Genomic DNA, 42642 nt, shown 5'->3' on the forward strand with positions numbered 1-42642 from the left:
CGGAGGTTGTCGATCACCTTGGCCGGGCGCAGGCCGTCCAAGGTGCCATGGGTGACCGGCCCGCCCATTCCGGCCAGGGCGCGCAGGACGCTGAGCCGGGCGGGGCGGCGGTTCAGCCAGTACAGCAGGTTGGTGCCGGGTTGCCTCAGCAGGGCGTTGAAGACTGGCTCGATGCCGGGGCGCATGCGTCCCTCGACGCTGAGTACTTCTCGAAGGCGTGCGCGGGCAGCGCAGTCGGGGCACAGGCCGTGGTGGTGCAGGTGGGTGGCCGTGCCACACGCGCTGCACGGCCGTTTACGGGCCGGGTGGTGGCGCCAGCAGGTCGGGCACAGTTCGTCTCCGTTCGGTGCGATGGCCTGGATGCGCAGCGTCCGGCCGCACTGGGCGCATGGGCGGTGTGTTGCGCCGCAGGAGGAACACAGCGGCTCGCCGTCGGCCGTTCGGTAGCCGACCTGGTTGTCGCGGTGGCAGCCGACACAGATCGCGCGGGGCGTCGCTTCCTGGTGCACGGGACGCAGATGGGGGCGTCGGTGGAGATGTGTGGGCACGGGCACTGTTCCCCGCACTCGCTGCAGGTCGCGGTCGGGTATTGGTGGCAGCGCCGGCACGGCGGGCGGTCGCCTTCGCGGGCCTGGATGTAGTGGCGTTCCCGCATTGCGCGCAGATCTGGTGGACAAGTGGGTTGTGGTGCCGGCAGGTCTGGCATGAGGGCTCGCCGCCGTGGGTGCGGCCCATCACCGGCCGGTCGCGTCCGCATCTGGTGCACGGTTGCGTGCGTACGGCGGACCTGCATTCGGCGCAGCAGCGGAGCCCGTCGCGGGTGCGCGGCATCGGCACGTTCCGGCCGCAGTAGGGGCACGCCGGGGCTACCAGGTTCACGGCTCCTCGCTCCCGGAGAGCGGCGATGAGGTGCAGGACCTTGACCGGGTCGTGGGCGCCTTGGCCGGTCAGCAGGTCGGGACGGTCTTCCAGGGCCCACAGCAGCTCGCGCTGCCGGGCCGTAACCGGCTCAACAGCTCGGACGGCCTCGGCAATCGTCTGTTCGGGCAGGTTCGGGCAGAGCTGCTGGATGACCCGGCACAGCCCTTCCAGCGGGTCGGCGCCGTCGTCCGGGGGGTGAGCACGGCAGCGGGGCCGCCCTTCCCGGTCCCGGGTCCTGAACTCGTGGCGGCCGCAGACGGCGCAGGGGTTCGCCTCGTGCCGGCGCCGCCCCGCACAGGTGTCGCAGATGCGGGACGCGCCGTCGGGAAGGACAGCGACAAGGAGGCGCGCCTGGTCGCAGGCCCCGCAGCGCGGCTGCTGGACATGCACGGCGCCCTGCTCGCGCAGTGCCTGGACGAGCCGTTCGACGATGGTGGGCGACTCCGACCGCCCCTGTGTCAGCCACGACAGGTCCCGCAAAAGGAGCTCGGCAAGCTTCCGCCGCTGGGCGCCGACGGGAAAAGTCGCCCTCACCACGGACCGGATCAGTTCGGGGGTCAGGGCTGGTTCGACGGCGCCGACCGCCTCCGCGATCACGCCCTCGGGATCGGTGGCATAGCGGGGCAGGGCGGAAGCGTCCACGGGCTACTCCCCTGCGGGCGTAATACGGGCGCGCTTGGGCCGGTACTCGCCGACCCCGGCGGCCGGGCCGGCAGCCGCGCCGTCGCCTCCCGCCGCTGCCGTCTTCCTCCACGCCGCCCGAGCGGCCATCGGTTCGATCAGGTCTTCCATACGGCACTGGAGGATGTCGAGCAGCGCCATCAACGTGAGCAGGCTCAGCCGTTCCGGCCGCTCGACCACCAGCCGGTAGACCTGGCTGGCCGACAGGTCGATGCCGCGTTCAGCCAGCAGGGGCCGCAGATCGGTGGTGGAGAACATGCCGCGGGTGGTCATGACCTCCCGCAGATGCCACCGATAGTCCAATTTCGTCGTCACGTCGTCTCCCTGATGGCCCTGGTGCAGGGCTTGGTCCAACACCTTGCGCATCATCGTGTTCATGAAGTCACCGCTCACGCCGGTGGAGAGCGCAGTCGTCGAGGCGTAGCGGTGGCCGACCTGCCGCTGGATGAACGCCGGGTCGGCGCCGTCCTCCATCTGATGGGTGACGTGACCGTGCCGCAGGCAGTGCGGCACGAGATCGGAGTCCAGGCCCAAGGCACCGCGGTACTCCGCGAAGCGGTCCTCGATCTCCCGGCTCTGGAGCCGGCCGCCGCGTTCAGTGGGCCACAGAGCCGTCCCGGCCGCGGCACGGTAGCGAGGGCGGATCTTGGTGACGTAGTCGTCGGCCGCTTCCACGGCCCAGGGCATCAACGCTCAGGACGGTCCGACGACGAGGCGGAGAGCCCTTGGACCGCTTCCCGTACCGGACGTGGAACGACCCGAACCGGCCAAGCTCCGGCGCCTTCGGATTGCGGTACCAGTCGTTGATATCCAGCTTCGACGCCTCAGTGCATCGCAGCCCCCAGCCATAGATGACCTTGAAGACGGTGGCATCCCGGTACGCGGCCAGCGCCCCTTTGCGGCCGAGTCTGATAGCGCGGTCGACCTGATCGTCGGCGTAGTCGAGGAAGAGCTGAATCTCCTCCCGGGTCATCGGCCGTCGGCCCGCCTTACCCTCGTAGTCGACGAGGTGTCCGGCGGTGTTCCACTCGTGGCAGATCTGCACCGGGTGCGTGCCGAAGCGTCGTTCGCACTCCTGCGGCCACAGGTAGTGCGGCGAGGTGATGTAGTCGCAGAACTGGCGAATGGCAGTCTGGTAGCCGCGGATCGTCGACTCCGAGCGGTGAAGCTCCGCGATCAGGTATGTCGTCCACTCGTCCATCGCTGCGGCCGACCAGCTCCACGGGTACGCCTCGGCGAAGTCGTTGAACTGACGCACCACGCGTAGACGGTCGCTGATCGTTACGCCTGCAGTCGCCGGCCTCCACGCTGCTGCCGCGTCCAACCGTCCAACATCGCTTCGAACACGGCGTCTTCGAGGTGCAGCAGCGTCACGCCGTTCAGCAGCACCAGCCGGGCGGAGCCCTCGCTCAAGTCCGCGGTCGTCACGCATCCCTCTTTCTCAGGGTGCGCGAATCATGCATCAGATGGCTGATTCGCGGCAAGAGCGCAGGTCGGAAGTCTGCCTCGCTCACCATCAGGAGGCACGTTGATGCCGCAGATCCCCGGCTCGGACAGCCCAGATTCACGCATCAAATGCAATTCCCCGGAGTCTTCGTTGGTCAGGGCCTGGGCGATGCGCGGCACGCTGCGTCTGCGGCCGGCGCGGTGGGCGGCGGCGTATCTCGCGCTGCGGGACACCGCCCGGACCTGGGTAAAAGCCGTCCTGACAGCGGGCTTTCGGGGTGAGCCCGCGGCCGCTGGAGGGCCGCGGCGAGGCCGTCGACGAGGCTCTGGACGGTCGATTGCCGACCCCGCGGGTGCCAACCGACGCGATGCCGGCGCACCCCGGTCCGGTGGTCCGGGCGAGCAGTCGGCTTCCGGGTGGGGCACCGCGCTCAAGCCACCGGCCTGGGCGGGGCGGCTGTACCAGGGGGCTGTCCCAGGGGCGGCACGTCACCATCACCTCGCCGCGTTCGTGGATACCGGGGTGGCGCGGCCTGCCGGACCCGGAGGAGGCCGCGGCAACGGCGATTCCGGCATATCTCGGGGCGCACGGCCCGGCGGCGCCCGCGGTGTTCGACGCCTGGCTGCCGCGCGGGGCGCCCCGTAGGGCCGTGCTGCGCGGCTGGTTCGCCGGACACTCAGGGACCGGCTGACGGCGGCCGCGAGGTGGACGGCGTGGGCGGGGCTTCCGTACGGAGCGAGGACGCCGCCGACGCGCCGACCGGGGCAGAACAGTCGCGGGAAGTGCGTCTGCCGGCCGGTTCCGGTCAGTACGTCCTCGGGCCCGGTGCCGCGGACACCCGGCTGATCGTGGCCGGTCGGCGCACGGCGGTGAGCCGGGCGACCGGCTGGATCTCGCCGGTGGTGGTCCACGGGGGCCGGGTGGCCGGGGTAGGGGAGTTCACCGACGAGGCGGTGGCGGTCACGCTCTTCGCGGAGCGCGGCGAGGTCCCGCGGGCGGGCCTGGTCGGAGGCCACCCAGCTCGCCCGCCGCACGGGACACGAGCGGGCCCCGCGGGTGCGTACGGAGTGCTGCGGCGGCCGGGGAACGCGCCGAAAGCGCTGGTCGGGGCCATTGTCAGACCCTGGTGGAAGACTCGGGGGTATGAGATGGGCGGTGGCGGAGACGGGCGACGGGGGTGTCCGTCTCTGCCCACTCGCTCCGGACGGCAGGCCCGCCGGTCCGGTGCTGCGGGAATCCTCGTTCGCCGAGGCCGTGCGGGCGCGCCCCGAGGTGGAGCGGTGGGTGTGGCGGTCCACCCAGGAGACGTACCGGCGGCTGCTGGCGGCGGGCGTACGGATCGAGCGCTGCTACGACGTCGAGGCCGCCGAGGCGCTGCTGATCGGGCACGAGGAGGGGCAGTCGGGCCAGCCGCACTCGCTGGCCGCGGCGTGGGCGCGGCTGCGCGGACTGCCGGTCCCGGAGGACACGCCGATGCGGGCCGCCGAGCCCCAGCCGTCCCTGTTCGAACCGGGCCCGGTGCCGCTGCCGCCCGGCACGGACGAGTTCACGGCGTTGCTCGACGTCTACGCGGACCAGGTGGCGCGTACGGCGCGGACCGAGCATCCGGAGCGGATGCGGCTGCTGCTCGCCGCCGAGTCAGCGGGGATGCTGGTCGCCGCGGAGATGGGGCGGGCCGGGGTGCCCTGGCGGGCGGATGTGCACCGCGAGCTGCTGGCCGAACTGCTGGGCGAGCGCTATCCGGGCGGGCTGGAGCCGCGCCGGATGGCGGAGCTGGCGGAGGAGGTGTCGCGGGCCTTCGGGGAGGGGGCGCGGGTGCGTCCGGATCTGCCGAACGAGATCATCAAAGCCTTTGCCGGCGCCGGGATTTCGCTCACGTCGACCCGTAAGTGGGAGCTTCAGCAGATCGACCATCCGGCGGTGGCGCCGCTGCTGGCGTACAAGACGCTGTACCGCCTGCACACCGCCCATGGCTGGGCGTGGTTGCAGCAGTGGGTGCACGACGGCCGGTTCCGGGCCGAGTACCTTCCCGGCGGTACGGTCTCCGGCCGCTGGATCACCAACGGCGGCGGCGCGCTCCAGATCCCGAAGGTGATCCGGCAGGCCGTGCTCGCCGACCCGGGATGGCGTCTGGTCGTCGCCGACGCGGCCCAGATGGAGCCGCGGGTGCTGGCCGCCGTGTCCCGTGACCGCGGTCTGATGGAGGTGGCGGGCAGCGGCGAGGATCTGTACGCGGGTCTGGCGGCCCGCGCGTTCGGGGGCGACCGCGCCCTGGCCAAGCTCGGTCTGCTCGGGGCCGTCTACGGCCAGACGTCCGGGGACGCGCTCAAGCACATGGCCGATCTGCGCCGCCGCTATCCGGCCGCGGTGGCGTATGTCGACGAGGCGGCGCGCGCGGGCGAGGAGGGCCGTCTGGTGCGCACCTGGCTGGGGCGTACCAGCCCGCCCGCGTCCGTGACGGCACCCGACGAGGCGGGGCTGCCCCAGGAGGAGGCCCCGTCCACCGGTTACGGCAGCAGCTCGGCGGCCCGCGCCCGCGGCCGCTTCACCCGCAACTTCGTGGTGCAGGGCAGCGCCGCGGACTGGGCACTGCTCATGCTGGCCGCGCTGCGCCAGTCGCTGTCCGAGGCCGGGCTCCGGGCCGAGCTGGTCTTCTTCCAGCACGACGAGGTGATCGTGCACTGTCCCGCGGAGGAGGCCGGGACGGTGTCCGCCGCGATCACGGCGGCGGCCGCGACGGCGGGCCGGATCGCGTTCGGGGAGACCCCGGTCCGCTTTCCGTTCACGACGGCGGTGGTGAACTGCTACGCGGACGCGAAGTGAGGGTGGCCTCGGGGTGGGAGTAGGGGAGGAATCGGGGGTGGCGGGGCGGTACGGGGGACCGCGGCGGGGGATGCAGTGATCGGGCGGCGGGATCGGGGGCTGCCGCGACGGGGGACGAAGGGGGACGCCGTGCATCGTACGGATCGACTGCGTGCGCTGGTGGGGAAGTTGTGGGCGGCCCTGGTGGGGGCACCGGGGCGGCGCTCCCGCCGGGGGCCGGCCGCGGAGCGGGCGGAACGGAGGGAGCGGAGGGAGCGGAGGGAGCGGGCGGGGGCCTGCCGGGGCGGAACGGGCGAGCGGGACCCCGTCGGGGCCGGGCGGGAGGTCGTCGTGGCTGTGCAGGGCGATGTCGTGGCGGGCATGCGCGCCGGACGGGCGGCGCGCCGTGGGTGGCGGCAAGGTGGAGGCATGAGTGGCGTGAGCGGAGCGGGCGGGCCGGCGGCGACGGCCGGCGGGGCGGAGATGGCGCGACTGCGTGCCTGGTGGTGGCATCGGCAGGGGCTGGACGGCCGGCTGCGAGGCGCCCGTCCTGACGCCGTACTGGCCGAGACCGGCTGGGCGCGCTCGGTAGGCGGTTCCGGTCCCTATCTCGGGCTGTTCGCGCGCGCCGGGACGGACCGGGCAGCGGTCGACGAAGCCGTCGCCCGCCTGGAGATCCACGAGCTGCCGTCCGCCCGCGGCTGTACGTATGTCCTGCCCGCCGCCGACTACGCGCTCGGGCTGCGCGCCGGGACGAGCGCACCGGAAGCCGACCTCGCCGCTGCCGTCGAGCACTTGGGGGTGACCGAGCGGGAGATCGACGCGCTCGGTACGGCGGTGCTCGGCGTGCTGACGGCCGCCGGGGCGCCGCTCGACCCCGCCGCGCTCAAGAAGGCGGTCGGTCCGGCCGTACGCTCCCTGGGCGAGGCGGGCAGGAAACGCGGGGTGACGACGACGCTGCCACTCGCCCTCGGCCTCCTCCAGGCGCGCGGCGCGATCCGCCGGGTGCCGGTCAACGGCCGTCTGGACCAGCAGCGTTACAGGTATGTGCGGTGGTCGCCGTCCCCCCTGGGGGAGCGGACGAGTGCGGGACCGGGGCGGGCGGGCGACGTTCCCGGACGGCTCTCCGACGACGCGGGACCGGATCTCACGGGAGCCGCCCCCGCCCCCCTTCCCGCTCCGGCTGTCGGCCCCGGCAACAACACGGAGACCGTCCCTGACGCCGGCCGGGATGCCGCGCGGTCCGCAGCGGACCGGGTGCGGGCCGAGTTGGCGCGGCGGTACTTCGCGTGGGCGGGGCCGGCCTCGCTTCGGCACTTCCGGTGGTTCTCGAACCTGACGGCGGCCGCCGCCAAGACGGCGGTGGCCGGGCTGGGGCTGGTTCCCCTCCCGGATCCGGCCCCCGTTCCGGACGGTTCTCCCACCGGCGCGGTGCTGCTCGCCACGCCGGAACAAGCCGCCGCGCTGGCCGACTTCGCCGTCCCGAAGGAGCCTCAGTACGCGCTGCTCGCCGGTAACGACGGAATCCATCTGCTGCACCGCGACTTCGGCCGCCTGCTGGATCCGGCGGACGCGGACCGCGCCGTACCGGGCGGCAAACCGGGCAGCGTGCTCGGCGCCCTGTCCGACTCCCCCACCCATATGATCCTGGACCGCGGCCGCCTGGTGGGCCTGTGGGAGTACGACCCGGACGCGGGGGCCATCGTCTGGACCTCGTTCGTACGGCCAGACGCCGCGCTGCGTACGGCGGTCGCCACGACCGAGGTGTTCGCACGCGACCAGCTCGGCGATGCCCGCAGCTTCAGCCTCGACTCCCCCAAGAGCCGCGCCCCGCGCATCGCGGCGCTGCGGAAGGGGGGTGCGTGACGGCGGCTCGGTCCACGAGCCTGGCGCGGTTGTGCCGGCCGGCCCGATTGCCTCGTACGGCCTGTGTGGCCCGTGCGGCTCTTCGGCTCCGTGCGGCTGTCCGGGTGGGGCGGCGGGCGGGGTGTCGCGGTCGCCCTGGGCTGTGCTTCTGGGCATCGCCCCGGGACCGGTTCCGGAGACCGCCGCAAGGGTGCCGATCCGGTTTGGCGGCCCCCTGACCTGCGGGCGTGCCGGGCGGCGAGGCCCGTCCCGATCCGTCCCGTACGCCTTAAACTCCCCGAGCAGGGGGTCGCGCCGCGGGTGGGCCGATATCCGGTCCGGGAAAGGACCAGCGTTGACCGATACCGGAGAGGCTTCTGATACCTCGGGCGGGTCAGGCGCTCTGCGAGCCGGCGCCGCCGGCCGACTTCGCTCTCGTCATCTCCGACGAACTGCTTCCGCAGGAGGAACAGGACGCGCTTCAATCCCTGGGCGTGTGACATGAGTTGGCGGAGGAGGGAGACCACTGACCGTGAGTGATAAGGGTGGAGAGGGCAGCGCGGGTGGAGAGAGCAGCGCGGGTGGAGAGGGCAGCGCGGGTGGAGAGAACGGCGCGGGTGACCTGGGTGGCACGAATCGTGTGAGCGGAGGGGGTGGTCTGGGTAGCCCGAGTGGTTCAGGTGACCTGGGTGGTTCAGGTGACCCGAGTGGGCTGGGCGGGCGGAGTGCCCCCAGTAATCAGAATCAGGACGGTCCGGACAGGTCGCGCGACAGCAAGAGCAGCCGCCGCAGCGACAGCGACAGCGACAGCGACAGCAAGAGCGACAACCGCAGCCACAGCCACAAAGGCAGCAGCGAAGATGGCGATGCTGCCAGCGGCAACGATGGAGGCAGAGAAGGGTCCGTCCACGGAAGCCGAAGCGGACGCGGAGTCGAAAGCGGAAGCGGAGACGCAAGTGGCCGCCGAGGCGGATCCGGGCTGGAACGTATCAATCCGCCGCATCTGGCGCCGCCGACGGGATTCAGCCACGCCGTCCGGGCCACCTCCGGCACCATGGTCTTCCTTGCCGGACAGACCGCCCTCGACGGTTCCGGCCGGGTCGTCGGACGCGGCATCGTCGAGCAGTTCGAGCGGGCGCTGACCAATCTGCTGGACGTGGCAGCGGCCTCCGGCGCGGGCCCGTCCGACCTCGCCAAGCTCACCGTCTTCGCCGTCGATGTCGCCGACTACCGCCGCCACGCCCCCGACATCGGGCGGGTCTGGAAGCGCCTGGTCGGCAGTGAGTATCCGGCCATGGCCGTCATCGGCGCCACCCGCCTGTGGGACGAGGACGCCCTGATCGAACTCGAAGGCATCGCCGTCGTCCGCCGGCGGGACGGCCAGTAGGGCCCGGTCCTGGCCGGGCCGACCGTTCACTCCCGGTGGAACGCCACCAGCGCCTCGGCATCCTGCGCCAACAGAAAAATCCCGAACTCCGTTTCCAGCAGGCCCGGTATCTCCTCCGGCGCCACCTCGCGCACCTCACGCGACCAGTCCGGGCGGGTCCGGGTGAACTCCCGGCCGATCAGCGCGCTACGCCGTTCGGGGTGCGGGCGCTGGACCACCGTCCGGCCCGTGAACGGTGAGCGCGGGTGGGTGGAGATGTAGTGGTTGAAGACGGTGTAGTCGGCGGCGAAGCGCGGCTCCGTGCCGAAGGCGTACAGGTCGAACCAGCCGTCCTCGTGGAGTGACCGCAGCACCCAAGCCCCGGTTTCCTGCTCGTATTCCAGGCCGAAGGTCCAGCCGCCCTGCCGGGCCTCGGTCCCCGCCCGCAGCGGAAGCGGTTCGAGCAGCGCCTCGCCGCCGAAGCCGACGTCGGTGATCCAGTCCGCGCCGTCCACCTCGACCTTCAGCAGCGCGTGCGTGACCGCGCGGATCTTGTCCTCGCCCATGCGGATCCTGGCGCCGAGGCCGGAGACCGCGAAGCCGAGGCTGTCGAGGGCGGCGGCGTAGAGCAGGTTCTGCTCGTAGCAGTAGCCGCCACGGCGCTGCTCGACCATCTTGGACTGGAGCGATGCCAGGTCCAGCAGGATGGGACGGCCCAGCACGATGTCGATGTTCTCGAAGCCGATCGACGCGGTGTGCCCGGCGTGCAGCTTCCGGAGATTCTCCAGGGTCGGCTCGCGGTCACCTTCGTAACCGATGCGGTCGAGGTAGGCATCGAGATCCAGTTGGTCTCCGCCCCAGACGGAAACGGAATCTGTCATGGCGCTGCTTCCTCCTGTGGGCACGCTCATCATTGGCACGCTTCTTCGCCGAAGCGCGCTTGCTCGTCGACTATGGGCATGGCCCGGTCACCAACCCTAGAAGACGCCGTACGTGCACCGCGATCGGCTCATCGGCCTACGGTCCGAGTCCGCCAGGGCCTGGGTTCCCTCCTCGGCTGGTTGTATGCCGCCGGGTCTCCTTGGGTGGGGTGGGGTGGAGTGGGACCGGGTGGGGCGGGGACATCCTGAGTGCGGGCGCGTCATGAGTGCGGGGATGGATCAGGGTGCGGGGATGGATCAGGGTGCGACGGCGTCCGGAGCACCTGGTCCATGTGTCCGGTCCGTGTGTCCGTCCGTCGCTGCCAGACGTCACCACTCGGGCCGCTGCCGCCCCACGTACCCCATCTCCCAGGCGTGTACGGCGATGCCGACCCGGTTCCGTACGCCGAGCTTGCGCTGAATGCTGGCGACGTGGGTCTTCACAGTGCCTGCCGAGATGAAGAGTTCCCGCGCGATGTCCGCGTTGGTCTTGCCCTCCCCCACCTGGCCGGCGATCTCCGTCTCGCGCTCGGTCAGCGCCTCCAGCGCCCGCGGCGCAGTGGGCCGGTCCGCAGCGGGCCGGTCCCCGGTGGAACGGCCCCCGCTACGCCTCCCAACGGAACGGGTCCCGGTGGAATGATTCCCGGCGGGCCGGCTCCCTGTGACGTGTCGGAGCAGCCGTACGGTGATCGAGGGGCTGATGAGGCTGTCCCCGGCCATCGCCGCCCGTACCGCCTCCACCAGAAGCGTGGCTCCGGAACGCTTGAGGAGAAAGCCGGCGGCACCGTAACGCAGCGCGGGATACACGTATTCGTCGAGGTCGAAGGTCGTCACGACCACGACCCGGACCCGCGTCTTCGGATGCGTACCGTCGGCGGGAATCCCCTCCGCCAGACGGCGGGTGACCTCCAGGCCGTCCATGCGCGGCATCCGGATGTCGACCAGCGCGACATCCGGGCGGAGCACCCGCGCCGCCTCCAGCGCGGCCACCCCGTCCGCGGCCTCGCCGACCACCTCGATGTCCGGCTGGTTCGCCAGAATCCGCCGAAGGCCCCGGCGCACCATCTCCTGGTCGTCCGCGACCAGCACCCGAATCGTCACGACTGCTCATCTTGTCATGCGACCTGTGAGGCGGATGTGGCGATGAGCGATGCACACCGTCCGTCGCCGTACGAGGGGGCGGCGCTCCGGCCGCAGACAGAGCCCGTACACGAGGAACCGAAGCAACCTCAGGAACTGGAGCGTCCGTTGGGGGTCCGGGTGGCACCGCATCTCCGATGGACGCGGTGGGTGCCCCAGCCGCCGCGCTTCCCGTAGCGCTGCCGGCGGGTGCCGTACCGCCGCCAGGCACCTCGTCCGGCATCTGCCGTGGCCGTGGAGGGGGCGACACCCGTAGGTGGTCAGGTATCGGAAAGGCGTTGCTCACGGACCCTCACGAACCCTCACCGACCCTCACGGACCCTCACAGAACGGATCCCGAGGCGGAAGTGGACGCGGACCCTCACCAACTACGCCCCGTCTAGACGATGATGCCGTCGACACCCCACTCCACGGCCGTCCGCGCGCTCGCGTCCTTCGCCGCGTTCCATGCGTAGATCTCCAACGGTCTGCCGTGCGGGCCGCGCAGCCGGTGCACAGACGCCGTCCAGCGTGAACTGAGGGCGGATACAGGGGGGTTTATCTGGTCGGCGAACCGCGCGCAGTGCGCCAGTTCGCCCACGTCAGGTGCCCCGAGAATTCCCGTACGCACCTGTGGCACCAGCTCGTGCACCGTTCGCACGCACCGCACACAGAAGCTCTGGACGATCAGCCGGCTGTTGATGTGTGCGCGATCCAGCCACCCCAGCTCTCGCAATTCACGGATGGCCTGTGCCTCGATTCCTGGATATTTCTCAGGGGACTTGAGCTCCAGCAACAACCGCTGGCCATTGCGGTCCACACGGCGCAGATAGTCCGCGAGCGTCGGCACCCGCTCGCCCGCGAAGCGTTTCCCGAACCAGCTGCCGGCGTCCAGCCGCGCGATCTCGGCGGCCGTGAAGTCGCCGACCCGCCACGGCGCCCGTCCGGGGAACACCTTCGCCGCGTCGGTCGTCCGCCTCAGCGTCGCGTCATGCATCACCACCAATTGCCCGTCCTTGGTGCGCTGTACATCGTTCTCGACCCAGAGGAATCCGTGGTGGTGCGCCGCGTCCACCGCGGCGAGCGTGTTCTCCGGCGCGTAACGGGAGGCCCCGCGATGCGCTATCACCACTGGCGCACCCCCCGCCCCCGTGCCCCGCCGTGCCCCCGCTCCCGCTCCCGGCACGAGCGCCGACGCGGACGACCACACCGACGACGGCACCGCCGCCGCGATCAGGAAGGCGACCCCGGCGGCGGCCGTCCGCGCAGATCTCCGCAGCATGCGGGAGCCTCCCGTTCCTTCACCCGCAGGCGACGGCGCCCGCGTCAGGCATGCCCCGCTAGCCCATCCCTCCGGGAATACGGCTCTCCATCCAACATGCCCCGAACCCTCCGGACCCGCCACGCGAACACCCCCGGACCGCCCCGTACGGCTCCGCCACGCCCCCCGTTTCCCCAGGTCAGAGGCGTGAGGCCGAGATTTCGGGGTCCCGTTCGCACAGGGCCACCTTCGCGAGGCGAAGCCGGGCCCCGGGCAGCCCGCCACCACCGGCGACGGCCACATCAACCATCTGCTCTCTCCCTGGACGCGCGTGACATGGGGCGGCGGCCCAGCCGTCGGGCCGGCCGAGGGGGGACCTGTCGAGGACGCCGGGATAGCAGTCGGGACCGAGACCGGAACCCATGGCCTTGACGTCCGGTACCGGCGCGCGGAGCTTCACGGTGGAGATCTCCTGGGTGACCACCGACACGCCGTAACTCCGGCGCGCGCTCACACCCGTCCGACGCGGGATGCGTACAGCGCGGGATGCGTCCAATGCGGGATGCGTCCGGCGATGCTTTCGATCGGCGCCGTGCAGCCGGACGCCACGTTGACCGTCGTGCGGTTGATGCCGGTGACCGGCAAGGCATCGAGGACGGTGAGGACATCGGCGACGCCGATCAGGTCGCGGCACGCGCCGGGCCGTCGACGACGGGCCGGGGGAACGCCACATCCTCACGGCCGTGATCCCGCGGAACGAGGGGGCGGCGATGGCCGGTCTGCGGCGGTTCGTTGCTGGCCAACTGCCCACATACGCGGCCCCGTTGTGGTGGGCCGTGGTGGCGGGGTCCCCGGTGACGGCGATCGGAAAGGCCGATGTCGCGGCGTTGCGGGAACTCGCCACGGCAACGGCTCAGGACCGAGGGAAGGCGGACCGGATGGGCTCGTATGTGATGGTGCGGGGAGTACGGAACGCACTACGAGGCGCGGGGTGAGGGTAAGGGCGAGCCGTTGCTGCTGCTCCACGGCGGCGGTGTCACGGCGGACAGCTGGCCGGCCCAGATAGCCGCGCTCGCGGAGCACTACCAGGTGTTCGTTCCAGAGCGGCGCGGCCACGGCCGCACCCAGGACGTGGCGGGGCCCATCTCCTACCCGGTCATGGCGGACGACACCGCCGCGTTCATCGAGGAGCTCGGCCTCGGCCCGGTCCGGGTGGTGGGCTGGAGCGACGGCGGCATCGTCGCCATGCATCTCGCGCTGCGCCGTCTCGGCCTCGTCACCAAACTGGCACTGTTCGGGTCCGGTACCTCCGAGGGCTTCACCGACCACACGGCGAACCTGATGGACGGCGGCGAGGAGAGCCGCCAGGCGCTCACCGCCATGTTCCTCGGTCCGTACGAGGTGCTCTCCCCTGACGGACCGGAGCACTTCCGGGTGGTCCGCGGTGGTCCTGGAGAAACTGATGGCCATGTGGCGCGGCGGCCCACAGTGTGGCGCGACGGCCCACAGTTCGAGCTGGAGTCCCTGCGGAAGATCACCGTGCCGGTGCTGATCATGCAGGGCGACCGGGACGGCGTGCAGCCGGAGCACAGCGCCGCGATGAAGCGCACGTTCCCCGACCGCCCAGCTCGCCGTCCTGCCCGGCACCTCGCACGCCGTACCGATCGAGAGGCCGGAACTCGTCAACCGGATGCTGCTGGCCTTCCTCAGCGATGAGCAGGTGACCCGGATCTTCGCCCTGAGCTGACCTGGTCTGGTCTGGTCTGGTCTGGTCTGGTCTGGTCTGGTCTGGTCTGGTCAAGGGTGCCGGGCGACCGGCCAGCACTGGCACTGGCACTGGCACTGGCACTGGCACTGGCACTGATACAACGAGGCCGCCGCTCCCCGTGGGGTGGCAGCGGCCTCGTCGTGTGTGCGGCCGGACAGCGACCGGTCTGCCGGGAACCGGTTACCAGGGCTCCCCCTCTCAAGCCCCGCGCGCCACGATCCGTGGGGAGATCCGGAGCCGACAAACCGGCACGGACCACGTCCACGAGGGTGAGCCTCCCCGCACCGGGCCGCACGGCGGAGCCGCGCCGCCTCGACGGGCACTGCCGAGGCGGCGCCGGAGCTGCGTGATGCGGACCCTGGCCGCGGTGGGCGGGTCGCCGCCACGACGTCACGCCCACCGAACGCGAGACACCGATCGCCCTCCACTCCGCCCTCCTTCGAGCTCCCTACCGAGGTCGGCTTCCTCCCGGCCGCCGGCCAAGCCGAGCACTCCGTCGACGCCGATCGTCTCCGGGAAACTCTGGAGCAGACCAACCACTACCTGGGCCGCGCCCCGGATTTGGTCTTCCGCCACCATCCGGAACGCTCCCTGACCAGTCCCTCGTCAGCCGCCCAAGACAGACTGAGTACGGCGTGCGCCGCCATGGAGAGCGCGAGAGCAGAGGGGCTCCGCGGTGGCTGGGGCATCTCCTCGCGACGGCCTGTCGGCCGTACAGGTCACATTCGGCGTGGCCTACTGGCTACCGCGGTGGGGAAGGGGCGCCGTCGGGGTGGGGTTTGCGGCCGCGGGCCTCGGCGAGAGCCGCACCCTGCACCACACCCCAGAAAAGCAAAAGCCCCAGGTCACGGCGAGTGAGTCCTGAGGCTTCTACAGAGCCGCCTTCGGGATTCGAACCCGAGACCTACGCATTACGAGGGGGTGCAAGATCGTGACGGTGGGTGCTGTTATCTGACGCGGCATCCCGTTTCCCCAGGTCAGGGACGCGCCGCCGCGATTCCTCTGACGCCCAGTCCGTCGTGTGCCGCACCATCCGCTCACGCAATGCTCACGCAACGCCAGCCCGAGCCTCAGCGCTTCCGCAGGTCCCTGTGGGGCTCGAGGAGGGTGCTGCCTCCCGCCCACTTCGTACCGCACACGTGGCAGATCACGTACCACTCGTCGCCAGGTGCGCTTTCGTCCATGTGCCCATGCTGCCCCGTTCCAGGGCACTCATCGGCGACCTCTTGTTGGCTCATTGCCTCTCCTCTGTACCTTGTTGATCACGCCGCGCCTTCGGCGGCGACGGCGGTAGAGCGGATCGAGTGAATGACGGACACCATGACATCCACCTCAGCCTCGGGGAAGATCGCTTCGGGACCGGTCGGAGCGAGGGCAGTGAAGGGCGACTCATACAGCGCGTCGACGTCTATCGTGCCGTTGCGCGCCAGGTAGTCGATCAGCTCGTTGACAAACCGGAGTTGGTGGGCTGTGAGCGTCTTGCCCTGTTGGAAGGTATCGAAGGCTAGGGCCGCCGCCTCCCGCTCCAAACCTGTCAGCGACCGCAGGAACAAGCCGAGGCCGCCCTTGGCATCCTTGATGTAGTCGATGTCTGCCGTGGTCCCGAGGCCGGCCTCAACGAAGATCTTCTCCAGCTCCGACAGATCCAGGGCGGTGATCTGCTTGTTGCGGCGGATCTTCTGGACGGCGAGTTGGTCCTGGTGCGTGTTGAGGTAAATCCGGATCTTCTGCTCGAAGCGGGTGAGGTCCGTACCGATCTCCATGCCGCTGAGCGTGGCAGCGGTCAGTTCGCCGAGCTCGTCCTCGAAGTCGGTGTAAACGATGCCGCGCTTGGACTTCTCGATCAGCCGGACGAGCCCGCGCAATCGACGACGCATCGTCTCCAGCAGGGGCAACGTCACGTCCTGCCACCACTCATCGCCTGCGACTTCGTCGAGCAGGACTTGCTGGGCCTTGATCGCAGGAATGACCTTCTGATTGAGCAGGGTCGACGCGATCTCCTGGACCTGGTCCCGTAGACGAGTGAATCCCGGGTCTCCATTAGCAATGGCGAGCTGGAGACGGAGCGCGAGCAGGTCGAATCGCTTGGCCTCCTCCCCGGTGTCGTCCTTGTCACGGAAGGCAGTCGGGAGCCCGGCCAGATGATCGATGACCTGGCCGTGCGCGTCGGGCGTGAACGCAAGCCAGGCGTCAAAGTCGGCGAAGGCTTCCACCTGCTCGCGATGCGGGCGGACCAAGAAGTTGTCTGGGTTCATCGCCGTGACCTCGTCGTGCAGCCGTGTGGCGAGGTCCCACCGCAGACCGGACTCGCTGGCCGTGCCATCGGTCTCAGGGCGAACGGCAGCCTCCGCGGCCGCCCCTTGGCGGGGGTCAGATGCCCCGTCGAGGGCGAGGAGCAGGTCGGCGCGACGCTCGAAGATCCGCTGACTCAGCGAGGGAGCGACCTTGCCTTCGGCTCGCATCAGGTTCTGGTTGAAGAACTCGATGTTCCGACACAGGTCGAAGACCAGGAAGCCGTCCTTGCTGCGGTTCGGGCCGAACAGGTCGGGCGCGAGGCGGGTGCCGCGGCCGATCATCTGCCAGAACTTGGTCTTGGAGCGCACCAGCTTGAAGAAGACGAGGTTAACGACTTCGGGGACGTCGATGCCGGTGTCCAGCATGTCCACGGAGATGGCGATCTGGGGAAGCTCCGCCGCATCGGAGAACTTGTCAATCAGGCTCTGGGCGTACTCCTTGCGGTAGGTGATTACCTGCGCGAAGGCGCCCTTGAGGTGCGGGTAGTTCTTGTCGAACCGCTCGGCGATGAACTCCGCGTGGTGGTTGTTGGCGGCGAAGATGATGGTTTTGCCGAGCTTGTCGCGGCCGTCGACCTTCAGTCCGTGCGTCATGAGGGTCTGCAGGACCTTGTCGACGGTGTCGGCGTTGAAAAGATACTTGTTCAATTCCTCCGTGGTGATCTCGTCAGGGATGTCACCGTCCTCGCTCCACTCGGTCTCGTCCCACTTCTCCTTGTCCTCAGGGGACAGGTCGTCGTACTTGATGCCGCCCCGCTGGAACTTCGTCGGGACATCGACAGCACGCGGCGCCACCAGGTAGCCCTCGGCCACTGCCTCGTCCAGGCTGTAGACGTCGGTAGGCACACCGTCTTCGAGCTCAAAGCGCCGATAGGTGTTCCGGTCGACCTCGTCCTTGGGAGTCGCTGTGAGGCCGACAAGGAGCGCGTCGAAGTAGTCGAAGATCGCGCCGTATCGCTGATAGATCGAGCGATGTGCCTCGTCGATGACGATCAGATCGAAGAAGCCGGGACCGAAGGGCCGGCGGCCCTCGGCGTCGGTCTGGTCGATCAGATTCATCATGGTCGGGTAGGTGGAGACGAACACCCGTGCGTTGGGGTCCTTTTCCTCCAGTAGGTTGACCACCGGGGCACCGGGAAGGTGCTTCTTAAACTCGTTGGTGGCCTGCTTGACCAGGGCCTTGCGGTCGGCGAGGAAGAGAATGCGCTTGGCCCAGTTGGCGCGCATCATCAGGTCGCTGAGTGCGATCACGGTGCGGGTCTTGCCGGAGCCCGTCGCCATCACGAGCAGGGCGTGGCGCAGAGAGTCCTTTTCGAAGGAGTCGGCGATCCGCCGGATCGCGCGGGACTGGTAGTGGCGGCCGGCGATCTGCTCGTTGATCGGCAATTTGGCGAGGTTGCGACGACTGGCCCGGCGTTGGACCAGAAGGCGCAGCTCGTCCTTGGTGTAGAAGCCCTGGACCTCGCGGGGCGGGTAGTTGAGGTCGTCGAACAGGTAGGTGCGATAGCCGTTGGTGTAGAAGATCACCGGCCGCTGCTTGAACTTCGCTTCCAGGGCATTGGCGTAGAGGGTCGCCTGGTACTTGCCCTGCTGCGGGTCACGGGTGGGCTTCTTGGCCTCGACGACTGCCAGGGGTTTGCCGTCGTCGTCCCACAGGACGTAGTCGACCTTTCCTTTACCGGAGGGTGCAGCCGAGGGAGGCAACCCGGTGACCAGGTATTCACGGTCTCTCGGCTGGTCCAGCGCCCAGCCGGCCTCCTTGAGAAGGAGGTCGATGATGAGGCTACGGGTCTCGGCCTCGTTGTAGTCGTGGGTGTCCGACTGTGCCTCGTTCGCGGCCTTGGCCGCCTTGATCTGTGCGCGCAGCTGGGCTATCTCGGCGTCGAGGTCCTGGTTCTTCTTCCGCTCGGCTGCCAGGGAGGCATCCTGCTCGGCGTACTTCTCGGCCTGTGCTTTCAACTCGGCCTGTTTGGCGATCCGCACCTCGGCCGGAACCGGCCGAGGTATCAGCGCCGTGTCGAACGCGAGCGTGGAAGCGGGCAGTTGAGCCTGATCGCGAGTGTAGGTGCGGGCCATCCAGTACAGGACATGGAACAGCTCAGCCACCGTGCGCACCGCATCCTTCGAAGCGACGGGGGTCTTGCGATGCACGGCAACGTTGCCCTGCCGCCGAATCACATCCATCTTCGCCCGGATCGCAGGGCCAGCCGCCTTTAGCAGCGTCGGCTCGGCAAGCAGCGCCGCCAGATCGTCGTGGTACGGCAGCTTGAGGGTGTCATCCACCTCGAACAGCCACGTCACCGCGAGCTCCAGCACCCGCCGCGCGTAGAACGCGGACGCCCGCGGATCCGCGTACGCCAGTCGCTCGGCACGGATGGCTTCGCTGTGCAGCTCCGACCACTCGGCCTGGAGGAACCCGAAGTTACTCACGGTGGTGCAACCTTTCGCTAGTGCGGGGCAGAGGCGAAGCGGGCTGTACAGCGACGATCAGGTGGCAGGCACGGGGCCTTCGGCCCGCACCTTGCGCTCGAAAGCGCGGTGCTGCAGCGAGGCAAAAAGAGCGTCTAGCTCGGCAAGGTGAGCTGAGGCCGTGGCCCTTAGCTTGCCTACCACACCGATCCTGCTAGCGAATTCTTCAACCAAATCTGTCCCGGGGTTCGGGATAGAGAGTCCCCGAAGTGTCGCAAGGTTGATATTCTTTTGAGCTGACTCGGGAGCCATTCTTTCCAAATTCTCCTGCAGAAACGACAGCCACGTCTGCACATACTCGACGGTCGCGGCGTCCGACGTGAATCCAACCACGCTATCCGGGAAACAAGCATCGAATTGAAGGATCCCAGTCTTGGCGATATTTGCCGCAATGGTGATGCACAGCGTCCCCGAAGGCCACAAGCGACTCTGAGCGAGCCCCATGTCAGAATACGTACTTTCGTACGCACGGATATATCCTTGCGATCTAGCTACGTCGCCTGTCTGAATCAGAGGATAGATTCCGCCAAGAAGCTTTGGGTCATTGCGTGGCCTATGCTTCGATACTCCACGGTCGAGAGTACCCAGATCGGTGAGCCGTGCCAGCGGCAAACCCATAGGGTTGCTCACCGGATCGCCGAACATGTCAACAAAGACAGACTGGGTAAGACCATCGAGAAGGGCGATAGTTTCACAGCGCTTAGCACGCAGCGCATCCACGTGATTCAGCCACCGCACGATTTTGCGTTGCCGTCGCGGATCATCCGGCACAACAACTGGAAGTTCAAGGAAGACATCTTTCGGCAGGGAGCGACGTCGTGCAGTCGTCCCTCGAAGCTTCGCAGCATAATATGCGAGCGCCTTCGGTGATTTGAGAAATCGCTCCAGATACTCGCGGTCGATGCGTTCTGGATCCGAGATATCCCAGATGTCGTAGGCCGGGCTCACGATTGCTTCATCGTACTTTACCTGAAAGGAGAGCACCCCCTCATCGATCGGGAACCCGACCACGAGCTGGCCGCGTCCCACGATCTTGTACGTAGAAGTATCCTGACTAGCAACCCTCTTTTTGAATTTGTCACCCTGGTCAACAAGCCCACGGTGCATGGTCATAGAGAGAATGGGAAATTCCCGGGAGCCAGCACGACGCAGTGCAGCTGGTTTGATGAGACTACCAAGGGGGAGAACAGAGTTGATCATCCCAGCATCCCCTTCAGCTCACTCAGCCCTTGCTGGATTTCAGCCTCGATCCGCGCCAGCTCGTCCATGATTTCCTCTGGCTTCCGGTGCTCTACCTCCCTGTGGACAACTTCCTTGTACCGGTTAAGACTCAAGTCGTACCCCTGGGCGGCAATGTCAGCCTTGGAGACGCAGAAGCTCTGCTCAGTTCGCTTTCGCTTCTGCTCACTGCCGTTGCGGCGCTTCCAACGAGCCAGCAGATCTGGCAGGTTGTTCATCGCGTGCTCAGCCTCGCTCAACGCACCATCGCCGACCAGCGGGCCCAGTTTGCCCTCTGCCAGCAACGGCGCGCGCTTGTCATCCAAGCTCCAACCGTCCGCCGAGACCTCGTAAAACCAGACGTTATCCGTGCCACCGCTGTTGGTCTTGGTGAAGAACAGGATGGCCGTGGACACTCCGGCGTAAGGCTTGAACACGCCACCGGGAAGTTTCACCACTGCGTCCAGTTTGTGACCCTCGACGAGCAGCTTCCGCAGATCCTTGTGCGCCTTGCTCGGCCCGAACAGCACCCCGTCGGGGACGACGACCGCAGCCCGGCCGCCAGGCTTGAGCAGGCGCAGGAACAGGGCGAGGAACAGCAGCTCAGTCTTCTTGGTCTTCACGACCTTCTGGAGGTCGGCCGCCGTCGCGACATAGTCGAGGCTTCCAGCGAAGGGCGGGTTGGCGAGGATGAGGGAGTACCGGTCAGCCTCACCCGCCGCGCTCTGGGCAAGCGAGTCGCGGTAGCGAATGTCGGGGTTCTCCACCGAGTGCAGCAGCATGTTCATGCTGCCGATGCGAAGCATGGTGCTGTCGAAGTCGAACCCATGGAACATGCTCTCGTTGAAGTGCTGCCGCTGGGTCGGCTCGAGGAGCGCCTCACGGTGGGTGCGCTCGACGTACTCGGCGGAGGCCACCAGAAAGCCAGCCGTGCCGCACGCCGGATCGCAGATCTCGTCGCCCGGTTGCGGGGCCGTCATCTCCACCATCAGCTGGATGATGTGCCGCGGCGTGCGGAACTGCCCGTTCTGCCCAGATGTGGCGATCTTGCTGAGCATGTATTCGTACAGGTCGCCCTTGGTGTCCTTGTCACCCATGTCGATGTCGTTCAGCATGTCGACAGCCTTGGCGAGCAGGTTCGAGGTCGTGATGGTGAAGCGCGCGTCCCTCATGTGGTGCGCGTATGTAGAGTCGTCGCCCCCCAATGTACGCAGCCAGGGGAAGACGCCATCGCGCACCCGGGTGAGCATGTTCTCGGGGGACTCGTTGATGAACACCGACCAGCGCAAGACCTGGGCATCGTCCGCGTAGATCGGGTTCTCGACCGGCCGCCCTGTGCGGTTGGCCTTGTTCTCCTTGGCCTGCTCCAGGATGTCCAGGCGCCGGATGAACATCAGGTAGGTGATCTGTTCGATGACCTCCAGCGGGTTGGAGATCCCACCAGACCAGAACGCATCCCACAATCGGTCGATCTTGCTCTTCAGCTCACCAGTAATCACGCAGAGGAGGTTAGCGGAGCCCGCCGACAATTGCGGCGGGATGATCCAAGTACGCCCTGGTCCCAAGATCGCGACGGGTGACGCCAGACGGCTACGCCGAGTCCCGTTCTACCTGGTCGTTGGGGCGCTGACATCTGTCCAGTACAGCGCCTGCCCTGTCCGGCCACGCGTGGAGGGGCATCCTGACCAGCTAGGCGCAGAGCCACCGGGTGCAGCCCGCTCAGCAGTACTCGGCGAAGCTCTGGCCGTCTCAGTTGCCGAGCACCGCTTCGACAGCGGACGCCGGGGCGGCGCAGCGAAACCCGGTGTCGTCGTCGAGCATCTCCGCCGAGGCGTCGTTGAACACGGCGGGGGCGGCCCGCGCGAAGGGGCTGGTCCAGGCGCCGGCCTTCAGTTCGTAGCGGCCGGGCTCCGAGCGGGTGGAGCACCACTCCCAGGTGTTGCCGCAGAGGTCGTAGATCCCGTAGGGCGAGACGCCGCTGTGGTATCGGCTCACCGGCGTCGTCGAGCCGATACCGCTTTCACGCGAGTTGCACTTGGCTGGCGTGCGGTTGTTGCCCCAGGGATAGGTGTCACCGCGCACGCCGCGGGCGGCTTTCTCCCACTGTTGCGCGCTCGGTAGCTCCTTGCCCGCCCAGGTCGCGTAGGCCGTGGCATCGTGCCAGGTGACGAAGACGACGGGGTGGTCGAGGATGCTGTCCGGGCACCTTTCGCGGTGCCAGTGTTGGGGCGCCGGGTGGCCGGTGGCGGCCACGAAGCGCGCGTAGTCGTTGTTGGTGACCGGGAAGACGTCGACGTAGAAGGGCGGAAGCCAGACCGGCTCGTTCCTCTCACCACGTAGGAAGGTGCCGGCCTTGACCAGGGCCATCATCTTGCCGTCGTGAGGGTGACGGACCTGGTGCTGCTCGGGCTGCGGCCCGGGGGGCGGGGTTTCCACGGCGGGCAGCACCGTGCCCAGGGAGCGGGCGAGGCTGGCGAACCGTTCGTGGACGTCCGGGGCCGAGGTAGCGAGGAGTGTGTCCAGGGCGGCCTGGTTCACCTGCCGGAGACGGATCGTGTCCTTACGAGCTTCCCATTTGGACACCATGCGGTCGCTGACGCCGAGGCGCGTAGCGAACTCCTCGGTACTCATGCGGGTTGCCTCACGTAAGGCTCGGACTTCCAGCCCGGACCACCGCTCAACTGTCGCCACTCCAGGACTCCTTGTTGCTCATCGGTCCTGGCCAGCCTAGCCACTGGGCTCAGCTGCGAGGGCTGTTACAACAAGTCGCCCCCGATCTCCATGTACTCCTTGCGCAGCGTGTCGATGATCGCGTGGGATTCAGGTAGCTCGATACTGTCGACCGCCTTGATGGCGCGGACGCCGATCGCCGCGTTGGTGGCGAAGGCGGCGCCCATGTTGGGCAAGTCAGCCAGCCGGACCGACCGCGTGTTGTGGTCGTGTGTTCCCTTCAGGAGCTCCATCGTCACGCCAGCGAGGCAGTTGGCATCAGGCCAGATCACACGGCTTCCGTCGAAGAAGCCGATGTTCCAGGTGCCGCCTTCCGAGATGACTCCGTCCTGATCTACGAAGAGGGCGTCGTCGAATCCGCCCAGCTGTGCCTGGCGCCGTTGGTAAAGGCTGGCGAAGAGACCGACGCTCTTAACGCTCGGCACTTCGCGGACATACCACTCAGATTGCACCCTGAGCGGCGGGAGCGGGAGAGCGCCTGCCGGCCGGGAGGTCACCAGCACATGCGGGTCGTTGGCTGTACTTGGGTGGCCGAGGTCGAGGTGCGGGTCGAAGATCGTGACGCGAATCACGGTGGATCCGGTGGCGGGAGCTGCACGGCGGGCCAGCTCACGGACACGCTCTAGGTCGAGGTCGGCGTCGAACAGCATTCGGCAGTCACGCCGAAGCCGGTTCATGTGCAGGGACAGACCACGTACGCGCCCGTCGTCGACCCGCATGGACGTGAAGTGGCCGTAGTTGGTCAGCGCCAGGGTCTGAAGCTGAGCCAGCTCGACCGGTTCTCCATTGAGTTCTGCCATGCGGCCAGCGTGCCACCCGGATCGTGCCCTTCGGCGGTGAACGGCCTGGTAGGGCCCCTAAGTTCGGTGAAAGTTCGGTCCCGGGGCGGTGGGAGGGCGTTCCGGCGGTACCGCACTTGCCAGCAGGCTTGTGATGCAAGCACGGACGGCTGGAGATGCCGTCCGCGCAACGCAGACGGAGATGCCGGCGACAGGAGGTGGTCTGTGCTCGACGCTGACGCGACGATGCGAGAGATCGAGCTCCGGCACGGTCCGTTCGGCCGGGCGACCATCAGGCCGTACTCCAAAACGTGGCGGGCAGTCGACAACAGCTCTCTGCTCAAGGTCTACACGGGGATCGATCCCGAGGGCCGCCGGAAGCGTGAGGCGGAGACGATCCAGCGAGCCGCTCGGTGGGGCCTCTCCGTTCCGCCGCTCCTGGCCACCGGTAGTTCCGAGGTTGGATCTTGGACGGTGTTCCGCATGTTGCCGGGTGTACCTTGCGGGATGCGTTCAGGCCGGGCGATAGAGGAGTATATCGGTCACGTCCTCGGGCTGACCCGCCGACTCCACCGCCCTACGGCCGGTCTCACACCTGGTACCGGCTGGACCGGTGGACGAAGTCGCCCTGTGCTCCAGCACCACTTCTTGCTCGACCAACTCTCTCCACGCTGCCGGCTTCGGCCGTGGTGGGCAGCGCTGTCCGAAGCCCTCCAGTTGCTCGATTCGCAGCCTGTCGTCCACCTCCACGGTAATCTCAAGCCCGAGCACCTCTTGGTCGACAACGGCAAGCTGCACGTAGTGGACTGGGAGGCCAGTGCCCGAGGCCCCGCCGTCGTCGATTACACAGACGTGGCGTTCCACCTCGTGCGTGACCTGCTGTACGAGGGCGTTCCGCCCGGCCGGGTCCCGGTTGGCCTCATGGCCCGGCTGCCGTTCAGCGGGCCGGCTCTGGCCTGGCGCTTGCTGCTGTGGCTCGATCGCCGTCGCCCCCAGGACATCGACCTCATCACCGTCCGCGAGATCCGCGACCTCACTGCCGAGGAACAGGCTTCAGCCGCCTGCGCGTCGCTGACTCGGGCCGTCTCGCTCCTCCGCTCCACCGGCGTTCCTCGCTGAATCTGCGCTCACCGCTCGTCCAGGCGTACTGACGCCTGCGCTCATCCCTATTCGGTCCATGAACGGGAGTTCGTGATGCCTCGTACGACCACGATCACCGACAACACCCACCTTGTCATCGACACCGGCATGGCGAAGCCGGACTCGACGACTCTCGTCGAACGGAAGGGCCTCGGCCACCCGGATACATTGGCCGATCACCTCGCCGAGCGCCTGTCCCGTGCCTACAGCCACCACACCGTCGCGCGCTTCGGCGCCGTACTGCACCACAACTTCGACAAGCTCGCCCTCCTCGGCGGGGCCAGCGAAGTCCGGTACGGCGCCGGCAGGATGACGGCCCCGGTCCGCGTCCTGGTCAACGGGCGAGCCGCACCCATGTGCGGAGGCGAAAAGATCCCGGTCGAGGAGATCGTCGAAGCCGAGGTCAGGGCGTTCTTCGCCGAGCGGCTCCCCGAGGTATCGGACCACCTCGACATCGCGTTCAACATCACCAGCAACTCCAGCCCCGGTGCGGTCCTCACGGACGACGGTGTGCCGGACCGGACACGCTGGTTCAATCCGCGCTCCATCGACGACCTCCGGGAGCGGCGAGTACGGCTCTCGAACGACACCTCACTCGGAACCGGCTGGGCTCCGGAGAACCCCTTCGAGGCTTTCGTCCGCGAGATGGTGAACCACTTCTCTGGCGAGAGCGAGTTCACCCTCGCCCACGCCTGGTGCGGGGCGGACGTCAAGCTCATGGGTTACTGGGATGGAGACCAGGCCGACGTCGTCCTGTGCGTCCCGCAGAAATCGCGCCATGTCGCCAGCCGGACCGAGTACCTCCGCAACACGGAGGCCATCCTGGCCGAGTGCCATCGGCTGGCCGGCCTCCGGCTGCCCGGGGCGCAGGCGCGTTTCCGGCTCAACGCTCGCGATGTGCCCGAAAAGGACGAGCTGTACCTGACTTACACCGGAAGCTCGATCGAGTCGGGAGACGAGGGCGTCGTCGGCCGCGGCAACCGGGTCAACGGGCTGATCACGCCACTGCGACCGATGAACCTGGAGGGAGCCAGCGGCAAGAACCCCGTCTACCACGTGGGCAAGCTCTACAACATCGCCGCTCAGCGCCTGGCCCACCGCCTGCACGAGACCACCAACGGGCATGCGGAAGTGCACATGGTCAGCACCACCGGCCAGCGCCTCGATCAGCCGTGGCGCATCCTGGTCCGCCTCTCGTCCGCAGACGCCGAGATCGACAAGGTGCAGGCCCTGGTCACGGAGACGCTGGGCGAGTTCCCGGTGCTGACCGACGAGTTGGTCTCCGACGGGATCGTGCTGAGCTGATGGCCAAGCGGACGCTCGGAGAGATCCCCACAGGGTGCCGACAGCGATTACTCACCCACTATGGGCCTGACGCCCAGCCGTGGCTGGATGACGCCCCGAAACTGCTGGAGCAGGCAGCGGAACGCTGGAAGCTCTCGCTCGGGGACTATCACGACGCCGGACACGCCTCGGTGATCGCGACGGCGACAGGTCTCGACGGGCGTCCGCTGTTGCTCAAGGCGTGGACGGATCCCTCCCGCTACCGCCATGAGGTCGACACGTTGCGGCTGTGGGCCGGCGGACCGACCGCAGACGTCGTGGAGGCCGCGGACGATCTGGCGGTCGCCGCGCTGGAACTCGTCGGGAGACGGGCCGGCGGGGCGGATCGGCCAGCCCACGAGCTGCAGGTGGTGGCGGCGGCCCTCCGCGGGCTGCACACCTCTGGGCAGCGCAGACCCCGAACGGACTGTCTTCCACGCCTCGCTGAGCACCTCATGCTCGAAGTCCGGCCCCGGATCGACCGGCGAGCGCGGGGGCTGAGCCTTGGAGGCTTGCGGACTCTCATCGAAGTCGAGCTCTCCGCCTTCGACGCCCTGAAGGAAGACCCCGGCAGAGCGACGGTCCTGCACGCTGACCTGTACCGGGAAAACGTGCTCTTCGACTGGCGAGGGCACCCTCGACTGATCGATCCGCTTCCCATGGTGGGCGACCCGGCGTTCGACTGGGCCTTCTGGACCGTCTACTACGACCTCGGACGTGGCACCGCCGAACGGCTGGCCACAGCCTCACGCGTTTCCCGGATCCCTGTCCCGGAGCTGGCCCCGTGGTGCCGTCTGCTGGCCGTCGACGGCCTTCTCTTCTACACAGAAACCGGCGACCCCCGAGTGCCCCGGATCACAGAGGTGCTCACCAACCTCTTGGCATCGACTTCACGGAGCGGATCATGACCACGTACGTCCTCCGCCACGGCCAGACGGACTACAGCATGCGGTACCTGGTCAACGGCGACCCGACCAAGGACATACCTCTCAATGAGGAAGGTCGGCGATCACTGGGCCGCGCGTGGCGCAGCCTCCCCCTTCATTCCGTCGCCACTTGGCTGACCAGCGAATTTCCACGGGCCCGCCAGACCACCTCGCTGCTGATGGGTGTGCCGTCCGCCAAGCTCGTGGTGGACGCCCGGCTGAACGAACTCGACTACGGAGGATTCGAGGGCTGCCCCTTCCTCCAATACGCCGCTTGGCTCGACGCCCACGGTCCCGGCCTGCGACCGCCCGGCGCCGGCGAGTCCCAGCGGGAGGGCATCCACAGGATGCTCACGGGCGTGCTCGCCGCCCTGGAACACCGTGGCCCTCGCGTCCTTGTCAGCCATGGACTGCTCGTATCCGTCCTCCGCTGGTACCGAGACCGCACCACCAGCGACACCATGCCGCTGTTCTTCTCAGAAGCCCCGTACATCGAGCCGGTCGCCATTCCCGATGACGAGCTGCCCGTCCTGGTCACATCACTCTTGGACGATCTTGAATCGGGCAGCTGCCGCGAGATCACCGGCTGCGGTGACGCACCGAAATTGCGAATCAGCGAGGGGTTGGCGGTTGCTACCGTCGATTCGGTACCTCCAACCCACCCGCTGGATAAAAAGGATCTTCCTCATGCATGATGCCCGCGCCCTGATTGACATGGGTGCCGAAGCGGTTCGTCGGCTCGCTCGTCGCGGTTACCCCCTGGACCTGCACCGGCTGGAAGACCTGCAGTCTCGGCGCAACCAGAACATCCGCTCGGCCGACGAGCTGCGGGCTGAGTCCAAGCGCGTGGCGAGCGAGGTCCAGCAGACGGCGAAGCAGGGCGGCGACATCTCCAAGCTCAAGGAGCGCGCCCGTGAGCTGAAGGACCAGATCCGAGACATCGAGGCCGCGCAGGAGCAGGTCCAGGAGGAGCTCCGTGAGCTGCTGCTGACCATCCCCAATCTCCCCGATGACACAGCCCCGGACGGCGACTCCGAGGAGTTCGCGGTCGAGATCCGGCGCGTCGGCACCCCGCCGGCCTTCCCCTTCTCGCCGAAGGACCACGTCGACCTTGGCGAGGCCATCGGCATCCTCGACTTCGCCCGCGCCACGAAGCTGTCGGGGCCCCGCTTCGCCGTCACTCGTGGTGCCGGCGCCGCCCTGGAGCGCGCCCTCGCCACCCTCTTTCTCGACATCCAGACCCGTCGCCATGGGTACGTCGAGCACGCTGTGCCCTACCTGGTCACCCGTAAGACGATGACCGGAACCGGACAACTGCCCAAGTTCGAGGAGGACTTGTTCAAGACCGGCGTCGCTGACCGTGACCTGTTCCTGATCCCGACGGCCGAGGTACCGCTCACCAACCTCTACGCCGACGAAATCATCCCGCCGGCTGACCTGCCTCTGGCCCTCACCGCACACACCCCGTGCTTCCGCTCCGAGGCCGGCTCGTACGGGCGGGACACCCGGGGGCTGATCCGCCAGCACCAGTTCTCCAAGGTCGAGATCGTCAGGATCGTTGACCCGGAGACCGCGGACGCCGAGCTGGAGAACATGGTCGGCCACGCCGAGGCGTGCCTGAAGGAGCTGGGCCTGGCGTACCGCGTCGTCAAGCTGGCCGCCGGCGACACCGGCTTCTCCGCTCAGCTCACCTACGACCTCGAAGTCTGGATCCCGAGTCAGAACACCTACCGCGAGATCTCCTCGGTCTCGAACTTCGGCACCTTCCAGGCCCGCCGCGCGAACATCCGCACCCGTGGCGGAGACGGCAAGCCCAAGCTCGTCGCCACCCTCAACGGCTCCGGCCTCCCCATCGGCCGCACCCTGGCCGCGCTCCTCGAACAGTGCCAGCAGCAGGACGGCTCGATCGTCCTTCCCGAATCGCTCTTCCCGTACCTCAGCTTCCGCCGGATCACGGCGGACGGAACACCGGAGGCATAAGTGCTCGTCGGCGTCTGCGACTTCCCTGGAAGCTACGCCTTTCCACCTGCCGGATACGGCGGGATCGAACGATGGCTGTGGGCGGTCGCCGTAGGCGCCCGAGCCGCAGGCGCCGACGTACACCTCCTCGGGCCGGGCTGGCTCACGGACCTGGAACACGACTGGGTCCGTAAGCCGGTTCGTCTGGAGGACGTCAGCCCCGGTTCGCTCGCCGAGCAGGAGCTCCGCAGTACCGGATACGACCTCCTCGTTGTCGGGCACGAATACCCCTCACTGCCTGCCTGGACCCGCACCTGGGACAAGCTCGACTGCGACGTCGCCACTTTCCAGCACTCGCCCGTTTTCCAGCACGCGGACACAGCTTTTGACGGTAAGCGCTCCCGGCTCTACTGCTACTCGCCCGAAATGATCGAGCGATACGCAAGCCACCAGCCGATCCCTGAACTGGCCGTCCATCTCGGCCTCAACGAAGAGGAACCGCCCTCCGCCGACGGAGAGGACCTCGTGTGGCTCGGCCGAATCGACGCCGAGAAGGCCCCGCACCTAGCCGTGCGTGCCGCCCAGATCCTCGGCCGCCGTATACGGATCGTCGGCCCGGTCTTCGACGATGACTACGTACGCAGCCACGACCGACTGTTCCGCGCGGACCACGTCGAATGGGTCGGCGAACTGGGCGGTCCGGCCAAGACCGTCGCCATCCGCGACGCATCAGCCTTCATCTACACCTACGCCCGAACCTATGTGGAAGCCGGAGCCGCGGTGTTCGGTGAGTCCCTCCGCGCCGGTACGCCCATGGCCGCCCTCACCTGGCGCGAGGGGACCTGCGCCCAGGCAGCCCTCTGCGACCGGACAGGTGCGATCGCAGTGGCGTGTCCCGACGAGGACGACGAGGTCGCGGCCCTTCGATTGGCCAACGCAATCCAGCAGGCCGAGGTCCTGGACCACCGGCAGGTCCAGGAGATAGGTCAGCACCGCTTCGACCCCGCCCGGCACTTCAACGCCATGGCGTCCCGGCCGTGCTGAGCTTAACCAGCAGCCGGACCGGCGATGCGCTGGCCTCCCGAATACCTGCTGTACTCCGCACAGCGTTAGGCCGCCATTGGGAGTTCACCGCCAACGGCCCACTCATCGAAATCCGGCACCCACGCAGAGGCAGCCCGTACAAGCCACCCCGCCGGCCATCCACATGGCAGGAGCTACTGGACAAGCTGGAAACCGGCTTCGCGGACACTGGCACCCGACGCGATTCCTGCCTCCCGCTCCGTTGCGGCAGAGAGACCGAACTGACCATCTCCGCAGTCCAGGCCCTCGACCCGCTGCTCAAGGACGGCAAACCCGGCACATATAGGAGCGGCTACCTCCCTCAGCCGGTCGTCCGCTTCACCGGTGAGCGCGACGTCAGCGGCCTCTTGAAGGACGGATACCTGACCTCCTTCGTCAACATCTCCCGAGTCCAGCCCATAGAACACCTGGATGAGTACGGGGCCCTCCTCGACGGCTGGCTGACCGTCCTTTCTCAACTTGGCTTCCATACACGGCACCTGGACATCTACGGCACTCTCAGCCCGTGGCGCCGACGACAGGTCGAAGGCATCACGCTCCGTTTTCGCCATCTGGAACTGACTCTCGGCGACATCGTCCTCCTCTGGAACACCGACCGCCCAGACCGTCTGGCGGTAGACCTTGGAACCGGGCTGGAACGCCTGGCCTGGGCCCGCACCCAGCAGCACTGGCCCGACCTGATCTACGGGCGCTTCGCTCAGAAGGCGCCGCCGGCGACGCTGGATGCCGTCCGCACCGCCACGCTCCTCCTCGGCCACGGGATCGCTCCGGCGGCCAGAGGGGCAGGAGGAATCACAAGGCGGGTCATAGGCTCCATAGACCCGGACGCTGTGCGCCTCGGGGTCAGCGCCCTGGTCCGACACGCGTACGCCTACTGGTCGTTGTTCGGCACCCTGCCCGCTCCGTGGCCAGAGGTCGCTCGCGCTATCGAGGACGAGGCTCGTCTGTAGGCACCGGCATCCGGTCGCTTGTTGCGGCTGCCGTCGTGGCCGATCACGGCCGACGGCAGCTCCTCCGCGAACGGGGAGCTCGTCAGCCTCTCTGAAGGTCCTCCGCGACCTGCGCGGCCATGCGGCGTGCGGGTTCGAGCCGAGGGTCCTCGGGATGGGCGTCCGGGGCCAGGATCTTCGCGCAGACGAACAGGGTCATCAGTTTGCCGTCCCGGCTCTCCAGATCGTGGCGCCGCTCGTCGCAGACGCGCTCAGCCAAAGCCGGGACGGCGAGGGAGTTGCCCCACAGCGACGCGGCATCCAGCCCTTGAGGGGCCATGCCCCAGTCCTCCCAGTCGAACAGGCAGAACTCCGGCCCGGTCATGTTCGCCCAGTTGAGATCCGCGTGTGCCGGCAGCCAGCGGTTCACCGTCGTGTCGACACCACCCGGGAGAAATCGGTGGATCGCCTCTGCGAAGCCGCCCTGCGTGATCACCGCTGTGTCGGGAGTGGCGACACGCCTCGTGTGCTGCTGGGCCAGGGCATCCAGCGACCTGTTGAACGCCTGCCACCACTCCTCCGACAGCGCGGGTTCGGCGGCCAGGACACTACTGCCGATGGGCGCACCGGGAAGGAGGTCTGTCTCATCGGCCCGCCACATCACGGCGTCCCCAGGCTGCCTCCACGCAGCACCTCGGTGCCACTGCGGCTTGGCCACTCCCTCCAGGAGAGCGGCGCATTCGGTGCCGTTCCAGCCTTGGCTACCGATCTTGTCGAAGCGACGCCGCTCAACCCGCACCCATGTGCCGCGATCTGTACGCGCCCCCAACGACCGCCGTTTGCGCACCAGCGTCCCTCTGTCCAACTGCGTTTGAAGAACACGCTCGACCTCGTCGAGCACGTCATCAACCGGCTCAACACGCAGATCCACTGGGACGTTGGCAGACAGGGAAGACGACACTGGACCTCCTTGGCGACGGACGGAAACTACCAAGGAATTGGGGCCGGCGGTCCGCTGCTCCGCCGGGGCAGCCCGGGATACCAAGCGTCATGGCTGGCCCTGGCTGGGCGCCTCAGCGAGATCAGGCCATGAGGCGGTTGCCACTCACGTGCCGCCTGGCCGTCCGAGGAGGACGATTCGGACGCCATTCGGCGCTGTGGCATGCGGTTGCGCTCGTCGCGGGTTGCGGCGAAGACCAGGGCGCCTCCGATCCGGCCATATGCCGGATCGGAGGCGCGTCGCCGTAACCGCTAGATCCACGGGTTGCGCTCGTAACTGGGTTCCTCGTCGGGGAAGTCGTCCGGGAAGACCTCGCTCACGATGTCGCCCCGCAGGATCCGCAGCAGATAGCTCTCCACCGGGCCTTCGTACAGGTCGTACTCCCGGCCGCGGCCGACGACGGTGAGGACCGCCCACTGCTCCGAGTCCTCGTGCGGGATCAGAAAGCACATGTCCGCGTTGTCCGTGCCGCCCCAGCAGATCAGCTGTGAGGGCTTCACCCCGCGCTCTGCCAGCAGTTCCCGGATCGCGTCCCGCGTCACCTCCATGGTGTGCCGCGCCGTGATCGTGTTCGCCACCAGGTCGGTGTATTCGTTCTCGGCACCTGCCCGATACACACGCAGAAATTCGTCGAACTTCGCGCCGCCAAACGCTTCGATAAACCTCTTGAACGCGGGAGGGAAAGTAGCGTTAAGGGCCTCCTCCGCCGCCTCCCAGTCAGTCAGAACCGGGCCCGCTTCACCCGTTGCGGGAAACGACGCCAAGAGTTCGAGATCAGTCACGAACGCCTAATTTCCTGGGCAATTCCACGGGGGGTTCACCGGACGCCGGTACCAGTACCATGCACGATCAGCCATCGGCACATCCGCAGCCTTGGCAAGATTTACCCCGCCATCTTCGACGGTGAGCTCGCGGTACGCCTGATCAATCTGTTCAAGAGCTTCCCTGGCAGACTGCCGTTGACCCTCTGACAACTGTTCGATCACATCGGCCATCTGGTCGCGCAGTTCAAGATCCTCCACGTAAATCGAGGCTGGGTACCATGCCGATGGGGGCCAGTTTGCTGCCATGCGGACCGTGAGTCGTTCCCAATTCACGAGTAGACCGCGCACTTCCCGCAAATCTTCCGAGATCCCCTCGGGCAGGTGCGAATCAGTAACCTCGCTAGGTAGCTGCAGTTCCTTGATGATCTCGGGAAACTTGGTGACAGCCGCGCGAGGAAAATCTGGGATGGATTCCTCGACAGCGTCAACTGTCAGCCTTTCCGACTCGCTTTCAGGCTCAGTTACGCGTGCATGCGTAAGCGCGCCCTGCGGTGTGGCAACCCGCCAGATGCTGGGGACGGTCTCAGCCCCTGGAAAGAGGACGGCCGCGCCAAGCGACCGCGCAACCTTCAGCGCAAGGGTCTCCTCCGAGGGAGGCGACTGCACTGCGTCCGTCGCATAGATGCTCATCGACCAGTTTAGATCGCCGCGAACTACTGAGTACTCGCAGGTGACTTCGGCGTCCCAGTTTCGCGAATCGAAGTCGGATTCCTCGGACACGTCTACATCCCCAGCAGGGACGTCGAACACGCCAGAAAGGATCGCCGCAAGCCGTGCCGGGGCTTCCTGTCCAGTGGTGATCAGGTTATACATCATCAGTGGTAGGTCCTGTACAGTTCCAGAGCCTTTTCTACGGCTTGCGGGTTATTTTTGAACTTCGGCGCATTACTGAACAGCTTCTCAAGCTTACTGACGTCGCCGTCCACGCGTGTAATCTGCTTCAGTGCATCGTATTCGATACGGTCGAGGTTGACGATGCCAGGGCCAGAATCAGGGAACACGGTGCCAGTGTCCTCTACGCCATAAGTCCGGCCGTTAATCTCGTACCGCTGGGACACATGGTCCCATTTTGCGTTCCCCGAGGCGATCTCGGCGATGTCCTTATTCACGGCGGGCTTGTAGTCCGGCAGGATGAGGCTGTTTTCTGCCTTGACCTCTCCGTTCTTCACGCCTCCCATGGTGTGCCTGGGATGAGGTGCGCGAAGGGTCTTGCCTCTCGCCGGGCCCGGGATGGTGTCGGAAGCTGGCCATGTCGCGCGGCCTCCCCCGCCGCCGCCTTGAGCATTGCGCATCAAGGGGCGTCCGGTCGGCCCGACCGGGCCTACAGGTCCTTCGCCGGCCAGTGCCAGGCGCGGGCCGGCCAGGTTGGGCAACTGCATTTGGAGGTTGGGGAGTGAGATGTTGAGTCGGTCCAAGCCGTCCAGCTTCATGCTGCCCAGGACGTTTTTGACACCGCCGGCGTCCGCCACGGCCTTGACACCGCGGGCGGCTCCACCGAAAGCGCCGCCCATGAGCATGCCGGCCACGCCCGCGTCCTTGATTTCGGCGGCGTTGATGCCGTGCTGTTCCCCGAGAAGGTTCCGACCGCCCTGGGCGACGACAACGTCGACGGTGATGGCTTCGATTCCGCCGATGGCGGCAGTGGCCAGGACGGTACCGGCGATCTCGGCGACGGTGGCGGAAACGGCGACGCCTGCTGTGCTGGCTGCGGCGACGATCGCCTCGGCGGCTCCGCCGGCGGCGAGCTCGCTGATGCCGCCGGTGAAAATGGCCAGGGCGGTACCGGCGACCAGTACCGCGCCGGCGATCTCCAGCTCGTGCTCGATCTTCTTCTTCGCCTCGGCGATCTGGTCGGCGAACTTGTCCAGCGCCTTGGCCATGTCCCGTGCAGCGGCGGCGACATCATCGAGGTAGCCCTTGCCGCCGCCGTGGTACTTCCCCCAGAACGCGCCGAACGCCTCGATGCCGGCGCCCTTGTTGTTGTCGATGACGTCCTGGGCCTTCTTGTGGCAGGCCGCCGTGCAGTCCTCGACATCGTCGGCGAAGGTGCGCCAAGCGCGGGCGGCCTCCCGGAGTTCGTCCTCGTCACCCTCCGGCCACCACATGCCCGTGAGATCCTGGACGATCTCCTTGGCCTTGTCGGCAGCACCCATCACTTACCGCCCTCAAGCCCGGACTTGGCCGACCGGTCCGCCTCCTCGTGGTTGGCCGCCATGTCATTCATAGCCTTGGTGATGCTGGACAGGCCCTTGATCAAAACTGCGGACGCCTTCTCGATCTGCGCCCGGTGCGGGGCGTAGACATGCTCGAACTTCTTGCCCTGCTCGTCACCGCCCCACGGCTCCCCCAGCCCGTCCAGCGCATGCCGAAGCTTCGCCGTCGCCCGTTCCAGGGCGACAGACTCCCGGTGGAACATCGGAGCGGCGGACTTGAGTTGGTCTGTGTCTACGTCAAAGCCGTCGCCAGCCATGCCGTGCCTCCCCCTCGGCCCTGTTCTCGTAACCCAGCGCGAGCCACTGACAGCACTTCCGGCTCACACATAGCGACCCTGACATACGGCACTGACAATCGACCTGGTCAGAGCGCATTTCAGCCACGATGCAGCGCTGTCCGGCTGGTGGGCCCAGGGCAAGACTGCGGCCCCCTACCAGCCGGATGCTGGTAGGGGGCCGATTCGCCGATGGCCTGAAACGACCAGGTGTGCGTTCGGCAGCTAGCGGCGCTGGCGATGCTGCTGCTCGGCCGGTGCCGTGATTCCTGCTCGGGGCTGCAGGTTTTCGGCCTGCTGCGCGGGAACCGAGGGCGTCATGGTTGAGCGGCTGCGGGCGGCTTCGGCGCGGCGGTTGGGTGCGGGGTTTCGGCTGGTGTGTTGGATGCGGGTGATCAGGACGCGGGCGGGTTGGCGGGCGGTGGTCAGTTCACGTTGGGCGGCTGCTTCCTTGAGGAGTTGGTGGGGTTGGTGGCCGCGGGCTTCGGCGTCGGCGAGGACGGTGGCCAGGGCCGGCCAGGCGGGGTCGGTGAGGATGCGGTCGGCGTGGTCAGGGACGACGGCTCGTATGTCGCTGGCGAGTACGCGCTGGGCCTGTTCCCTGGGCGGGCGGGGTTCGAGTTCGGCGAGCACCGGGACGAGGGCGTGGTCGGCGGCGGTCTGGAGGTGTTGGAGGGCTTGGTGGGCGGCGTCGGCTTGGTGGGCGTGGCCCTTGGCCTCGTGCCAGCGTCCGGCGATGATCGCGGCCCAGACGAGTGCTGCGACTAGGGCGGCGAGGGCGCTGCCGTCGGGGCCGGTGGCGGTGTTGGCGATGTCGCGGGCCGCGGTCCGCAGGGCGTGGGCGGCTCGGTCTTCCGCCTGGACCTGGGAACGTTGGGCGCGGGCGAAAGCCTTGGCGGCGGCCCGGATTTCGGGGCGCAGGTCGGCAGGTGCTTTTTGGGCGGTGGCTTCGATCAGTTCGCCGAGGGCGGTGATGTGCGCCTGGGCTCGGACGTCATCGGTGAGGTCGGTGTGGAGGGTGTCGAGGGCGTCGGTGGCCTGGTGCCAGGGGGTGGTGGGCTGGTTGCGGCGAGCGGTCGGGTGCTCTTCCGGCGTGCTGGTCTCCAAGCGGGCCTTGAGTTTGGGCAGGGTGAGGTCGGGGGCGATCCTGCCGCCGGGGTGGAAGATCTGTTCCCGTTTGCCGTTGAGGTCGCCGGGGCGGCCTGCGGCGTAGCCGAGGGGGTCGCCGGACGGGCCGTACTTGACCTTGAGTAGGACGCCGTCGGCTTCGAGGTAGGCGAGGAGCTCCTCGGCGCTGGTGGCGTGCGGGATGGCCGCGCGGATGCGTTCTTCGAGCCATTCCTGGGCGGGCTGCTCCCAGCCGAGGCGTTCGGCCTTGTGCATCTCGGCCTGGGTGGGCCGACGGGTGCCGGCCCGATCGCCCTTCTTCAACTGCCGTAGCCCGTAGTCCTTCTCGATCTTGCGGCATGCGTCGCCGACGCGGATGCCGCTGTCGTGGAGCTTGGGGCGGCGGCCGTCTTCGCGGACGGTGGTGGCGAGGATGTGGATGTGGTCGTCGGCGTGGCGAACGGCGATCCACCGGCAGGCCAAGTCGTCACCGGCAGGAGCGATGCCGGCGGCCTGGACGATGCGCTGGGCGATCTCGCCCCATTCGGTATCGGAGAGGTAGCGGTCCTCGGGTGCTGCGCGGACGGGGCAGTGCCAGACGTGGTCGGTGACGGGCTTGCCGAACTCGCTGTTGCGCAGACGGACAGGCTCGTCGAGGTGACGGGCGAGTTCGGTCAGGGTGGCCATCTCGTCGCGGCCGGGGTCGGGCATGCCGAGCATGGCGAAGCCGGCGACGATGTGCGGGTCGAAGTGTTCGTCGTGGGTGCCCCGGCCGTAGAGGTAGGCGAGCAGACCGCGGGTGTTGGCGCCGGGCACCTTGATGGCGGCGATCATGCGGCGAGGTCCTCCGTCGGGTCGGCGGGCTGGCGCAGGGCCTGGGCGATCAGATCGAGTAGGTCGTGGAGTTCGTCGAGGCGCTGGCGTATGTCGGGTGGGGTGAGGTCGCTGTTGAGGGCGCGGGCGATCTGGTTGACGTTGACGCCGATGCGGTTGAGCTGACGCAGGACCTGGGCGCGGAAGATGTGCGTGCGGCGTCGGTCTTCGGACAGGGGGAGGTTGGCGGTGAACCGACCAGCTATGAAGGCGAGGACGATGTCGGCGGCGAAGCCGGATTCGCCTTTGTAGCCGTGCTCGTCGGCGGCGTCCTGGAGCTGGGCGTGCTCGTCGCCGGTGAAGCGCAGGGGGCCGACGCGGATGGTGCGCTTGGTGCCGGTGAAGCGGCGGATCGTGGGCTGGACGCTCTGCACGGCAGGCTCGCCGGCATCGGGCGCGTCGGCGGGTACGGGGCGGAGGATCTCACGCTGGGCGGCGTGGAGCTTGTCCGGGTCGGGGCCGCCTTCGGCTCCGACCTCCTGGCCTGGCGCCCCCTGGCGCTGGGCCGTCTCCGCCACCCCCGGGGCGGAGATCCCCGAAGACCGGCCTTGAGTCGGACTCGGGGTACTACTGGCTCCGCCAGGGGCACCCCGTCCGAAGGCACGCCGCAGACGGTCCATCAGCGTAGGGGACTTCGTCAGCGGCAACGGCTCGTCGGAGGTGTCCTCGGGGTGGTGCGGGTCGTACGTCATGGGCGGTGCTCCGGAGAAGGCTGGATGGACGGACGGATGGGCGGGGCCTGTGGGCTGGGCGATGCGGGCATCGCCCAGCCCACAGGTGTGGATAGGCGAGATGTCGAGCGGGGCGGTGGCCGGGTGACCGGAAAGGGTTCCGGTCACCCGGTGCGGGCGGTCAGCCGCTGGTGGAGACGGCGATCCCGTCGGCTTCGAGTTCCGGCCGGAGGATCTTCATCACCTTCGTCAGCCGTTCGCTGCCGATCGTCAGCCCTTTGTCCTCCACGGCCTCGCGGAGAAGGTCCCGGGTGAGCTTGCGGTGCTCGTAGGCAGCGATCCGGCCGATCTCCGCAAGCTCCTCAATCGTGGCTTTCGCCGGCCGACCGCCGCGCGGCTTGGCCTCCGAAACCTGGGCCGATGGTTCCGTCGGCTGGGCAGTTGCGACGGGCAGTGCATCGCTGAGGCCGGTGGAAGCGGCTACGGGTTCCAGCTCCTGGCTGGGAGCGTTCAGTTTCTGAACGGCACCCTCCGTCCGCTGGCCGGAGATGGGTTCCGGCCGGTCGGCGGTCCGGTCGACGAGCTGGTGGATCTGCCGCATCAGTACGCCGAAGGCCAGTAGCGCGGCGGTCGGTGGAACCGCGGCGACCACATAGTCGAGCAGCGGCACGGTACTCGCGTTGACCGTGCCGCCGACCCCGGCCACGTTCAGCGCGATGGAGCCGACCGACCCGGTCGCCGTCAGAGCGATCGCCCAGCCGTCGGTGACCCGACGCAGCCCCGCGCGGAGCATGAGCAGTTCGCCCGCAACGATGAACGCGTCCAGGGTCGCGGGCCACGCCCAGCGGCGGACCGGTGAGCTTCCCAACCCGTGCTGGGCGGCGACCTCGGCCAGGTGCGCGTAGGAGAGCCAGAACGCACCGGCGGTGAGGACCACGATGACGATGCCGGCCGCGATGAGCGCGTACTGCTCAGCAGCGTGCTTGGTCATCGCCGGCTGCCCTTCGCCGGGCCGGTCATCCGGTGACTGGCCGTGTGGTGGATGGGGGATGGAATGGGTGGTCAAGCGGAGGTTCTCCAGGTGGGGTTGGGCGGCGGCCACGGGCGAGGGGGGTGGCCGCCGTGCGGTGCGGTGACTCGTACCACTCGTTGCGTGCCTGGTCAGAGCAGGTACGAGTGGTGTGGTGATGTCGAGACGACTCGTTGCGGGCCCGGCACTCGTCCCCGCGCTGACCTGCGCGGGGACGAGTGCGACGAGTCGAGTCGGGTCAGGCGGCGGTGCCGGACGGCGGTTCGGTCACCGGCTGGGCGGGCTCGGCCGCGGGTGCCGGTTGGGGGCAGTAGCGGGCCCAGGTGTCGAGGAACTGGTTGCGGGCGAAGCCCTTGGCCTGGGTGCCGTCAGGGAAGCGCCGGTTGGCGGAGCTGATGCCGTAGGGCTTGAGCAGCAGCTGCAGGCCGCGCGGGGTCAGGCCGTTGGGGCCGTACTCGGCCCATGGCGCTTCCTTGTCCGCGTTGAGGGACTCCAGCAGACGCTTGGTGCTCAGTACCACCGGGTCGTTCTCGGCGGCGAAGGCCCGGCGGATGCCGACCAGGAGGCGGGTGCGCAGACCACCCTCCTCGTCCTGCCCGGCCTCGTAGTCGGTCATGGTGCGGCAGGCGGTGCGGGCGAGCGCGGGCCAGTCGCCTCCGGCGAGGTCGGCGATGATCACCAGGGGTTCCCAGGTGTCCGCCGCGCGGTCCTCGACCGGCATGGGCGGCTGCATCTCCATCGCCTGCGCGCACAGCGGCTGCAGCCAGGCGTGGAGGCGGACGCGTATCGCGTGCAGGGCGGGGGTGTCGCGGTGGGTGCGGAAGTGCGCCACCTTCTCGCCCTCCACGCGGCGGCGCATGCGGATGACCACGGACCGGTCCATGATCGTGCCGGGCAGGTCCCCGATGCCGGCGAGCGCGGCCATGGCGAAGGTGGGGAACTCCTGCACCGCATGCTCGGGCCCGGACACACGCAGAGTGGGCCGATTGCGCTGGTGCCCGGCGTTGAGCAGGCCGCGCATCTCCTCGTTCTTCTCCGCCATCTTCGGGGTGCCGAAGATGGTGTCCGCCTCATCCACAAGGAGCGTGGGCGGGTTCTCGTCCTTGATCGAGCGGAAGATCGCCGCCGCGCTGGCGTTGACCGTGATCAGGCGGTTGTGCACGGTCTCAGTGATCACGTCCAGCAGGCGCGACTTGCCGCACCGCTTCTCCGGCGCGACGATCGCCAGACGCGGTGCGTGCTGCCACGCACGCTGCAGGTGCGTCGCCGTGGCCCACAGCGTCACCGCCGTCAGGGCCTCCTCACTCGGCATCGCCACGTACCGCTTGATCTGCGCCCGAAGGTCGCCGAGCACCTGCTCGCCCTCCCGCAGAGGGCCCATGGGCGCCCTGCCCCTCGCCGTCGCAGGCTTTGTTGCGGACGACTGATCCGCCGCAACGCGTCCCGACTGCGAGTCCGCGTCTGTGGCCTGCTCGTCGAGCAGGTGGGCTCCCGGCTGACCGGGGATCGCGGACTTCGGCCAGACGGCCTTGGCGGGTGCGGAATTGGCGGGTGCGGAATGTGCATCGGGTGTCGTAGGTTGCACAGGGCAGCTCCTTATCCGGTGGCGTCGGGCATGCAGGCCCAGGCCACGCGGGTCGTTCGTGGGAATGCGGGCAGTGGAGTGTGCTGAGCCTCCGGCGTTGGCCCGCCGGAGGCTTCCTCGCTTCCTTGGCTGGGGCGAGGGACCACGGACAGTACGTCCACGCCGGTACACAGTCCAGCGTTTCTGTGTCAGCTCAGCGCAGACACGCCTGCTATGGGCACGCGCCGTCATGCAGCCAGGCCCAGCAACTCCAGCAGATCGGCCGTCACGACCCGGTACGCCTTACCCAGCCGCAGGACCTTGCACGGGTACCGCCCCTGCTTCGCCAGCGCATAGCCCTTGCTCCGCCCCAACCCCAGTGCCCGGTTGCCGGTCTCCAGGTCAACGGCAGCAGGCAGAGCCAACAGCTCCTCCCGAGTCATCCCGTACGACGTACCAGTGATCTCGTTCTCACGCATGCAGCGCTCCATCCATGACTGAGCCCTCGGCGAACGCGGCCATCACATCCGTCTCCAGGCGTGAGATCTACTGTGACCAGAGCTACTGTGTCCTCATGACACAGCTCCGTTTTAATGATGGAACTGACCCGGACGACGTGCCGGAGTGGGCGGACCAGGTGATGGCCACCGTGGCCCGCGAAGTGCGACGACGCAGGAAGGAGCTGGGCATGAGCGCGCAGGACCTGGCCGACGCCTGCGAGGAGCTCGGCCACCCGATCCCCCGCAACGTCATCGCCAACATGGAGTCCGGCCGCCGCGCCACCCTCCCCCTCGTCGAGGTCATGGTCCTGGCCAAAGCCCTACACACGTACCCGATCTGCCTGCTCTACCCGCTCGGCTACGTCGAGGAGGTCCAGCGGCTCCCGTTGCAGTACTCCGAACGGACCTGGGACGCCATGCGCTGGTTCACCGGCGACAAGCCGGACGACCTCGTCATGGAGGACGAGATGCTCCGGAACTTTCGCGCGCACGCCAGCCACGAGCGGGCCCTCCTCGTCGCCATCAAAGGCGAGAAGCACGAACGGTGGAGAGCCGAGAAAGCGGCCAACCCCACCGAACGCGAAGAGGCGCTGGAAGCCCACGAGGAATACGCCGAGCGCGCCGCCCGTGCCAAGCAGCGGCTCCAGAACGCTCGCGCTTTCATCCGTGAAGACGGCGGTACACCACCGCGCCTCCCACCTGAGCTCGCCGACGTCGACCCACCCGACGCCGACACCAACACCAACACCACCGAGGAGAACAACCTTTGAAGGGCTCCACCTACCGCCGCTGTTCCTGCCGCGACCCGAAGACCGGCAAGGAACTCGGCACCTCCTGCCCCAAGCGCAACAGCAGGAACCACTGCACGTACTCCGTACGGCAGGAGCTGCCACCCCGTGAAGACGGCAGCCGGCGATCCTTCGCACGAGGCGGGTACAGCAGCCTCAAGGCGGCTCAGGCCGACCTCGATCATGTCCGCGCCCTGCTGGGGCTCGCCGAGGCCAATGACCCCGAGGGGATGGAGCTGATCGCCGCGATGCTGGCGCAAGTCAGCAGCGAGAAGGCTCCGTTGCCGGAGGTCGAGGAGACCAGGCGCCGGCTCAGGGTCGGCCAGGATCTCATCGGTCGGCTCACGGTCGGCGAATGGCTCGACCAGTGGCTCGCAGGTAAGCGAATACGCAAGTCCGGCGTGAGCCGGTACGAGACCGACATCCGCGTCCACCTCAAGCCGCGAATCGGCCACCACCGCCTCGACCGGCTGCGCGTGAGCCACCTCAGTGAGATGTTCACCGCCATTTCCGATGCGAACGCCGAGATCCTGGAGCAGAACGCCCAACGGCGAGCTGTGAACGACGAGTTGGCGACCGTGCCGTGGAAGGGCCGAGACCACCGCGCCCGCCGCAAGGCGATGAAGGCAGCGATCGACGCGATGCCGCCCTTCCGCCGCGTCACCGGCCCCGCCACACGCCTGCACATTAAGAGGAGCTAACAGAATGCTTGGACGCGTCGGTAGGTGATGACGCAGCAGGCCAGTTTGAGGAACGCTTCGTGGATGTCGTCGCGGATCTCCCAGCGGATCCGAAGGCGGCGGAAGCCATGGATCCA

General features: G+C 68.0%; 39 protein-coding genes and 3 pseudogenes (1 of these 42 running past the window's edge). 14 read left to right on the forward strand and 28 right to left on the reverse strand.

What is annotated here, in order from left to right; genetic code table 11:
* From ACLJWH_RS34950 to ACLJWH_RS34975, 6 genes and pseudogenes are all read right to left on the reverse strand, one after another.
* Nucleotides 1-548: the 5' portion of a hypothetical protein gene (locus ACLJWH_RS34950; protein WP_411145811.1), read on the reverse strand. Its footprint begins 934 nt before the window's first position; only the first 548 of its 1482 coding nucleotides appear in the window; its start codon is at nucleotides 546-548; the stop codon falls past the left edge of the window.
* A 1018-nt stretch (nucleotides 549-1566) separates the two neighbouring features.
* The gene (locus tag ACLJWH_RS34955) at nucleotides 1567-1917 is read right to left on the reverse strand and encodes a helix-turn-helix domain-containing protein (protein WP_411145852.1); all 351 of its coding nucleotides are present in this window, start codon (nucleotides 1915-1917) and stop codon (nucleotides 1567-1569) included.
* 153 nt (nucleotides 1918-2070) lie between these two features.
* Nucleotides 2071-2289, reverse strand: a pseudogene (locus tag ACLJWH_RS34960) (site-specific integrase); the annotation flags it as partial.
* On the reverse strand, nucleotides 2198-2863 hold the full coding sequence (locus tag ACLJWH_RS34965) for a hypothetical protein (RefSeq protein ID WP_411145812.1): 666 nt from the start codon (nucleotides 2861-2863) through the stop codon (nucleotides 2198-2200). The pseudogene ACLJWH_RS34960 and the gene ACLJWH_RS34965, both read right to left, overlap by 92 nt.
* Before the next feature lie 20 nt (nucleotides 2864-2883).
* Complete coding sequence (locus ACLJWH_RS34970; protein ID WP_411145813.1) at nucleotides 2884-3030, reverse strand: hypothetical protein; 147 nt, start codon at nucleotides 3028-3030, stop codon at nucleotides 2884-2886.
* An 824-nt stretch (nucleotides 3031-3854) separates the two neighbouring features.
* Nucleotides 3855-4013: a hypothetical protein gene (locus ACLJWH_RS34975; protein ID WP_411145814.1), complete on the reverse strand. Its 159-nt coding sequence runs from the start codon at nucleotides 4011-4013 to the stop codon at nucleotides 3855-3857.
* Nucleotides 4014-4192: 179 nt separating this feature from the next.
* On the opposite strand from ACLJWH_RS34975, the gene ACLJWH_RS34980 reads away from it, so the two are divergent.
* Nucleotides 4193-5872, forward strand: a complete 1680-nt coding sequence (locus tag ACLJWH_RS34980) for a bifunctional 3'-5' exonuclease/DNA polymerase (protein ID WP_411145815.1) — start codon at nucleotides 4193-4195, stop codon at nucleotides 5870-5872.
* Nucleotides 5873-6280: 408 nt separating this feature from the next.
* Nucleotides 6281-7717, forward strand: a complete 1437-nt coding sequence (locus ACLJWH_RS34985) for a DNA glycosylase AlkZ-like family protein (RefSeq protein WP_411145816.1) — start codon at nucleotides 6281-6283, stop codon at nucleotides 7715-7717.
* Nucleotides 7718-8440: 723 nt separating this feature from the next.
* On the opposite strand, the gene ACLJWH_RS34990 is transcribed toward ACLJWH_RS34985, so the two are convergent.
* Nucleotides 8441-8578, reverse strand: coding sequence for a hypothetical protein (locus ACLJWH_RS34990; protein WP_411145855.1), 138 nt, complete (start codon nucleotides 8576-8578; stop codon nucleotides 8441-8443).
* Nucleotides 8579-8675: 97 nt separating this feature from the next.
* Between ACLJWH_RS34990 and ACLJWH_RS34995 the strand changes: the two genes are divergently transcribed.
* A complete protein-coding gene (locus ACLJWH_RS34995; RefSeq protein ID WP_411145853.1) occupies nucleotides 8676-9083 on the forward strand; it encodes a RidA family protein in 408 nt (135 codons plus the stop codon).
* Nucleotides 9084-9109: 26 nt separating this feature from the next.
* On the opposite strand, the gene ACLJWH_RS35000 is transcribed toward ACLJWH_RS34995, so the two are convergent.
* The 5 genes from ACLJWH_RS35000 to ACLJWH_RS35020 all read right to left on the reverse strand — a co-directional run bounded on the left by ACLJWH_RS35000 (nucleotide 9110) and on the right by ACLJWH_RS35020 (nucleotide 13007).
* The gene (locus ACLJWH_RS35000; RefSeq protein WP_411145817.1) at nucleotides 9110-9943 is read right to left on the reverse strand and encodes an arylamine N-acetyltransferase family protein; all 834 of its coding nucleotides are present in this window, start codon (nucleotides 9941-9943) and stop codon (nucleotides 9110-9112) included.
* Nucleotides 9944-10312: 369 nt separating this feature from the next.
* Nucleotides 10313-11083 carry a response regulator gene (locus ACLJWH_RS35005; protein ID WP_411145818.1) on the reverse strand — a complete coding sequence of 257 codons (771 nt, stop codon included), beginning with the start codon at nucleotides 11081-11083 and terminating at the stop codon, nucleotides 10313-10315.
* A 418-nt stretch (nucleotides 11084-11501) separates the two neighbouring features.
* The gene (locus tag ACLJWH_RS35010; protein WP_411145819.1) at nucleotides 11502-12383 is read right to left on the reverse strand and encodes a glycerophosphodiester phosphodiesterase; all 882 of its coding nucleotides are present in this window, start codon (nucleotides 12381-12383) and stop codon (nucleotides 11502-11504) included.
* A 178-nt stretch (nucleotides 12384-12561) separates the two neighbouring features.
* Nucleotides 12562-12852, reverse strand: a complete 291-nt coding sequence (locus ACLJWH_RS35015) for a hypothetical protein (protein WP_411145820.1) — start codon at nucleotides 12850-12852, stop codon at nucleotides 12562-12564.
* A gap of 20 nt (nucleotides 12853-12872) precedes the next feature.
* The gene (locus ACLJWH_RS35020; RefSeq protein WP_411145821.1) at nucleotides 12873-13007 is read right to left on the reverse strand and encodes a hypothetical protein; all 135 of its coding nucleotides are present in this window, start codon (nucleotides 13005-13007) and stop codon (nucleotides 12873-12875) included.
* Between the two features lie 98 nt (nucleotides 13008-13105).
* Here ACLJWH_RS35020 and ACLJWH_RS35025 point away from each other — a divergent pair, with 98 nt between their 5' ends.
* Together ACLJWH_RS35025 and ACLJWH_RS35030 are read left to right on the forward strand one after the other, a co-directional pair.
* Nucleotides 13106-13357 carry a hypothetical protein gene (locus ACLJWH_RS35025; protein WP_411145822.1) on the forward strand — a complete coding sequence of 84 codons (252 nt, stop codon included), beginning with the start codon at nucleotides 13106-13108 and terminating at the stop codon, nucleotides 13355-13357.
* Nucleotides 13358-13373: 16 nt separating this feature from the next.
* A complete protein-coding gene (locus ACLJWH_RS35030) occupies nucleotides 13374-14078 on the forward strand; it encodes an alpha/beta fold hydrolase (protein WP_411145823.1) in 705 nt (234 codons plus the stop codon).
* 1314 nt (nucleotides 14079-15392) lie between these two features.
* Here the strand turns inward: ACLJWH_RS35030 and ACLJWH_RS35035 are convergent.
* From ACLJWH_RS35035 to ACLJWH_RS35055, 5 genes are all read right to left on the reverse strand, one after another.
* Nucleotides 15393-18854, reverse strand: coding sequence for a DEAD/DEAH box helicase family protein (locus ACLJWH_RS35035; RefSeq protein WP_411145824.1), 3462 nt, complete (start codon nucleotides 18852-18854; stop codon nucleotides 15393-15395).
* 57 nt (nucleotides 18855-18911) lie between these two features.
* Nucleotides 18912-20093 (reverse strand): restriction endonuclease subunit S, encoded by a 1182-nt coding sequence (locus ACLJWH_RS35040; protein WP_411145825.1) that lies wholly within the window; start codon nucleotides 20091-20093, stop codon nucleotides 18912-18914.
* A complete protein-coding gene (locus ACLJWH_RS35045; RefSeq protein WP_411145826.1) occupies nucleotides 20090-21610 on the reverse strand; it encodes an N-6 DNA methylase in 1521 nt (506 codons plus the stop codon). The genes ACLJWH_RS35040 and ACLJWH_RS35045 overlap by 4 nt, the downstream gene beginning before the upstream one ends.
* A 250-nt stretch (nucleotides 21611-21860) precedes the next feature.
* Nucleotides 21861-22742 (reverse strand): SUMF1/EgtB/PvdO family nonheme iron enzyme, encoded by an 882-nt coding sequence (locus tag ACLJWH_RS35050; protein ID WP_411145827.1) that lies wholly within the window; start codon nucleotides 22740-22742, stop codon nucleotides 21861-21863.
* A gap of 125 nt (nucleotides 22743-22867) precedes the next feature.
* Nucleotides 22868-23641, reverse strand: coding sequence for an aminotransferase class IV family protein (locus ACLJWH_RS35055; RefSeq protein ID WP_411145828.1), 774 nt, complete (start codon nucleotides 23639-23641; stop codon nucleotides 22868-22870).
* 225 nt (nucleotides 23642-23866) lie between these two features.
* Between ACLJWH_RS35055 and ACLJWH_RS35060 the strand changes: the two genes are divergently transcribed.
* The 7 genes from ACLJWH_RS35060 to ACLJWH_RS35090 all read left to right on the forward strand — a co-directional run bounded on the left by ACLJWH_RS35060 (nucleotide 23867) and on the right by ACLJWH_RS35090 (nucleotide 31001).
* The gene (locus tag ACLJWH_RS35060; RefSeq protein WP_411145854.1) at nucleotides 23867-24739 is read left to right on the forward strand and encodes a phosphotransferase family protein; all 873 of its coding nucleotides are present in this window, start codon (nucleotides 23867-23869) and stop codon (nucleotides 24737-24739) included.
* A 75-nt stretch (nucleotides 24740-24814) separates the two neighbouring features.
* Nucleotides 24815-26065 carry a methionine adenosyltransferase gene (locus ACLJWH_RS35065; protein WP_411145829.1) on the forward strand — a complete coding sequence of 417 codons (1251 nt, stop codon included), beginning with the start codon at nucleotides 24815-24817 and terminating at the stop codon, nucleotides 26063-26065.
* Entirely contained in the window at nucleotides 26065-26991 is a 927-nt protein-coding gene (locus ACLJWH_RS35070; protein WP_411145830.1) for an aminoglycoside phosphotransferase family protein, read from the forward strand. Before ACLJWH_RS35065 ends, ACLJWH_RS35070 begins: the two co-directional genes overlap by 1 nt.
* On the forward strand, nucleotides 26988-27704 hold the full coding sequence (locus tag ACLJWH_RS35075; RefSeq protein WP_411145831.1) for a histidine phosphatase family protein: 717 nt from the start codon (nucleotides 26988-26990) through the stop codon (nucleotides 27702-27704). The genes ACLJWH_RS35070 and ACLJWH_RS35075 overlap by 4 nt, the downstream gene beginning before the upstream one ends.
* Nucleotides 27697-28989, forward strand: coding sequence for a serine--tRNA ligase (serS, locus tag ACLJWH_RS35080; RefSeq protein WP_411145832.1), 1293 nt, complete (start codon nucleotides 27697-27699; stop codon nucleotides 28987-28989). The genes ACLJWH_RS35075 and serS overlap by 8 nt, the downstream gene beginning before the upstream one ends.
* Nucleotides 28990-30012 carry a glycosyltransferase gene (locus tag ACLJWH_RS35085; protein WP_411145833.1) on the forward strand — a complete coding sequence of 341 codons (1023 nt, stop codon included), beginning with the start codon at nucleotides 28990-28992 and terminating at the stop codon, nucleotides 30010-30012. It abuts the gene before it with no gap.
* Complete coding sequence (locus ACLJWH_RS35090) at nucleotides 30006-31001, forward strand: hypothetical protein (protein WP_411145834.1); 996 nt, start codon at nucleotides 30006-30008, stop codon at nucleotides 30999-31001. The genes ACLJWH_RS35085 and ACLJWH_RS35090 overlap by 7 nt, the downstream gene beginning before the upstream one ends.
* A gap of 82 nt (nucleotides 31002-31083) precedes the next feature.
* On the opposite strand, the gene ACLJWH_RS35095 is transcribed toward ACLJWH_RS35090, so the two are convergent.
* The 10 genes from ACLJWH_RS35095 to ACLJWH_RS35140 all read right to left on the reverse strand — a co-directional run bounded on the left by ACLJWH_RS35095 (nucleotide 31084) and on the right by ACLJWH_RS35140 (nucleotide 41016).
* On the reverse strand, nucleotides 31084-31941 hold the full coding sequence (locus ACLJWH_RS35095) for a hypothetical protein (RefSeq protein WP_411145835.1): 858 nt from the start codon (nucleotides 31939-31941) through the stop codon (nucleotides 31084-31086).
* Between the two features lie 290 nt (nucleotides 31942-32231).
* Nucleotides 32232-32762, reverse strand: a complete 531-nt coding sequence (locus ACLJWH_RS35100; RefSeq protein WP_411145836.1) for an SMI1/KNR4 family protein — start codon at nucleotides 32760-32762, stop codon at nucleotides 32232-32234.
* Between the two features lie 6 nt (nucleotides 32763-32768).
* Nucleotides 32769-33620 (reverse strand): hypothetical protein, encoded by an 852-nt coding sequence (locus tag ACLJWH_RS35105; protein ID WP_411145837.1) that lies wholly within the window; start codon nucleotides 33618-33620, stop codon nucleotides 32769-32771.
* Nucleotides 33620-34957, reverse strand: a complete 1338-nt coding sequence (locus tag ACLJWH_RS35110) for a hypothetical protein (protein ID WP_411145838.1) — start codon at nucleotides 34955-34957, stop codon at nucleotides 33620-33622. Before ACLJWH_RS35110 ends, ACLJWH_RS35105 begins: the two co-directional genes overlap by 1 nt.
* Nucleotides 34957-35274 (reverse strand): WXG100 family type VII secretion target, encoded by a 318-nt coding sequence (locus ACLJWH_RS35115; RefSeq protein WP_411145839.1) that lies wholly within the window; start codon nucleotides 35272-35274, stop codon nucleotides 34957-34959. The genes ACLJWH_RS35110 and ACLJWH_RS35115 overlap by 1 nt, the downstream gene beginning before the upstream one ends.
* 243 nt (nucleotides 35275-35517) lie before the next feature.
* Nucleotides 35518-37233: a relaxase/mobilization nuclease domain-containing protein gene (locus ACLJWH_RS35120; RefSeq protein ID WP_411145840.1), complete on the reverse strand. Its 1716-nt coding sequence runs from the start codon at nucleotides 37231-37233 to the stop codon at nucleotides 35518-35520.
* A complete protein-coding gene (locus ACLJWH_RS35125; RefSeq protein ID WP_411145841.1) occupies nucleotides 37230-37964 on the reverse strand; it encodes a MobC family plasmid mobilization relaxosome protein in 735 nt (244 codons plus the stop codon). The genes ACLJWH_RS35120 and ACLJWH_RS35125 overlap by 4 nt, the downstream gene beginning before the upstream one ends.
* A gap of 160 nt (nucleotides 37965-38124) precedes the next feature.
* Complete coding sequence (locus ACLJWH_RS35130) at nucleotides 38125-38934, reverse strand: DUF2637 domain-containing protein (RefSeq protein ID WP_411145842.1); 810 nt, start codon at nucleotides 38932-38934, stop codon at nucleotides 38125-38127.
* Nucleotides 38935-39211: 277 nt separating this feature from the next.
* Nucleotides 39212-40354 (reverse strand): DUF3631 domain-containing protein, encoded by a 1143-nt coding sequence (locus ACLJWH_RS35135; RefSeq protein ID WP_411145843.1) that lies wholly within the window; start codon nucleotides 40352-40354, stop codon nucleotides 39212-39214.
* 431 nt (nucleotides 40355-40785) lie between these two features.
* Entirely contained in the window at nucleotides 40786-41016 is a 231-nt protein-coding gene (locus ACLJWH_RS35140; RefSeq protein ID WP_411145844.1) for a hypothetical protein, read from the reverse strand.
* Between the two features lie 95 nt (nucleotides 41017-41111).
* On the opposite strand from ACLJWH_RS35140, the gene ACLJWH_RS35145 reads away from it, so the two are divergent.
* Nucleotides 41112-41807 carry a helix-turn-helix domain-containing protein gene (locus tag ACLJWH_RS35145; protein WP_411145845.1) on the forward strand — a complete coding sequence of 232 codons (696 nt, stop codon included), beginning with the start codon at nucleotides 41112-41114 and terminating at the stop codon, nucleotides 41805-41807.
* Nucleotides 41804-42517 (forward strand): annotated as a pseudogene (locus ACLJWH_RS35150) (site-specific integrase); the annotation flags it as partial. The gene ACLJWH_RS35145 and the pseudogene ACLJWH_RS35150, both read left to right, overlap by 4 nt.
* A 5-nt stretch (nucleotides 42518-42522) precedes the next feature.
* Here ACLJWH_RS35150 and ACLJWH_RS35155 read toward each other — a convergent pair.
* Nucleotides 42523-42642: pseudogene (locus ACLJWH_RS35155) on the reverse strand (IS5/IS1182 family transposase); the annotation flags it as partial.

The sequence above is a fragment of the Streptomyces sp. x-80 genome (assembly GCF_046549095.1).
In the GTDB taxonomy this organism is placed as follows: domain Bacteria; phylum Actinomycetota; class Actinomycetes; order Streptomycetales; family Streptomycetaceae; genus Streptomyces; species Streptomyces celluloflavus.

What these genes read in the sequence shown, in the direction of transcription:
- ACLJWH_RS35010 (WP_411145819.1), bottom strand. Translation starts at nt 12,383, where the DNA reads ATGCTGCGGAGATCTGCGCGGACGGCCGCCGCCGGGGTCGCCTTCCTG.
- ACLJWH_RS35140 (WP_411145844.1), bottom strand. Translation starts at nt 41,016, where the DNA reads ATGCGTGAGAACGAGATCACTGGTACGTCGTACGGGATGACTCGGGAG.
- ACLJWH_RS35050 (WP_411145827.1), bottom strand. Translation starts at nt 22,742, where the DNA reads ATGAGTACCGAGGAGTTCGCTACGCGCCTCGGCGTCAGCGACCGCATG.
- ACLJWH_RS35145 (WP_411145845.1), top strand. Translation starts at nt 41,112, where the DNA reads ATGACACAGCTCCGTTTTAATGATGGAACTGACCCGGACGACGTGCCG.
- ACLJWH_RS35110 (WP_411145838.1), bottom strand. Translation starts at nt 34,957, where the DNA reads ATGGGTGCTGCCGACAAGGCCAAGGAGATCGTCCAGGATCTCACGGGC.
- ACLJWH_RS35075 (WP_411145831.1), top strand. Translation starts at nt 26,988, where the DNA reads ATGACCACGTACGTCCTCCGCCACGGCCAGACGGACTACAGCATGCGG.
- ACLJWH_RS35040 (WP_411145825.1), bottom strand. Translation starts at nt 20,093, where the DNA reads ATGATCAACTCTGTTCTCCCCCTTGGTAGTCTCATCAAACCAGCTGCA.
- ACLJWH_RS35065 (WP_411145829.1), top strand. Translation starts at nt 24,815, where the DNA reads ATGCCTCGTACGACCACGATCACCGACAACACCCACCTTGTCATCGAC.
- ACLJWH_RS35120 (WP_411145840.1), bottom strand. Translation starts at nt 37,233, where the DNA reads ATGATCGCCGCCATCAAGGTGCCCGGCGCCAACACCCGCGGTCTGCTC.
- ACLJWH_RS35070 (WP_411145830.1), top strand. Translation starts at nt 26,065, where the DNA reads ATGGCCAAGCGGACGCTCGGAGAGATCCCCACAGGGTGCCGACAGCGA.
- ACLJWH_RS35060 (WP_411145854.1), top strand. Translation starts at nt 23,867, where the DNA reads ATGCGAGAGATCGAGCTCCGGCACGGTCCGTTCGGCCGGGCGACCATC.
- serS (WP_411145832.1), top strand. Translation starts at nt 27,697, where the DNA reads ATGCATGATGCCCGCGCCCTGATTGACATGGGTGCCGAAGCGGTTCGT.
- ACLJWH_RS35105 (WP_411145837.1), bottom strand. Translation starts at nt 33,620, where the DNA reads ATGATGTATAACCTGATCACCACTGGACAGGAAGCCCCGGCACGGCTT.
- ACLJWH_RS35125 (WP_411145841.1), bottom strand. Translation starts at nt 37,964, where the DNA reads ATGACGTACGACCCGCACCACCCCGAGGACACCTCCGACGAGCCGTTG.
- ACLJWH_RS35055 (WP_411145828.1), bottom strand. Translation starts at nt 23,641, where the DNA reads ATGGCAGAACTCAATGGAGAACCGGTCGAGCTGGCTCAGCTTCAGACC.
- ACLJWH_RS35130 (WP_411145842.1), bottom strand. Translation starts at nt 38,934, where the DNA reads ATGACCAAGCACGCTGCTGAGCAGTACGCGCTCATCGCGGCCGGCATC.
- ACLJWH_RS35115 (WP_411145839.1), bottom strand. Translation starts at nt 35,274, where the DNA reads ATGGCTGGCGACGGCTTTGACGTAGACACAGACCAACTCAAGTCCGCC.
- ACLJWH_RS35000 (WP_411145817.1), bottom strand. Translation starts at nt 9,943, where the DNA reads ATGACAGATTCCGTTTCCGTCTGGGGCGGAGACCAACTGGATCTCGAT.
- ACLJWH_RS34980 (WP_411145815.1), top strand. Translation starts at nt 4,193, where the DNA reads ATGAGATGGGCGGTGGCGGAGACGGGCGACGGGGGTGTCCGTCTCTGC.
- ACLJWH_RS35135 (WP_411145843.1), bottom strand. Translation starts at nt 40,354, where the DNA reads ATGGGCCCTCTGCGGGAGGGCGAGCAGGTGCTCGGCGACCTTCGGGCG.
- ACLJWH_RS34985 (WP_411145816.1), top strand. Translation starts at nt 6,281, where the DNA reads ATGAGTGGCGTGAGCGGAGCGGGCGGGCCGGCGGCGACGGCCGGCGGG.